This is a genomic window from Pseudoroseicyclus tamaricis (assembly GCF_012070395.1).
Taxonomy (GTDB): Bacteria; Pseudomonadota; Alphaproteobacteria; order Rhodobacterales; family Rhodobacteraceae; genus Pseudoroseicyclus_A; species Pseudoroseicyclus_A tamaricis.
Window position 1 is genome coordinate 840,774 of record NZ_JAAFYS010000002.1, and the last position, 54,601, is coordinate 895,374.

General features: G+C 69.5%; 54 protein-coding genes (2 of these 54 only partly in view). 22 read left to right on the forward strand and 32 right to left on the reverse strand.

All coding sequences use genetic code 11. From position 1 onward, the window contains the following. Positions 1-184, reverse strand: the 5' end (the start) of a protein-coding gene (locus GY170_RS10390) for a PHA/PHB synthase family protein (RefSeq protein WP_163893121.1). The gene continues 1,640 nt to the left of window position 1, outside the view; only the first 184 of its 1,824 coding nucleotides appear in the window; the start codon lies at positions 182-184; its stop codon lies off the left edge, out of view. Positions 185-283: 99 nt separating this feature from the next. Between GY170_RS10390 and phaZ the strand changes: the two genes are divergently transcribed. After that, complete coding sequence (gene phaZ / locus GY170_RS10395; protein ID WP_163893124.1) at positions 284-1,621, forward strand: polyhydroxyalkanoate depolymerase; 1,338 nt, start codon at positions 284-286, stop codon at positions 1,619-1,621. A 100-nt stretch (positions 1,622-1,721) separates the two neighbouring features. On the opposite strand, the gene GY170_RS10400 is transcribed toward phaZ, so the two are convergent. Then, positions 1,722-2,447, reverse strand: a complete 726-nt coding sequence (locus tag GY170_RS10400; RefSeq protein ID WP_163893127.1) for an alpha/beta hydrolase — start codon at positions 2,445-2,447, stop codon at positions 1,722-1,724. 85 nt (positions 2,448-2,532) lie between these two features. Then, complete coding sequence (locus GY170_RS10405; RefSeq protein WP_163893130.1) at positions 2,533-3,135, reverse strand: hypothetical protein; 603 nt, start codon at positions 3,133-3,135, stop codon at positions 2,533-2,535. A 320-nt stretch (positions 3,136-3,455) separates the two neighbouring features. Here GY170_RS10405 and thrS point away from each other — a divergent pair, with 320 nt between their 5' ends. Next, on the forward strand, positions 3,456-5,456 hold the full coding sequence (gene thrS, locus GY170_RS10410) for a threonine--tRNA ligase (protein ID WP_163893132.1): 2,001 nt from the start codon (positions 3,456-3,458) through the stop codon (positions 5,454-5,456). Between the two features lie 97 nt (positions 5,457-5,553). Here the strand turns inward: thrS and GY170_RS10415 are convergent, their stop codons facing one another. Further along, on the reverse strand, positions 5,554-5,919 hold the full coding sequence (locus GY170_RS10415) for a hypothetical protein (protein ID WP_163893135.1): 366 nt from the start codon (positions 5,917-5,919) through the stop codon (positions 5,554-5,556). 73 nt (positions 5,920-5,992) lie between these two features. Then, positions 5,993-6,322: an arsenate reductase family protein gene (locus GY170_RS10420; protein ID WP_163893137.1), complete on the reverse strand. Its 330-nt coding sequence runs from the start codon at positions 6,320-6,322 to the stop codon at positions 5,993-5,995. Positions 6,323-6,487: 165 nt separating this feature from the next. Between GY170_RS10420 and GY170_RS10425 the strand changes: the two genes are divergently transcribed. The 3 genes from GY170_RS10425 to GY170_RS10435 are packed head-to-tail and all read left to right on the forward strand — an operon-like array spanning position 6,488 to position 8,132. Continuing rightward, the gene (locus GY170_RS10425) at positions 6,488-6,694 is read left to right on the forward strand and encodes a cold-shock protein (protein ID WP_163893140.1); all 207 of its coding nucleotides are present in this window, start codon (positions 6,488-6,490) and stop codon (positions 6,692-6,694) included. A 51-nt stretch (positions 6,695-6,745) separates the two neighbouring features. Continuing rightward, positions 6,746-7,087 carry a HigA family addiction module antitoxin gene (locus GY170_RS10430; protein WP_163893143.1) on the forward strand — a complete coding sequence of 114 codons (342 nt, stop codon included), beginning with the start codon at positions 6,746-6,748 and terminating at the stop codon, positions 7,085-7,087. 49 nt (positions 7,088-7,136) lie between these two features. After that, positions 7,137-8,132 carry a hypothetical protein gene (locus GY170_RS10435; RefSeq protein ID WP_163893146.1) on the forward strand — a complete coding sequence of 332 codons (996 nt, stop codon included), beginning with the start codon at positions 7,137-7,139 and terminating at the stop codon, positions 8,130-8,132. Positions 8,133-8,147: 15 nt separating this feature from the next. Here the strand turns inward: GY170_RS10435 and thyX are convergent, their stop codons facing one another. Further along, on the reverse strand, positions 8,148-9,053 hold the full coding sequence (gene thyX / locus GY170_RS10440; protein WP_163893149.1) for an FAD-dependent thymidylate synthase: 906 nt from the start codon (positions 9,051-9,053) through the stop codon (positions 8,148-8,150). Between the two features lie 171 nt (positions 9,054-9,224). Between thyX and GY170_RS10445 the strand changes: the two genes are divergently transcribed. From GY170_RS10445 to GY170_RS10470, 6 genes are all read left to right on the forward strand, one after another. Further along, positions 9,225-10,283 carry a hypothetical protein gene (locus tag GY170_RS10445; protein WP_163893152.1) on the forward strand — a complete coding sequence of 353 codons (1,059 nt, stop codon included), beginning with the start codon at positions 9,225-9,227 and terminating at the stop codon, positions 10,281-10,283. After that, positions 10,280-11,749, forward strand: coding sequence for a hypothetical protein (locus GY170_RS10450; protein ID WP_163893154.1), 1,470 nt, complete (start codon positions 10,280-10,282; stop codon positions 11,747-11,749). Before GY170_RS10445 ends, GY170_RS10450 begins: the two co-directional genes overlap by 4 nt. A 358-nt stretch (positions 11,750-12,107) precedes the next feature. Further along, positions 12,108-12,536 carry a VOC family protein gene (locus GY170_RS10455; protein WP_163893158.1) on the forward strand — a complete coding sequence of 143 codons (429 nt, stop codon included), beginning with the start codon at positions 12,108-12,110 and terminating at the stop codon, positions 12,534-12,536. A gap of 16 nt (positions 12,537-12,552) precedes the next feature. Then, complete coding sequence (locus GY170_RS10460) at positions 12,553-13,278, forward strand: DUF1194 domain-containing protein (protein WP_163893161.1); 726 nt, start codon at positions 12,553-12,555, stop codon at positions 13,276-13,278. After that, on the forward strand, positions 13,275-13,976 hold the full coding sequence (locus tag GY170_RS10465) for a DUF1194 domain-containing protein (protein ID WP_163893163.1): 702 nt from the start codon (positions 13,275-13,277) through the stop codon (positions 13,974-13,976). The genes GY170_RS10460 and GY170_RS10465 overlap by 4 nt, the downstream gene beginning before the upstream one ends. A gap of 686 nt (positions 13,977-14,662) precedes the next feature. Continuing rightward, a complete protein-coding gene (locus tag GY170_RS10470; RefSeq protein ID WP_235924097.1) occupies positions 14,663-15,343 on the forward strand; it encodes a hypothetical protein in 681 nt (226 codons plus the stop codon). Here GY170_RS10470 and GY170_RS10475 read toward each other — a convergent pair. The 14 genes from GY170_RS10475 to GY170_RS10540 all read right to left on the reverse strand — a co-directional run bounded on the left by GY170_RS10475 (position 15,340) and on the right by GY170_RS10540 (position 29,562). Then, positions 15,340-15,756, reverse strand: a complete 417-nt coding sequence (locus tag GY170_RS10475; RefSeq protein ID WP_163893169.1) for a c-type cytochrome — start codon at positions 15,754-15,756, stop codon at positions 15,340-15,342. The two genes, GY170_RS10470 and GY170_RS10475, sit on opposite strands and share 4 nt — an antisense overlap. 83 nt (positions 15,757-15,839) lie before the next feature. Beyond that, a complete protein-coding gene (locus tag GY170_RS10480; protein WP_163893173.1) occupies positions 15,840-16,520 on the reverse strand; it encodes an ABC transporter ATP-binding protein in 681 nt (226 codons plus the stop codon). Next, the gene (locus GY170_RS10485) at positions 16,513-17,799 is read right to left on the reverse strand and encodes a lipoprotein-releasing ABC transporter permease subunit (protein WP_163893176.1); all 1,287 of its coding nucleotides are present in this window, start codon (positions 17,797-17,799) and stop codon (positions 16,513-16,515) included. Before GY170_RS10485 ends, GY170_RS10480 begins: the two co-directional genes overlap by 8 nt. A 59-nt stretch (positions 17,800-17,858) precedes the next feature. Further along, positions 17,859-18,449 (reverse strand): TetR/AcrR family transcriptional regulator, encoded by a 591-nt coding sequence (locus GY170_RS10490; RefSeq protein WP_163893178.1) that lies wholly within the window; start codon positions 18,447-18,449, stop codon positions 17,859-17,861. Positions 18,450-18,650: 201 nt separating this feature from the next. Beyond that, the gene (gene ftsZ, locus GY170_RS10495; protein ID WP_163893182.1) at positions 18,651-20,363 is read right to left on the reverse strand and encodes a cell division protein FtsZ; all 1,713 of its coding nucleotides are present in this window, start codon (positions 20,361-20,363) and stop codon (positions 18,651-18,653) included. A gap of 415 nt (positions 20,364-20,778) precedes the next feature. After that, entirely contained in the window at positions 20,779-22,113 is a 1,335-nt protein-coding gene (gene ftsA, locus GY170_RS10500; protein ID WP_163893185.1) for a cell division protein FtsA, read from the reverse strand. Positions 22,114-22,270: 157 nt separating this feature from the next. Further along, on the reverse strand, positions 22,271-23,137 hold the full coding sequence (locus GY170_RS10505; RefSeq protein ID WP_163893187.1) for a cell division protein FtsQ/DivIB: 867 nt from the start codon (positions 23,135-23,137) through the stop codon (positions 22,271-22,273). Further along, positions 23,125-24,039 carry a D-alanine--D-alanine ligase gene (locus GY170_RS10510; protein ID WP_163893190.1) on the reverse strand — a complete coding sequence of 305 codons (915 nt, stop codon included), beginning with the start codon at positions 24,037-24,039 and terminating at the stop codon, positions 23,125-23,127. Before GY170_RS10510 ends, GY170_RS10505 begins: the two co-directional genes overlap by 13 nt. 91 nt (positions 24,040-24,130) lie before the next feature. After that, positions 24,131-25,090 carry a UDP-N-acetylmuramate dehydrogenase gene (gene murB, locus GY170_RS10515; RefSeq protein WP_163893193.1) on the reverse strand — a complete coding sequence of 320 codons (960 nt, stop codon included), beginning with the start codon at positions 25,088-25,090 and terminating at the stop codon, positions 24,131-24,133. Positions 25,091-25,245: 155 nt separating this feature from the next. Next, positions 25,246-25,524 carry a DUF2484 family protein gene (locus GY170_RS10520; RefSeq protein WP_235937833.1) on the reverse strand — a complete coding sequence of 93 codons (279 nt, stop codon included), beginning with the start codon at positions 25,522-25,524 and terminating at the stop codon, positions 25,246-25,248. Next, positions 25,521-25,787 (reverse strand): DUF2484 family protein, encoded by a 267-nt coding sequence (locus GY170_RS10525; protein ID WP_163893196.1) that lies wholly within the window; start codon positions 25,785-25,787, stop codon positions 25,521-25,523. The genes GY170_RS10520 and GY170_RS10525 overlap by 4 nt, the downstream gene beginning before the upstream one ends. A 96-nt stretch (positions 25,788-25,883) precedes the next feature. Then, complete coding sequence (gene murC, locus GY170_RS10530) at positions 25,884-27,281, reverse strand: UDP-N-acetylmuramate--L-alanine ligase (protein WP_203531298.1); 1,398 nt, start codon at positions 27,279-27,281, stop codon at positions 25,884-25,886. A 14-nt stretch (positions 27,282-27,295) separates the two neighbouring features. Continuing rightward, the gene (gene murG, locus GY170_RS10535) at positions 27,296-28,402 is read right to left on the reverse strand and encodes an undecaprenyldiphospho-muramoylpentapeptide beta-N-acetylglucosaminyltransferase (protein WP_163893202.1); all 1,107 of its coding nucleotides are present in this window, start codon (positions 28,400-28,402) and stop codon (positions 27,296-27,298) included. Continuing rightward, on the reverse strand, positions 28,399-29,562 hold the full coding sequence (locus GY170_RS10540; RefSeq protein WP_163893205.1) for a peptidoglycan glycosyltransferase FtsW: 1,164 nt from the start codon (positions 29,560-29,562) through the stop codon (positions 28,399-28,401). The genes murG and GY170_RS10540 overlap by 4 nt, the downstream gene beginning before the upstream one ends. Positions 29,563-29,858: 296 nt before the next feature. Between GY170_RS10540 and GY170_RS10545 the strand changes: the two genes are divergently transcribed. After that, positions 29,859-30,974, forward strand: coding sequence for a pyridoxal phosphate-dependent aminotransferase (locus GY170_RS10545; protein WP_163893209.1), 1,116 nt, complete (start codon positions 29,859-29,861; stop codon positions 30,972-30,974). Positions 30,975-31,567: 593 nt separating this feature from the next. On the opposite strand, the gene GY170_RS10550 is transcribed toward GY170_RS10545, so the two are convergent. Beyond that, the gene (locus GY170_RS10550) at positions 31,568-32,737 is read right to left on the reverse strand and encodes a pyridoxal-phosphate-dependent aminotransferase family protein (protein ID WP_163893212.1); all 1,170 of its coding nucleotides are present in this window, start codon (positions 32,735-32,737) and stop codon (positions 31,568-31,570) included. 147 nt (positions 32,738-32,884) lie between these two features. On the opposite strand from GY170_RS10550, the gene GY170_RS10555 reads away from it, so the two are divergent. Genes GY170_RS10555 through ygfZ form a run of 3 tightly spaced genes read left to right on the forward strand, consistent with a single transcriptional unit; the run spans position 32,885 to position 36,098 of the window. Beyond that, positions 32,885-33,589, forward strand: a complete 705-nt coding sequence (locus tag GY170_RS10555) for a tyrosine-protein phosphatase (protein ID WP_163893216.1) — start codon at positions 32,885-32,887, stop codon at positions 33,587-33,589. Continuing rightward, positions 33,586-35,367 (forward strand): ABC transporter ATP-binding protein, encoded by a 1,782-nt coding sequence (locus GY170_RS10560; protein ID WP_163893219.1) that lies wholly within the window; start codon positions 33,586-33,588, stop codon positions 35,365-35,367. Before GY170_RS10555 ends, GY170_RS10560 begins: the two co-directional genes overlap by 4 nt. Beyond that, a complete protein-coding gene (ygfZ, locus tag GY170_RS10565) occupies positions 35,364-36,098 on the forward strand; it encodes a CAF17-like 4Fe-4S cluster assembly/insertion protein YgfZ (protein WP_163893222.1) in 735 nt (244 codons plus the stop codon). Before GY170_RS10560 ends, ygfZ begins: the two co-directional genes overlap by 4 nt. 393 nt (positions 36,099-36,491) lie before the next feature. Here ygfZ and GY170_RS10570 read toward each other — a convergent pair whose 3' ends face one another. Next, on the reverse strand, positions 36,492-37,319 hold the full coding sequence (locus GY170_RS10570; RefSeq protein ID WP_163893225.1) for an inositol monophosphatase family protein: 828 nt from the start codon (positions 37,317-37,319) through the stop codon (positions 36,492-36,494). Positions 37,320-37,633: 314 nt separating this feature from the next. On the opposite strand from GY170_RS10570, the gene GY170_RS10575 reads away from it, so the two are divergent. The 3 genes from GY170_RS10575 to GY170_RS10585 all read left to right on the forward strand — a co-directional run bounded on the left by GY170_RS10575 (position 37,634) and on the right by GY170_RS10585 (position 40,489). Beyond that, positions 37,634-37,960 (forward strand): DUF6280 family protein, encoded by a 327-nt coding sequence (locus tag GY170_RS10575; RefSeq protein WP_163893228.1) that lies wholly within the window; start codon positions 37,634-37,636, stop codon positions 37,958-37,960. 128 nt (positions 37,961-38,088) lie between these two features. Next, positions 38,089-38,937 (forward strand): DUF305 domain-containing protein, encoded by an 849-nt coding sequence (locus GY170_RS10580; RefSeq protein WP_163893231.1) that lies wholly within the window; start codon positions 38,089-38,091, stop codon positions 38,935-38,937. 40 nt (positions 38,938-38,977) lie between these two features. Continuing rightward, positions 38,978-40,489, forward strand: a complete 1,512-nt coding sequence (locus GY170_RS10585; RefSeq protein ID WP_235924098.1) for a cobyric acid synthase — start codon at positions 38,978-38,980, stop codon at positions 40,487-40,489. On the opposite strand, the gene GY170_RS10590 is transcribed toward GY170_RS10585, so the two are convergent. The 9 genes from GY170_RS10590 to GY170_RS10630 all read right to left on the reverse strand — a co-directional run bounded on the left by GY170_RS10590 (position 40,486) and on the right by GY170_RS10630 (position 48,327). Continuing rightward, positions 40,486-41,256 carry an enoyl-CoA hydratase-related protein gene (locus GY170_RS10590; protein WP_163893234.1) on the reverse strand — a complete coding sequence of 257 codons (771 nt, stop codon included), beginning with the start codon at positions 41,254-41,256 and terminating at the stop codon, positions 40,486-40,488. The two genes, GY170_RS10585 and GY170_RS10590, sit on opposite strands and share 4 nt — an antisense overlap. Before the next feature lie 48 nt (positions 41,257-41,304). After that, complete coding sequence (locus tag GY170_RS10595) at positions 41,305-41,754, reverse strand: cytochrome c-type biogenesis protein (RefSeq protein ID WP_163893237.1); 450 nt, start codon at positions 41,752-41,754, stop codon at positions 41,305-41,307. Beyond that, positions 41,751-43,712, reverse strand: a complete 1,962-nt coding sequence (locus GY170_RS10600; RefSeq protein WP_163893240.1) for a heme lyase CcmF/NrfE family subunit — start codon at positions 43,710-43,712, stop codon at positions 41,751-41,753. The genes GY170_RS10595 and GY170_RS10600 overlap by 4 nt, the downstream gene beginning before the upstream one ends. 175 nt (positions 43,713-43,887) lie before the next feature. Next, the gene (locus tag GY170_RS10605) at positions 43,888-44,406 is read right to left on the reverse strand and encodes a holin family protein (RefSeq protein WP_203531254.1); all 519 of its coding nucleotides are present in this window, start codon (positions 44,404-44,406) and stop codon (positions 43,888-43,890) included. Beyond that, on the reverse strand, positions 44,397-45,008 hold the full coding sequence (locus GY170_RS10610; RefSeq protein WP_163893243.1) for a holin-associated N-acetylmuramidase: 612 nt from the start codon (positions 45,006-45,008) through the stop codon (positions 44,397-44,399). The genes GY170_RS10605 and GY170_RS10610 overlap by 10 nt, the downstream gene beginning before the upstream one ends. A 45-nt stretch (positions 45,009-45,053) precedes the next feature. Next, positions 45,054-45,530 carry a cytochrome c maturation protein CcmE gene (gene ccmE / locus GY170_RS10615; RefSeq protein WP_163893246.1) on the reverse strand — a complete coding sequence of 159 codons (477 nt, stop codon included), beginning with the start codon at positions 45,528-45,530 and terminating at the stop codon, positions 45,054-45,056. After that, entirely contained in the window at positions 45,527-46,555 is a 1,029-nt protein-coding gene (gene argC, locus GY170_RS10620) for an N-acetyl-gamma-glutamyl-phosphate reductase (RefSeq protein ID WP_163893248.1), read from the reverse strand. Before argC ends, ccmE begins: the two co-directional genes overlap by 4 nt. Positions 46,556-46,610: 55 nt before the next feature. Next, positions 46,611-47,423, reverse strand: coding sequence for a glutamate racemase (locus GY170_RS10625; RefSeq protein ID WP_163893251.1), 813 nt, complete (start codon positions 47,421-47,423; stop codon positions 46,611-46,613). Continuing rightward, entirely contained in the window at positions 47,404-48,327 is a 924-nt protein-coding gene (locus GY170_RS10630) for a lysophospholipid acyltransferase family protein (protein ID WP_163893254.1), read from the reverse strand. Before GY170_RS10630 ends, GY170_RS10625 begins: the two co-directional genes overlap by 20 nt. A gap of 205 nt (positions 48,328-48,532) precedes the next feature. Here GY170_RS10630 and GY170_RS10635 point away from each other — a divergent pair, with 205 nt between their 5' ends. The 3 genes from GY170_RS10635 to trpA all read left to right on the forward strand — a co-directional run bounded on the left by GY170_RS10635 (position 48,533) and on the right by trpA (position 51,910). Further along, complete coding sequence (locus GY170_RS10635) at positions 48,533-49,474, forward strand: LysR family transcriptional regulator (RefSeq protein ID WP_163893257.1); 942 nt, start codon at positions 48,533-48,535, stop codon at positions 49,472-49,474. Between the two features lie 484 nt (positions 49,475-49,958). Further along, positions 49,959-51,005: a hypothetical protein gene (locus GY170_RS18365; protein ID WP_203531255.1), complete on the forward strand. Its 1,047-nt coding sequence runs from the start codon at positions 49,959-49,961 to the stop codon at positions 51,003-51,005. Positions 51,006-51,118: 113 nt separating this feature from the next. Beyond that, entirely contained in the window at positions 51,119-51,910 is a 792-nt protein-coding gene (gene trpA, locus GY170_RS10645; RefSeq protein ID WP_163893260.1) for a tryptophan synthase subunit alpha, read from the forward strand. Between the two features lie 73 nt (positions 51,911-51,983). On the opposite strand, the gene GY170_RS10650 is transcribed toward trpA, so the two are convergent. Beyond that, positions 51,984-53,537 carry a putative bifunctional diguanylate cyclase/phosphodiesterase gene (locus GY170_RS10650; protein WP_163893262.1) on the reverse strand — a complete coding sequence of 518 codons (1,554 nt, stop codon included), beginning with the start codon at positions 53,535-53,537 and terminating at the stop codon, positions 51,984-51,986. Positions 53,538-53,717: 180 nt separating this feature from the next. Here GY170_RS10650 and GY170_RS10655 point away from each other — a divergent pair, with 180 nt between their 5' ends. Next, positions 53,718-54,601, forward strand: partial view of an alpha-hydroxy acid oxidase gene (locus GY170_RS10655; RefSeq protein WP_163893265.1) — the 5' portion only. 340 nt of this gene lie beyond the right edge of the window; 884 of the gene's 1,224 nt are visible here — the first part of the coding sequence; it begins with the start codon at positions 53,718-53,720; its stop codon lies beyond the right edge, outside the window.

Here is a 54,601-nt window from a genome sequence, read left to right on the forward strand (position 1 = left end):
ACGCGGTGGCCGCCTTGGCATAGAGATCGGGGCTCGGCCCGGCGAGGCCGGGCGGCACTTGCCGCGCCTGCGAAATAGCGGCGAGGAAGCGGGCGCTCATCGCCTCGATCCGGGCGAGGTTCGCTTCCAGCTTCGCCTGGGTCGGGGGCTCTTCCGCGCCGTTATCGGTCTCATCGATGGACATGTGTTAATTCAAGGACTACTTTGCATGTGCAGCATTGACGGCCCCGCGGTTGGAATTCCGCCGCGCGCCGGGTGTCGACAGAGCCGATCGGAGGGTCTGATGAAGAACATGTTCACCTACGATCTCATGGAGACGGTCCGCAACACCAACCAGTGGCTCGGCGCCACGGCGCAGGCGCTCGGCTCCTACCCCGCCATGTCCGCCCATCCGATGGCCCCCTGGCTGAAGGCCTGGGGCGAGGTGACGGAGCGCAGCTTCTCGCGCATGGTCGTGAAGCCCGCATGGGGCATCCCCACGATCACCGGCGCCGATGGCCGCGACCACGTGGTGCGGGTGATGAAGATGGTCGAGAAGCCCTTCGGCGATCTCATCCACTTCAAGGTGCCGGGGCGCGAACCGCGCCGCCGCCGGGTTCTGCTCGTCGCGCCCATGTCGGGCCATTACGCCACCCTCCTGCGCAAGACAGTTATCTCTCTTCTGCCCGATTGCGAGGTCTTCGTCACCGACTGGCACAACGCCCGTGACATTCCGGTGTCGGAGGGCAAGTTCGATGTCGAGGATTACACGCTCTACCTCGTGGAGTTCATGAAGGCCCTCGGGGCGGACCTGCACGTCATCGCCATCTGCCAGCCGGCGCCGCTCACCCTCGCCGCCACGGCCCTCCTCGCCGAGGACGAGCCCGACGCGCAGCCCCGCTCGCTCACTCTCATCGGCGGCCCGATCGACCCCGACGCGACGCCGACCGAGGTCACCGATTTCGGCCGCTCCGTCACCATGGGGCAGCTGGAGCAGGGAGCGATCCAGCAGGTCGGCTTCAAGTATGCCGGCGTCGGACGGCTCGTCTACCCGGGCCTTCTGCAGCTGAGCTCCTTCATCTCGATGAACCTCGAGACGCACAGCGAGGCCTTCCAGAGCCAGATCGTCAGCGCCGCCAAGGGCGAGGCGGAGGACAACGACCGCCACAATGTCTTCTACGACGAATACCTCGCGGTGATGGACATGACGGCGGAATTCTACCTCTCCACCGTCGAGCGCATCTTCAAGAACCGCGAGATTGCGCGGAACGCCTTCGAGGTCGCCGGCCGGCCAGTGGACATCGGCAAGATCACCCGCGTCGCGGTCAAGGTCGTCGAAGGCGAGGAGGACGACATCTCCGCCCCCGGCCAGTGCTACGCCGCGCTCGACCTGCTCACCGGCCTGCCGCGAGAGAAGAAGGCGGCGCACCTGGAGCCGGGCGCCGGGCACTACGGCATCTTCGCCGGCAAGTCCTGGCGCAACAACATCCGGCCGCTGGTGCTGAAGTTCATCGACGAGAATTCCGACGCCCCGCCCGCCCGCAAGGGCATGCGCCCGCAGATCGTCTCGGTCAACGACACGCCCCCGAGCAATGAGGCGGAGCCGGAGCCCGTCCGGCAGGACGGGTCGACGCCCGTCTGAGGCGGTCGCGCGCATTGCCGGCCGCGGACCGGGGGCCAGCCCCCGGACCCCCGGGATTTTCGGGACCAAAAACAGGGGGCGCAGGGAGCTGGCGGGGCCGCTAGGACACCTCCGCCACCGCTTCGCCGATCAGCTGCAGGCAGGCCGGCGTGGAGAAGCGGTGGTCGGCTCCCTTTACCAGCGTCAGGCGGATGTCCTCTCCCTCCGCATGATCCAGCAGGGCGAGGGCCCGGTGCTGAGGCACGTCGGTATCGGCGGTGCCCTGCAGCATTCGGACGGGCATCGGCAGGGCGAGCGGATGGGTCAGCACGAGGTGGGACCGTCCGTCCTCGATCAGGCGGCGGGTGATCGGGTAGGGATCGCCGTAGTCGGAGGGGCGGAGCGTCAGGCCCGCCTCCATCAGCTCGTCCCGCTGCGCCTGCGAGAACGCCTCCCACATCTCCACCGTGAAATCCGGCGCCGCCGCGATGGTGACGAGCCCGGCGACCCGCTCTGGCCGGCCGCGCGCCAAAAGCAGCGAGATCCAGCCGCCCATCGAGGAGCCGACGAGCACCAGCGGCCCCTCCAGCAGGTCGATGGCGGCCTCGGCATCCTCGGCCCAGTCCCCGATGGCCCCCTCCTCGAACGCGCCGGAGGAGGCGCCGTGGCCGGAGTAATCGAACCTCAGGAAGGCGCGGCCCCGCTCCCGCGCCCACTCCTCCAGAAACAGCGCCTTAGTCCCCTCCATGTCGGAGCGGAAGCCACCGAGGAACACCACGGCAGGCCCCTCCCCTTCGGTCAGGTGATAAGCGATGCGGCGGCCGGCGGGCGTGTCGAGATGTTGCATGGGGGCAGAGATGGCGCGGCCACGGCCGGCTGTCCAGCCGGCGAGCTGCGAAGAGGCAGGCGCCGGAGCGCCCGCCTCAGATCGATCACTGCTCGAGCGCGATGATGCCCAGATCCATCCCGACCGTCTCGCCGGTGACGAGCGAGGTGCCGTCGTAGGAGGTCTCACCCAGAAGGACGGTGTCTTCGTCGGCGTCCGCGCCGATGGCCATCATCACGTCCTCGTCGATCGTGTGGGTGTAGCCCGCGGTGCCCTCCAGGGAGCCGCTGACGCGGACGCCGATAGCGGCGCCGAGATAATCGTCCGCGATGCCCGAACCGGCGATGTCGAGTTGGCCGCTGACCGGCGTGTCATCGCTGGCCACAAAGTTGTCCGCGCGGCCGGTGAGGCTTTCGGCGCCGAAGTCCAGCTCCATCGCCACGCCGCCGATGGCACCGGCATCCGAGTCCGCCTCGGCCACGATGGCGAACCCCTCGTAGGAGGCGGTGCCGCTGTCCGGCAGCTCATCGGCGTAGATGTCTTCGACGGTGTCCAGCGAGGAGATGACGTTTTCCGCGTATGAGAGGGCGTCGTCAAAGTCGGAGAAGGCGGGCAGGTCGGAACCCTCCGGGCCGGAGGAGGACGAGCAGGCGCCGAGCGCGGCGAGAAGGACAAGCGGCGCAGCGGCGGAGCGAAGAATCGAAGTCATGGATACGTCTTTCGTCGAAGTGAACGGGCACCCTCCCCCAGCTTCGCCGCCCCGTCCCTGGAATAGCCGGACGGCCTCAAGCGGTGGAAACGAAAGGAAACTCCCCCAATGGATGAAATTGTTAGCATCACGGGCGCGTGAGACAAACGTTTTCTGTCGCCCCCCGAAGATGGCCCCGCGGCCGATGTCTCCGCGCCACCCCGGCGGCCGCCGGCGGCCCGTGCCGTCTTGACCGCGCCGCCGCGCCAAGCCATGTCAGCGCCACACATACCCGCAACCGGGCGCTTGGTGGGCGCCAGACCGACGAGGAGAAAAGGCCCATGGCCGATATTTCCCTGACCTTCCCCGATGGCTCGCAGCGCGACTACCCGGCCGGCACCACGCCCGCCGAAGTGGCCGAGAGCATCGCCCCCTCCCTCGCCAAGAAGGCGATCAGCGCGGCGCTGAACGGCCAGCACATCGACCTGCAATGGCCGCTGCAGACCTCCGGCGAGATCACCATCAACACGATGAAGGACGACGCCCCGGCGCTGGAGCTCATCCGCCACGACCTCGCCCATATCATGGCGCGGGCGGTGCAGGAGCTCTGGCCCGACGTGCAGGTGACCATCGGCCCGGTGATCGAGCACGGCTGGTACTACGACTTCGACCGCGAGGAGCCCTTCACGCCGGAGGACCTCGGCGAGATCGAGGCGAAGATGAAGCAGATCATCAACGCCCGTGAGCCTGTCCGCACCGAGGTCTGGGACCGGCCGCGCGCCATCGCCCATTACGAGGCGGCCGGCGAGCCCTACAAGGTCGAGCTGATCGAGGCGATCCCGGGCGACGAGCCGCTACGTATGTATTGGCACGGCGACTGGCAGGATCTGTGCCGCGGCCCGCACCTGCAGCATACCGGTCAGGTCCCCGCCGATGCCTTCAAGCTGATGAGCGTCGCCGGCGCTTACTGGCGCGGCGACAGCAAGCGCCCGATGCTGCAGCGCATCTACGGCGTCGCCTTCAAGTCCCGCGACGAGCTGAAGGCCCACCTCACCATGCTGGAGGAGGCCGCCAAGCGCGACCACCGCAAGCTCGGGCGCGAGATGGACCTCTTTCACATGCAGGAAGAGGCCCCGGGCCAGGTGTTCTGGCATCCCAACGGCTGGACGATCTACACCACGCTGCAGGATTACGTCCGCCGCAAGCAGCGCGCCGGCGGCTACCGCGAGATCAACACGCCGCAGATCGTCGACCGAAAGCTGTGGGAGGCCTCGGGACACTGGGCGAAGTACCAGCACCACATGTTCATCGTCGAAGTCGACGAGAGCCGCGATGGCGAGAACGACGACGCGGCGGCGAAGGACAAGGAAACCACGCGCATCAATGCGCTCAAGCCCATGAACTGTCCCTGCCACGTGCAGGTCTACAACCAGGGCCTGAAATCCTACCGCGACCTGCCGCTGCGCTTCGCCGAGTTCGGCTCCTGCACCCGCTACGAGCCCTCGGGCGCGCTGCACGGCATCATGCGGGTGCGCGGCTTCACGCAGGACGATGGCCACATCTTCTGCACCGAAGACCAGATCGAGACGGAATGCGCGCGCTTCATCGAGTTCCTCGCCGGGATCTATGAAGAGCTCGGCTTCGCGACCTTCGAGATCAAGTTCGCCACGCGGCCCGAAAAGCGAGTCGGCACCGAGGAGAGCTGGGATTACGTCGAGACCGCGCTCGAGCAGGCGATCCGCAAGACGGGCCGCACCTATACGCTCGAGCCGGGCGACGGCGCCTTCTACGGCCCCAAGCTCGACTTCTATCTGACCGACGCCATCGGCCGGGTCTGGCAATGCGGCACCTTCCAGGTGGACCCGAACCTGCCCGAGCGGCTGGATGCGGAATATGTCGGCCCTGACGGCGCCAAGCACCGGCCCTTCATGCTGCACCGCGCCACGCTCGGCAGCTTCGAGCGCTTCATCGGCATCCTCGTCGAGGAGCACGCCGGCAAGCTGCCGATGTGGCTGGCGCCGCGGCAGGTGGTGGTGGCCTCCATCGTCTCCGACTGCGACGCCTACGTGCTGGAGACGGTGGAGAAGCTGCGCGCCGCGGGCATCCGCGCCGAGGCCGACATCCGCAACGAGAAGATCAACTACAAGGTCCGCGAGCATTCGCTGGCCAAGGTGCCGGTGATCTTCGCGGTCGGCATGCGCGAGGTGGAGGAGCAGACGGTCACCATCCGCCGCCTCGGCGAGAAGCAGACGCAGACGGCGCCGCTGAGCGACGCCATCGCCGCGCTGGTGACGGAGGCGACGCCGCCGGACCTGGCCGAGCGGGCCATCGCGGCAGAGTAACGGCGACGGGGCGGGGTTTTCCCGCCCCGCGTCACGAGAGTCACTCGGTCATGGAGCTTGGGCGGCAGTTCGCCACCCCCCTGCCCCGGCAACTCCCCTAGAAGTGCGCCTTCTCCTCGTCCGGCTTGCCGGCGCCGATGGCCAGCACGCCGGCGAGGCCGGCCATGGTGATGGGGAACATCGTGCCGACGTTGAAGCCGAAGGCGGCGTACATCAGCCCCGCCGAGGCGAGCAGCAGCACCCCGGCCCAGAGCGCCCGCGCCCGGGCCATCGCCCCGCCTGCAATGGCGAGGATGGGCGAGAGGACGGACGCCGCGCGCACCAGATCGCGGTTCTCCACCTCGAACCACTCCGCCGCGCCGGGCTGGGCGGCGACGAACTCCGTCCAGCCGAAGCCGACGAGTCCGACGACGAGGCCGATGATGCCGGCGATGATGCCGAGGACGAGGGCGGCGTTGCGCATGTCTTTCCTGCTCCTTTTGTTGGCAGGGAGATAGGCACGGCCCCCGCCCGGCCCAAGGGTGAAGGCGCCGCCGTTATTCCCCCAGGTAGCGGGCGCGCACGTCGTCCTTCCAGCCCATCGTCCAGCTGCCGCCCTCCTCGATCACCGGGCGCTTGAGGAGCGTCGGGTGCCTCGCGAGGAGCTCTTCGGGCGGCAGCCCCCGCTCCTCCTCCCCCAGCCCGCGCCAGGTGGTGGAGGCGTGGTTGATGACGCCGAGGCCGAGCGCCTTCAGCATCGCGGCGATAGCGCCCTCCTCCAGCCCGTCGGCGCGGACGTCGACGACCTCCGGCTCGATGCCGGCGGCGCGCAGGTCCTTCAGCGCGCGGCGGCAGGTATCGCATGTCTTCAGCCCGAAAAATCGCATTTGCTGCCTCCTTGCTGTGCAACACGGGCCGCCGGGGCGGCGCGGCGTCGCTTGTCATTTGCGTTTTGCACGCAGTCGCCAATCCTTAACAGCGGGGGCGCCAGAGGCCAGAGCCACCCGGCCCGCGCCCCGCTGCCGCCGGGTGGGGCATGAAGGAGACGGGCAATGCCGAAGGGCGCCGTGAAGTGGTTCAACACCACCAAGGGGTACGGGTTCATCGAGCCGGAGGATGGCGGGCGGGACATCTTCGTCCACATCTCCGCCGTGGAGCAGAGCGGCCTCACCGGCCTCGCCGACAACCAGCCGATCGAGTACGAGCTGATCGACGGCCGCGACGGGCGGCAGATGGCGGGGAACTTGCGGAAGGTGTGAGGGGGGCCTCCTTTACCCTTTGGTGAGCTGGGTGTGATAGGCTGATGGACGATGCCCACACTCCCTCCCGAGACACCGCCGGACAGACTGGCCCCGATTCACCCCGGCGAGGTGCTGGCCGAAGAGTTTCTCGGCCCCCTATCCCTCTCCGCCGCCACCCTCGCCCGCCGCCTCGGCGTACCCGCGAGCCTCGTGACGGAGATCGTCCGGGGGCGGAGGGGGATCACCGGCGACACGGCGCTGCGGCTGGCCGAGGCGCTGGGGACGACGCCGGACTTCTGGATGAACGTGCAGACGACGTGGGAGTTGGATGTGGCGCGGGGTCCTTCAACGAGGGACAGTTTACGCTTGACTCGGGCAATGCCGGATCGTCTCGTCGCTACTAGAGTTTGATCGGTAGTGATTGCTGCAAACTATAATTCTTCCTAGTCGTCGAGGTCACTTGGCTACCTTCAAGAATCACGAAGAAGATCGGGAAGTCTTCAGACGCCTAAGCTCAACTGGCCGGATTTCCGGCGTTTTGCGACAGAGGATAATTCAGAACTATAACGTTTGCAGTCTCTGCAGCAAACAGATTGAGGTCGGGCGCCCCGCATTTGCAGGATATGATTACAAATTGGCGCCACAGTTGGTTTGCGGAGCCTGCGCAGCCTACCTCGAAGAGCTAGCAACTCCAGTATACTGGCAGACCAACCTGGATATAAGTATAGATGAAGGCATACCACTCTGGAGATACATGGATTTCGCGAAGTACGTTAGTATGCTGCGCGAAGAAGCTGTGTACTTCACTCGGGCCTCTAATTTTGACGACATCTACGAAGGAGCTGCAGGCAAATCCTCTCGGCAGAAAGAGTGGGATGAGTACTACCTACAAAGCTACAGAGAAATTATAGCGCATCCGCCAACGGGCCCGGCCCCTGACGAAAATTCTATAGGCCCCGCGGCAGAGAGGCTACTAGATCAAACAAAGCGTATATTTGCTGAGGCAAGGAATTCTCTTGTTTCATGCTGGCATCAGAACTCCGGCGAGTCAGAAGCCCTCTGGAAAATCTATTGTCCGCATGGCACCTCAGGCTTGGCGGTCAAAACCAACGTCAGCAAGTTATGGAATTCATTGGTTTCCGCGCCGGAACTAAAGGTCGGTAAAGTCCAGTATTTAGACTACGCAACTCACTTTGCCGCGAACGAGGAGAGGATCTTCTGCAAAAGATCAACACTGTCCTACGAGAATGAGGTGCGAGCAGTTGTGCCAAACCCGGAGAGGCCGCCGGTTGACGGTAGCAACGTGCCAGTAGATCTCTCAGAGTTAATTGAGTCTGTGATTATCTCCCCATATTCTCCACCCTGGTTCCAGGATATCGTTAGCGAGACCACCCGCAGATATGGTAAAAGCTTTGAAATTCATGCTTCCGAAATAAGAGAGCCGCCGTTTTACTAGCTAAGTCGGTGAGCTTCACCCCCAAACCTCCCGAAACTCCCGCCATTCCCCCTTGCTCATCCCGCTCCCCTCCTGCGTCACCTCTTCCCCGGCCAGCATCCGCTTCAGGCAGGCCACACCCTTCCCGGATAGCTGCACACTCCCCAGCCGGTAATCCTCGAACGCCGCGTAGGCCGCCGGCACCCAGTCCTTGACGATCTCGCAGATCGCCTCCGCATAGACCCGGATCTCGTACTGCGCGTGGGCATCCGCTCTCAGCCGCAGGAAGTGGAAGAGGTTGTGCAGGTCCACCTTCCAGTACCACTGCGTGTAGATGTTCGCCGGCAGGTTCATCCGGGCGAGCTCCCGCGCCAGGCCCTGCTGACCGTCCTGGGAGATCATGGCCTCGTAATGGTCGTAGGCGCGGGTGCTGTCGGCCTTCAGCCAGTCCAGCACGCGGGCGGCCTCCTCCCCCGTCAGCGCCTCGCCCCGGCCCTGGTTGTTGACGACCGACTGGGCGGCGAGATGCTCGGCCGAGGGGATGTAGAACTCCCGGTCGAGGATCGAGTAGCGGCCGGAGTACTCGTTCACGTTGGCGGTGCGGTGGCGGATCCACTGGCGGGCGACGAAGACGGGCAGCTTCACGTGCAGCTTGATCTCGCACATCTCGAAGGGCGTCGAGTGCCAGTGCCGCATGAGGTAGCGGATCAGCCCCTCGTCGTTCTGCACGCTCTTGGTGCCGCGCCCGTAGCTGACCCGCGCCGCCTGGCAGATGGCGGCGTCGTCGCCCATGTAGTCGACGACGCGGACGAACCCGTGATCGAGCACCTCGTGGGCGTGGTAGAGATGCGCCTCCATCCCCTCCGACACCGCGCGCAGCGTCGGCCGTGTCTCGGCCCGCAGCGCCTCGATCTCGGCGCGGTCATTGTCCTTCAGGCCCATCTTGGTGCTCCCCTCGCGGCTCTCGGCTTTCCGCCTACTATATCTAGCGGCCTCTGTGGCGAAAGCGTCGAATGCCCCAACAAAGCCCCCTTTGCGTCGTTGACTTGCCCCCGGCCGCTCCGGATGATGCGGCCCAGGCAGGAAACCCGGGCAGCAGCGGGAACAACAAGCATGCGCACGATCGTCTCTACCGCCGCGCTTCTGGCGCTGCTCGCCGGGTGCGGCGACGGGGAGCCCTTCTTCACCGAAGAGCCCGAGCCGGGCACGGAATCACCGACCGACGCCGAGGGCGATGGTGAGACCGAGGGCACCAACGACGAGGGCAGCCTCGCCGGCGATCTGCCGCCGGGCACCAACGATCCCTCCAGCACCGCCAGCATCACCCGCTACGAGGCCACCGACGAGGTGGGCGGCGGCTACGTGCAGGATGCCTATTACGTCGCCGCCGACGATACGTTCTACGTCGACAACCTCGCCTTCGATGGAGCCAACGTCTACGGGCGCGGCACCAACGTCTCCTCCATGGGCGGCTATGCCGTCTACGAAGGGGTCGAGACGGTGGAAGACAGCCTGACGGGCGCCCTGATCGACCAGTTCACCTACCGCGCCATCTACGGCGCCAGCGAGAACAGCGTGCTGGTGGAGGGCGAGCCGCAGCCGGCGACGCAGTTCGCCATCGTGCGCACCGGCTCCTACGTCGATTACGGCTTCGGTGGCTTCATCTACACCCGCAACGGCGAGGTGACGCTGCCGACGACGGGCCAGGCGCAGTTCACCGGGGATTACGCGGGCGTGCGCATCTTCGACGGCATCACCGGGCTGGAATACACGCGCGGCGACATGGTGATGGCGATCGATTTCGAGGACTTCAACGCCGGCAACGGGGTCACCGGACATGTGATCAACCGCGAGCTGTTCGACATCAACGGCAACCGCGTGGCGCTGACCAACGACTACAACGTCGACGGCGGCCGCATTTTCCTGCCCGACATCAACTTAGTCGTCGGCCCCGGCACGATGAGCGACGATGGCGAGCTGACCAACGGCGTCTTCACCCGCGGCTACAATGCCACCGGCGCCCCGGTCGATTACGAGACGGGCACCTACTACGCCGTCCTCTCCGGCGACGGGCCGGACGAGGTGGTCGGCGTGATGGTGATGACATCGGAGGATCCGCGCTACGAGGATGTGACGGTGCAGGAAACCGGCGGGTTCATCCTTTACCGATGAAAGCCCTTGTCACTGCCCTGGCCATCGCCCTGACGCCGCTCGCGGCCGGGGCGCAGGATGTCGCCCTCTCCCCCGCCCAGCTCCGGGCCGTCGCCGTGCAGGTCCTGCGCGAGGGCGACCCGATGGAGGCGATCCGCCTCTCCCAGCTCCTGCTGGAGCGCGACCCGACGGATGACGTGGCGCTCTACGTCAAGGCCGAGGCGCTGCTCGCCATCGGCCGCCCCGACCTCGCCGCCCGCTTCGGCGCCGCCGCCTTCCGCTCGACGGAGGAGGACCAGCTGCGCTACCAGGCCGCCCGCCTGACGGCCAAGGCCGAGGCGGAGGCGGGCGACTTCACCTGGTCGCAGCTCTGGCTGCGCCGGGCGACGCCTTACGTGCCCAGCCCCGAGGCCCGCGCGGGGCTGGAACAGGATTATCGTGCGCTGCGCGCCGCCAACCCGCTGCAGCTGTCCTTCGGCTTCGGCGTCGCGCCTTCAAGCAATATCAACAATGGCTCGTCGTCGGAGACGGTCGTGCCCTACGGCTTGGGCCTCTTCGACCTCAACGCCGACGCGCAGCCGCTCTCGGGAATTGAAGTTTCCGCCAACGGGAGCCTCTATTACAGGCTGCGCCGGACCGAGCGCTCGCAGACATCGTTCGAAGCGGGGCTCTCCGGGCGCAGCTACGTGCTCAGCGATGAAACCCGGAACGCTTTGGAGGAGCTCGCCCTCGAGGAATACGAAGACGAGCTGGAAAAGTACGAGCGGGTGCTGCAGGGCCTCGAAGAAGGCGATATCCCGCCCCCCCCACCCGAGCGCCCTGACGAGACGACCGGCTTTGATTACTCCGACGCGACACTGACCTTCGGCCTCGAACATGTCGTGGCACCTGAGTCGGGCCCGCGCCGGCTGAGCTATGGCGCCGAGATCGGGCAGGTCTGGTACGGAGGCGATCCTCTGCGCCATTTCCTGCGCCTGTCGCATGATCGCACCTACGACCTCGGGCCAGACGGCTCCTTCCTTGTGAGCGGGCTGGCCGAATTCCAGGTCGAGGATGGTTACGACGATTCGTGGACACTCACCTTCCGCGCCCGCCATGCGCTGCCCGCCACGGAGATGGGAGCCCTGGTGATCACCTCGGGCTTCGGCGCGGCGCTGACGGATGATCCCGATCGCGGCTACCAGGGGCTGTTCCTCGCGGCCGATTACGACTTCGCCCAGCCGGTCTTCGGCAATGTCGAGCTCGGCCTCGGCGCCTCGCTCGATGCGCGTGTCTATGAGGCGACGCGCTATTCCAACCAACCAGGAACCACGGTGGACCGCGAGGACTTGCGCGCCCGCACTTACCTCGACGTCGATCTGCCGGGCTTCGAAGTCTACGGCTTTGTGCCTCGCGTCACGCTCGAAGCCGCCAGTACATTCTCCACCGTCAATTTCTTCGACAGGGAGGAATACAGCATCGGCCTCGACTTCAGATCCGCATTCTGAGGGGCCGGTGGGATAAAACGCCACCTACGTCGGGTGGGTTTACAACCCACCTTTGCGCAACGCCCGGAGCTCGTCTCCCGCCCGGTGCGCGCCACAGGCGCAGGGCGAGCGCCGGCCCGTCCCGCGGGCTGGCGCTCCGGTGCCGTTGGCGCAAAGCCCAGAGCGACGAGGTGGACGCACCATAAAGCACCACCGCCTGACCGTGGGAGCGCCACCCCACGTGCCGGCGCTCGCCCTGCGCCTGCAACGGGGACACCAGGTGCCCCGTCCCTTCGCCCCCCGGACCACACTCCCGCGTTGGACGTCCCGCCCCATCCTGCTAGGCTTGGGGCCAACCACTCATGACCCGGAGCACCTCATGCCCCTGCGCTATCTGCACACCATGGTCCGCGTGAAGGACCTCGAGAAGACCATGGCCTTCTTCGAGCTGCTCGGCCTCAAGGAGACCCGGCGGATCGACAACGAGGGCGGCCGCTTCTCGCTCATCTTCATGGCCCCTCCCGGCCAGGACGAGGCGCCCGTCGAGTTGACCTACAACTGGGACGGCGACGATGAGCTGCCGTCGGATTCCCGCCATTTCGGCCACCTCGCCTATGGCGTCGATGACATCTACGCCACCTGCCAGGCCATGATGGACGCCGGCGTCACCATCAACCGGCCGCCCCGCGACGGGCACATGGCCTTCGTGCGCTCGCCGGACAACATCTCCATCGAGCTGCTGCAGAACGGCGAGAGCAAGGAGCCGGCAGAGCCCTGGGCCTCGATGGAAAACACGGGCCATTGGTAAGGCCGGGAGGCATGGGGTGAGGGGGGCGCTCGCCGCGCTCCTCGGGCTGGCCGCCCTCGGCGCGGCCGCCCCCGCCCATGCCTGCCGCCTTGCCCTCGCCCTGGGGCTCGATGTCTCCGCCTCCGTCGATGCGCGCGAGGATGTGCTGCAGCGCCAGGGCCTCGCCGCCGCCCTCCTCTCCGAGCCGGTGAACGACGCGCTCTTCGGCTCCGGCGAGCCGCCGGTGGCGATGGCGGTCTTCGAATGGTCCGGCCGGTCGAACCAGTCGCTGCTGATGGGCTGGCGGCTGATCGAGACGGAGGAGGATCTGCTGGGCGCCGCCACCGCCGTCGCCGAATCCGAGCGGGTGCCCGGCCAGTTCCCCACCTCCATCGGCGCGGCGCTCGGCTATGCCGCGATCCTTCTGGGGGAGAGCCCCTCCTGCACGCGGCGGGTGATCGACCTCTCGGGCGACGGCGTCCACAACGATTCCTACCCGCCCGCCTCCGCCTACCGCGGCTTCCCGCTCGAGGGGGTGACGGTGAACGGCCTCGTCATCGAGGGCGGCACCACCGGCGAGGAGGAGGACGAGGATGATCTCTACGCCCATTACCTGCGAGAGGTGATCCGCGGACCCGGCGCCTTCGTCATGTCCGCCAACGGCTTCGAGGATTTCGAGCGCGCCATGACCTTCAAGCTGGAGCGGGAGCTGCGCGCCCTCGCCCTCGGCGCGCTTGAGCCGGGCGAGGCGGGGCCGGGATGAGGCGCCTGCTGGCCGTTGCTGTCGCGCTGCTCCTCGCCGCCGGGCCGGCCGCGGCGCAGGCGCCCTGCCGTCAGGCGCTGGCCATCGGGCTCGATGTCTCCGGCTCCGTCAACGCCCGAGAATATCGCCTGCAACTCGACGGGCTCGCCGCCGCCCTCGCCTCTCCCGAGGTGCTCGCGCGTCTGGCCGAGCCCGGGCCGCCGGTGCGCCTGCTGGTCTTCGAGTGGTCGGGCCCCGACGCGCAGCGCCTTCTCCTGCCCTGGACGGAGCTGGCCGGAGAGGCGGCGGTGCTCGACGCCGCCGCGCGCCTGCGCGCCACGCCCCGCCTCGGCGCCGCGCCCACCACGGCGCTCGGCCGCGCCATGGAATACGGGCTCGCGGCGCTGGGGGCGCAGGACGCCTGCTGGACCCGGACGCTCGACCTCTCGGGCGACGGGACGAACAACGCCGGCCCCCGCCCGCAGGATATCGCGGCGCCGGAGGGGGTGACGGTCAACGGCCTCGTCATCGGCGGCATTGCCATCGCCAGCGACCAGGAGCTGGCGGACATCAAGCAGCTGACCTCCTACTTCCGCGCCTACGTCCTGCGCGGCCCCGGCGCCTTCGTGGAAGCGGCGCTCGGCTGGGACGATTTCGAGACCGCCATGCGTCGCAAGCTCCTGCGCGAGCTGAAGGCGATGGTGATCGGGCGGTTGTAGGGTGCGGGTGTGGCTTGCCGCCCCTACCCCGGCCCCGGCGCCATCCCTAACGTCCCCGCTCTTCCCCCGCGCGGAATCAAGCCGCAGGCGCCGCGCGAGCGCCGGCCCGTCGCCGCGGGCTGGCGCTCTGGCTGGGCTTGGTGCTTCGTTCGGTACGGGGAGGGGCTTGGCAGGCATAAAGCGCACAGCGGCGCCGTTGTGGCGCCACCCCACGGGCCGGCGTGCGATGGTGGCGCCTGTGGCGGGCCGGGGATGGTGGGTTGGAAACCCACCCTACGAGACTCGCTCGGGGCGAGGGCTGCGGAGACTCCGCCGCCGCTCCTTCCCCCGCGCGGAATCAAGCCGCAGGCGCCGCGCGAGCGCCGGCCCGTCCCCGCGGGCTGGCGCTCTGGCTGAGCTAGGTGCTTCGCTCGTGCCATGGAGGGGCTAGGCTGGCATAAAGCGCGCAGCGGCGGCGTCGGAGCGCCACCCCACGGGCCGGCGTGAGAGGGCGGGACTTGCGGCCGGCGGAGGATGGTGGGGCTTGGGGCACGTTCCGGCCGGGGGTATGGTGGGTTGGAAATCCACCCTAAGCGGATGGAAACCTGTCCGAGCCACGGGCAGCACCCCCTCTCCGCCCCCCCCCCCACGGCCCGGTGATCGGCGCCCCCTTCCCTCGCCCACGCTGGCGCGTCATGCTTCGGCCCATGCGTGCCCTTGCCCTGACCGCCCTCCTCCTCCTCTCCGCCTGCGGCCGTCCGCTGACGACGGACGAGACGTCCTTCGCCCGCGCCTTCCTCGGGCCGGACTTCTCGCCCGCCACCGTCCGCCTGCGGGGCGATCTCGCCGAGGAGCGGCCCCATTCCATCCCCGTCCGCCCCCGCACGACCTGCCAGGAACGGATCTACCCGCAGCCGGCCACGGCGACGGTGGAGGTGGTGACCGGCGCACTCACCGCCTTCCAGACCGTCTACTTCCGCCCCGGCCGCTACCTCGAGGACTACCTGGAGGGGCTCGGCGGCGAGGCGATCTCGCTGCCTGCCGCCATGCTCTTCGCCCATGAGATGGTGCATGTCTGGCAATGGCAGAACCGCGCCACCACCGGCTACCACCCCCTCAAGGCGGCGGTCGAGCATGTGCAAAGCGTCGATCCCTACCTCTTCGACCCGAACACCGAGGTGGATTTCCTCGACTACGGGTGGGAGCAGCAGGGCCGCGTCTACGAGGAATACCTCTGCTGCCGCGTCCTCGCCCCCGAGGCCGCGCGGACGTCTCGCCTGCACGAGACGCTGGGCAAGTACTTCGACCTGCCGCCGCTCGACGTGGCTCTGGCGCAGAATGTCTGGATCCCCGCCGGCGGCGACGACCTCTCGGGCATCTGCGACTAGCGCTGCAGGCTCTCGAGGTAATCCGTCACCGCCAGGAGCGCGGCGGGCACGGGCGTGCCGGTGCCATCCTCGTTCTCCACGATGATCTGCGGGCCGAGGTCTCCGGCGCCGAATTCCGGCATCACGTCGGCGTAGTGGCCGCCGCGGAGGTAGCCGTCGATGTAGCTCATCACCTCGTTGCGCGGAAAGGTACCGCCGTTCCCGGAAGCCAGCGTCGTCAGGTTGGCCGGCTGGACGGGCAGCCCCTCCGCGAGCGGACCATTGCCCATGGCGGCGGGGCCGTGGCAGGCGGCGCAATTCTCGGCGTAGAAGGCGGCGCCGTCGACGGCCTCCGACTCGGGATTGGACGCGGGCTCGGTCATGCACGCGGCGAGGAGGGCCGGCAGGGCCAGCATGGCATAGGTCGTCTTCATCGGATCATTCCCCCGTTTTGCCCCATTGTGACAGCCCGGCGCGGCGCCGTCACGGGGGACATCGGGCCGCAGGTGAAGCCGGATCAGGCCGGCACCACCTGCCCGCCCTCCAGCCGCAGCCGCCGGTCCATCCGGGAGGCCAGCTCGAGGTTGTGCGTCGCGATCAGCGCCGCGAGGCCCGTGCCGCGCACGAGGGACATGAGCGCCGCGAAGACGCGGTCGGACGTCTCGGGGTCGAGGTTGCCCGTCGGCTCGTCGGCCAGAAGCAGGCGCGGCTCGTTGGCCAACGCCCGGCAGAAGGCCGCCCGCTGCTGCTCGCCGCCGGAGAGCGCGGCGGGGCGGTGATCGCCCCTGTCCTGCAGGCCGACCTCGGCGAGGAGCGCCTCCGCCCGCGCCTCCGCCTCCGCCCGCGCCACGCCGTTGGCGAGCTGGGGGAGGATGATGTTCTCGGCGGCGCTGAACTCCGGCAGCAGGTGGTGGAACTGGTAGATGAACCCCACCTCCTGCCGTCGCACCACGGTGCGCTTGCGGTCGGAGAGGCCCGTCATGTCCCGCCCGCCGATCTCCAGCCCGCCGGCATCGGCGGTGTCGAGCAGACCGGCGATGTGCAGCAGCGTCGACTTGCCGGCGCCAGAGGGCGCGACGAGGGCGACGATCTCCCCCGGCTGGATGGCGAGGGAGACGCCGCGCAGCACCTCCACCGGCCTGGCCACGTCGCCGTAGGTCTTGGTGATGCCGTCGAGGCGGAGGGCGGCGTCACTCATAGCGCAGGGCCTCCACCGGGTTCATCCGCGCCGCACGGCGGGCGGGAAAGAGGGTGACCACCCAGCTGAGGAACAGCGCCAGCGCCACGGCGGCGCCGACATCGCCCCATTCCAGCTTGGCCGGCAGGGCGTAGATGCCGCGGATCTCCGGGTCCCACACGCCGCCGCCGGAGACGAAGTTGACGAAGGAAAAGATGGGGTCGATCCAGATCGCGAAGGCGCAGCCGAGGATGACGCCGAGGATCGTGCCGATCGTGCCGATGGAGGCGCCGCAGAGGAAGAAGATTCGCAGGATCGAGCCCTCCGACAGGCCCATCGTGCGCAGGATGCCGATGTCGCGGCCCTTGTTCTTCACCAGCATGATCAGCCCCGAGATGATGTTGAGCGAGGCGATGAGCACGAGGATGGAGAGGATGACGAACATCACGTTGTCCTCCACCGTCAGCGCGCGGAGGAAGGCGCCGGACGAGTCCTTCCACGTCCAGACCAGCGCGCGGGGGCCGGCGGCCTCCAGCAGGGCGGGGACGATGGCCTCGATATTGTCCGGGTCCTCCACCATCACCTCGATCTCGTCGACGACGCCGTCGCGGTTGAAGAAGAGCTGCGCCTCCTCCAGCGGCATGTAGACGCGGGTGCGGTCGATATCGTAGCGCCCGGCAGTGAAGATATAGCTGGCGTCGTAGGCCGAGGCGCGGGGGGACGTGCCGAAGGCGGTGCGGGCGCCATCGGGGGAGATGATGCGGATGCGGTCGCCGAGGAAGGCGCCGAGCTCGCGTGCGACGCCGGAGCCGATGGCGATGCCGTTCGGGAAGTCCTGCAGCTGCCCCTCGGCCTCCTCGGGGTTGGCGATCCGCGGGATGGTCGCCAGATCCTCCGGCGCGATGCCGAAGACCTCGACGCCGGCATTGGCGCCGCGCAGGTTCGCCATCACCTGAGCGCGCACCAGCGGCGCGGCGCTGGTGACGCCGGGCACCGCCTCCAGCCGCTCGGCCATCGCCTGATAATCTGCGATGGTGCGCGAGGTCTGCCCCGTCTCGGAGACGTCGAGCGACTGGTAGATCGTCGCATGGGCGTTGGCGCCGAGGATCGTGTCGACGAACTCGGCCCGGAAGCCGGCGCGCACGGAGAGCGTGGCGATCAGCGCGGCGACGGAGAGCATGACGCCGAGCAGCGAGATCCATGTCATCACGCTCACGCCTCCCTCGGCCCGCCGGGCGCGAAGATAGCGCCAGGCGATGAGGAATTCGAAGCGCGCGAAGGGCGGCGGGGATGTGGCCAAGACCTGCTCCAGTTTTGCGCGCGACCATGCGGGCGCGGCGCAGGCGGGTCAAGCCACGGTCAGGCGAGCGGCGCCCCCGTCAGGCGGCAGAGCGCAGCCGGAGCATGGGCGAGCGGCGCCCGCGCGCCGAACATGCGCACCGAGGCGAGCACCCCCTCTACGAATAGGAAGACGGCCTCCGCCGCCGCCTCCGGCGCATCCAGCCCCTCCGCCTCCGCCCGCGTGGCGAGGCCGGCGATCATCCGGCGCTTCACGTGGGCTGCGGCGGCGTGGACGGGGTGGTGCGGGTCGGAGAATTCCGCCGCCGCCGTCTGGAAGGCGCAGCCCATGGCCCAGTCCCGCTGGGCGCGGCGGATGGCAGAGAGGCCCCACTCGGTGAGCGGCCGCGGACCGTCCGCCGGCGAGGCGGCATCACGCAGCGTCGCGGCGCAGCGCTCGATCCACGCGACGATCAGCGCGTCCTTGGAGCCGTAGCACTTGTAGAAGGTGGCCTTGGCGACGCCGGCCTCGGCGACCACCCGGTCGATCCCCACGGCGCGGTAGCCGTGCTGGTAGAAGAGGAACCCCGCGGCGGTGAGGATTCGCTCCCGCACCGGCCCACCCTGCCTTGCCGCCTCCGCTACGTCCTGCTGCTCAAGAACATCGCCCATACGCTCGCCTCCTGCGCCTTTGTCCGGCCACGCGCCCCCGCCGGGATCTCCTATCCCGGCGGGGGCGTCCGGTCCCCAGAAATCCCGGGAATTGGCTGACGCGAGGTGAATACGGGGGCGGCCCGCGCAAAGAAAAACGGCCCCCGGAGAGATCTCCGGGGGCCGCGGGTTCTTGTGAGTGGTGGTGGACGCCTGAAGGCGTCAGTTGGCCTGGCGGCGCAGGAAGGCCGGGATCTCGATGCGCTCCTGCTCGGGATCGGCCTCGTCTTCGTCCCAGGAATTGACGCGCGGCTGCTGGCGCGCGGCCGGCTGCTGGCGCGGCGCCTGCTGCGGCTGGGCGTTGCCCTGCTGGGCGGCGCCTTCCGGCTGGCCCGTCATGCGGCCGAGGAGGCCACCGATGCCCGAGCGGCGGGCGTGGGCTCCCTCGCCCTGCGCGGCGGGCTGCTGCTGCGGGGTCGGCTGGGCGGCGCGGGCCGGGGCCGGCGCGTCGCCGGAGCGGCGGGCCGTCAGGGCGCGCAGGCGGGCGACCGCCTCGGGCGTCGGCGTGCCGGCCGGCGGGCGGCCGGGGGCGACGAAGTCTTCCGCCGGCCGCGTGACCGGGGCCTCGGAGCGGGGGCGATAGGCGGGCGGCGGCAGATCGTCGTCGACCATCTGGGCGCCCTCGTCCTCGTAGCTGTCGTCGAAGGCGCTGTCGAAGAGGCCCGGCTCCGGCTCGTGGTACTCGTCCACCTCGGGCTCCGGCTGCGGCTGGGCCCTCTGCGGCTGCGTGCGGGCCTGCGGCGCCTCCGCCTCGGCAGTGCGGGCGCGGCGGGCTTCCGATGCCGCCACGGCGGCGGCCGGGCGGCGCGCCGGCTGCTGCGGCTCGGGCTCTTCGGCGCGGGCGGCGGTCTGCGGCAGCGGCGCGCTCATCTTGCGGCGCGGGACGGGCATCTCCTCCGTCCGGGCCACGGCGTCGATGCCGGTCGCGACGACGGAGACGCGGATGGCGCCTTCCATCGACGGATCGAGCGTCGAGCCGACGATGATGTTCGCGTCCGGGTCGACCTTCTCGCGGATCTTGTTGGCGGCCTCGTCGAGTTCGAACAGCGTGAGGTCGTGACCACCGGTGATGTTGATGAGCACACCCTTGGCGCCTTCGAGGCTGATCTCGTCGAGCAGCGGGTTGGCGATGGCGTTCTCGGCGGCAATGATGGCGCGATCTTCGCCATCGGCCTCGCCGGTGCCCATCATGGCCTTGCCCATCTCGTCCATCACGGCGCGGACGTCGGCGAAGTCGAGGTTGATGAGGCCGGGGCGGACCATCAGGTCGGTCACGCCCTTCACACCCTGGTAGAGCACGTCATCGGCCATCGAGAAGGCCTCGGTGAACGTGGTCTTCTCCGTCGCGATGCGGAACAGGTTCTGGTTCGGGATGATGATCAGCGTGTCGACGACCTTCTGCAGGGCCTCGACGCCCTCCTCGGCCTGACGCATCCGCTTGGAGCCCTCGAACTGGAAGGGCTTGGTGACGACGCCCACGGTCAGCACGCCCAGCTCGCGCGCGGCCTGCGCGATGATCGGCGCGGCGCCGGTGCCGGTGCCGCCGCCCATACCGGCGGTGATGAAGCACATGTGCGCGCCGGCGAGGTGATCGAGGATCTGCTCGATGCTCTCCTCGGCGGCGGAGGCGCCCACGGACGGGCGGGCGCCGGCGCCGAGGCCCTCGGTCGCCTTGATGCCCATCTGGATCTTGGCCGTGGCGCGGCTCTGCTGGAGCGCCTGCGCGTCGGTATTGGCCACCACGAACTCGACGCCGTCGAGCTCTTTCTCGATCATGTTGTTGACGGCGTTGCCGCCGGCCCCGCCGACGCCGAAGACCGTGATGCGCGGCTTCAGGTCATCGTCTTGCCCGGGCATGGAGAGATTGAGTGTCATGTCGGTCTGCCTGTCCTGCTTTGTTTCCGTCCGGCCCGTCCCCCGGGCGCCCTGCCTGTTGGCCTTGATTCTAACCCTGCCTGCCCAGCCCGTCACGTCAAAACCGCAGGAATGACACGAAATATGCTGTGGTAACGCGGGCCGCCGGCAAGATGATGCCGATCTGACGACCCCTAGCCGCCAAGGGCGGCAGCGACACGACATCTGGGGCGGACGCCCTCAGGCCGCGCGGCCCGTGGGCTGCGGCGGTGAGTACGGGTCTTCATCACTGTTCAGACGACTGCTCCGTCTGCCTCCGGTCGCACGTGTGCGGCGACCTTACCAAAATCTTACCACGCCCCCGGCAGCCCGTCACCCCGCTAATTACCCCTGCCCCGGCGGCACCGCCGGGGAAAAGGCAAGGCGGCGCGCGGCCCTACCAGTTGTCCTTGAACCACTTCACGGCGCGGCGGAGCGAGCGCGAGGGCACGCTTTCCGCCGGCACGTCGAAATCCCACCATTCGTCCTGCGGGTGGGCGGCGAAGAGCGCCAGCCCGACGGCAGAGGAGAAGGCCGGACCCGTCGTCGCCTGCGGCAGGCCGGCGACGCGCAGCGGCCGGCCCAGGCGGACCTGCTGGCCGAGGATGCGGCTCGCGAGCCCTTCCAGCCCCGGGATCTGGCTGCCGCCGCCCGTCAGCACGATCTGCTGCGAGGGCATGTACTCGAACCCGGCCGCGTCGAGCCGGGCGCGCACCTCCTCGAGGATCTCCTCGAGGCGCGGGCGCATGATGCCGATAAGCTCCGCGCGGGAGACGCGGCGGCGGTCCTTCTCCCAGTCGCCGCTGTCGCCGCCGATCTCGATCATCTCGCGGTCGTCCATGCCGGTGGCGGTGGTGCCGCCATGCTTGGTCTTGATCCGCTCCGCCTGGGCCCACGGCACCTGCAGTCCCATGGAGATGTCGCCGGTCACGTGCTCCCCGCCTAGCCGCACGGCATCGGCGCCGATCATGTGGCCGCGGTAGAAGATGGAGACGCCGGTGGAGCCGCCGCCCATGTCGATGCAGGCGGCGCCGAGCTCCTGCTCGTCCTCCACGAGGCTCGAGACGGCCGAGACGTAGGAGGAGGAGGCAAGCCCCGCCAGCTCAAGGTCACAGCGCTCGATGCAGGTGAGCAGGTTGTCGATGCTCTGCCCCTCGACCGTCAGCACGTGCAGGTCGGTCGACAGGCGCGTGCCCGCCTGCCCGCGCGGATCGGCGAGGCCGGAGCGGTGGTCGATGGAGAAGTTGACGGGCTGGGCGTGCAGCACCTCTCGCCCGTCGCCGTAATCGGGCTCGTCACAGGCGGCGAGGACGCGGCCGATATCCATGTCGCCGACCTGCTGACCGTGCAGCTCCACCGAGCCCTCCAGCCCGTAGGAGCGGGGGCGGGCGCCGGAGAAGCAGGTGATAGCGTGATCGACCCGCGTCTCGGCCATCTTCTGGGCGGACTGGATGGCGGTGCGGATCGCCCGCTCCGCCTCGGCCATGTTCACCACCTCGCCATGGCGCATCCCGCGCGCCCGCGTCGTGGCGGCGCCGATCACCCGGAAGGCGCTCTGCCCAGCCATGGAGCCGACGCCGTCGGTGCCCATGAAGCGCTCCGGCCCGTCGAAGCGCAGGATCAGGCAGGCGATCTTCGAGGTGCCCACGTCGAGCACCGCGATGACCCGCCGCTGGAGTGCTGCCTTGCGAAGGGCCCGCATCCGCCGCTGCCGCTGGTAGAGGTCTCTCATGTCTCGTTCTCCGCTTCGCGCGCCCCCACGCGCCCGCCCTGCCCCATGGCGCGCTGTCCCCTCGCGCCGTCTGCCCCGTGCTCCTGACGCCCGGGTTGTCTCGCCCCGGCCCTGGCCCGGTCGAATTCCTTGATGGATGCGCTCACAGGATCTCCGCTCACTGGCGGCGCTCCGCCACGGTGCGCAGATGCTCCTCCGCGAAGGTGGAGAGCCGCACCGTCGGCCGCGCCGCCGAGCGCATGTCGACGACGACGATGTCGAGGTCGAGCATCCGCTGCGCCTCGTGCAGCGCCAGCACCCGCTCCAGCGCCGGCACGGCGCCTTCCTCGGGGAGCAGGATGCGCTGGCCGCGGTCGAGCACCAGATCCCACCGGCGCTCACCCATGCGCACCAGCCCGCGCACGCGCGGCATGATCGGCTCGGCCGCGGCGAAGAGCGCCATCGCCTCCACCGTCGACTCCCGCGCGCCGTCGCCGGCGATCAGCGGCAGGTCGGGCCGGTCGGTGCGGTTAGGCACCATGCCGGTCAGCACGCCGTCGGCATCGACGAGGCGGAGCCCGTCCACGTGCCGCCAGATGGCCACCGGCCGGCGCTGCGTGACGTCGACGCGCAGCGTGCCGCCGGTCTGCACGCGCAGGCGCGCCTCCTTGACGGCGGTCAGCGCGGTGATCTCTTCCTTCAGCCCGCCGAGGTCGATGGCGAAGGAGGTGACGGGAAATTCGAAGGGCAAGAGGCCGTTGATGGCCGCGGCGAGCGCGATGTCGGCGCCGCGGATATCGACGCCCGTCACCATGAACTCAGGCCGCTCCTGGAAGGACTGGACGACGGCGGTGTAGCGCGCCTCGATGGCCGCCCAGTTCTCGTCGTCCGCGACATAGGCGGCGGAGATCAGGAAGAGCGCAAAGACCGGCAGGATCACCCGCAGGAAGATGCGAAAGAGCGGCGTCAGCCAGAGCCGGTGAAAGCGGTAGCCGAGCCGCGAGGGCGCCGGATCACGCCGGGCCGGCGGTTTCATCGCGAACATGAGGCATCCTCCACGAGCATGGCACACAGGTCAGGGAAGGAGATGCCCTCCACCGCCGCCTGTTCGGGGGCGAGCGAGGTGGGCGTCATCCCCGGCTGGGTGTTGGTCTCCAGCAGCACCAGCCCGTCGAGCCCGCGTGCCTCGTCCCAGCGAAAATCGGTGCGGCTGAGGCCCCGGCAGCCGAGCGCCCGATGGGCGCGCAGCGCGTAGTCGAGGCAGGCGCCGAAAATCTCGTCCGGGACCTCGGCGGGCACCACGTGGCGCGAGCCGCCGGTCGCGTACTTGGCGTGGTAATCGTACCAGCCGTCGGTGAGGATGTCGGTGACGGTCAGCGGCCGGTCGAGCAGCACCGCCGTCGTCAACTCTCGGCCCGGCGCGTAGGCCTCCACCATCACCTCGGCGGGCATCTCGCGGGCCAGCTGCGGCGGGCCGTTGGCGGCCTCGGTGACGATGTAGACGCCGACGGAGGAGCCCTCGTTGTTCGGCTTCACCACGTAAGGCGGCGGCAGCACGTGGCGGGCCTCGGCCTCGCCCCGCGCCACGATGCGGCTGTCGAGGAACGGCAGGCCGGCGGCGCGGAACGCCTCCTTGCTGCGCTGCTTGTCCATGGCGAGGGCGGAGGCGAGGACGCCGGAATGGGTGTAGGGGATCTGCAGCCACTCGAGGATGCCCTGCACGCAGCCATCCTCGCCCCAGCGGCCATGGAGGGCATTGAAGGCGACATCCGGCCGATCGGCAGCCAGCCGTTCGGCGAGATCGCCGCCCGCCTCGACTTCGCTCACCGCATATCCGGCCTCGCGCAGAGCCTGCGCACATTCGGCCCCGGTCGAGAGGGAGACCTCTCTCTCGGCGGACCGACCGCCCATCAATACGGCAACCTTCGGGGGAGCCCCGCTCGCCATTGAACCGCCTCAAATGCAGGCCTTTTGCGGCCTTGCTTATACTGGGGCGCTGCCACGCCCTGCCTCGAAATTCCCCCGGTTTTCCCGGTGGTTATAGCTCGTCACCCGAGCGGCGTTCAGCTTCTTGTGAGTGTGCCGGTTCGCCGACCCGCATGATTTCCCACTCTAGCGTCATGCCGGATGATGCGTAAACCCTCTTTCGGACCTCTTCGCCCAATGACTCAAGGTCTTGCGCGGTGGCGCCGCCCGAATTGGTCAGGAAATTGGCATGCTTGGGGTTCATGATTGCGCCGCCCTGCGTGACGCCCCGCATTCCCGCCTCCTCGATCAGCTTCCAGGCCTTCAGCTCATGCGTGTCATCGGCCCGGCCGGTGGAGGAGAACCCCGCCGGATTGCGGAAGGTCGACCCCGCCGTGCGGTCCTTCGTCGGCTGCGTCTCGTCGCGCTTGGCCAGCTGCGCCTCCATCCGGGCGGTCAGCTCGGCGGGGTCGCCGGAGGGAGCGCGGAAGGTGGCGGAGAGGATGACGGCGCCCGCGGGGATCTGAGAGGAGCGGTAGGCGAGCGACAGCGCCTCGGCCGGGCGCTCCTCGATGGTGCCGTCGCGCAGAGCTAGGCGGATGCTGGCGAGGTGGTCGGCGACGTAGGTGCCGTAGCAGCCGGCATTCATGGTCACCGCGCCGCCGATGCTGCCGGGGATGGTGCGCAGGAAGGTCAGGTCCCTCCCCTGCTCCGCCGCCCGGCGGGCGACATGGGCGTCGAGCGCGGCGGCGCCGGCAGTGACGGTCTCGCCCGCGATCTCGATGCCGTTGAAGCCCCGCCCGAGGCGGATGACGACGCCCCGGATGCCGCCGTCGCGGACGATGAGGTTCGAGCCGACACCCATCGGAAAGACGGGGACGGCCGGGTCGAGCCCCGCGAGGAAGGCGGAGAGATCCGCCTCGTCGGCCGGCTGGAAGAACCACTCCGCCGGGCCGCCGACCCTGAGCCAGGTGAGGTCGGCGAGGGGACGGTCGGGGGTGAGGGGGCCGCGGGGCGTGGGGAGCGCTGTCATGGGGCCGGTGGTAGCAAGCCGCCCGCCGCCGGGCCACGGAAATCGCGCGATTTCCGTGCACGATTTTCTGCGCGGATATCGCTTCCCCGCGCAGCCGGGAAGCGCAAACCATATGGTTTCCGCCTCCGATTTCCATATGGAAATCTGCGCCCCGCTCAGACGGTGTCCGAGACCTTCATCCCCAGCCGCCGCCGCACCCAGCGCCAGCCGAAGTAGACCGGCCAGCGCAAGGTGCTCGCCGCCGCCGCCAGCAGGGCCAACCCCAGCCACCACGGCTCAGACCAGAACACCCAGGCGAGCAGCGGCACCAGCGCCCCGATCAGCCAGCGGGCGGCGCCCCAGTGATGGTCCTTCGAGGGGAGCATGCCGATCACGTTCGCCACCACCAGCCAGAGGCAGGCGGCGAGGATCGCCGGATCGAACCCGCTGATCACCGGCGCATCTCCGCCGGCATGCCGGGCGCCTCACCCCGCATCCGGGCGAGGAGATAGCGCAGCGGGTGTCGCATCATCGAGACGAAGGCGGCGAGGCCGAGGACGAGCCAGATCCAGCCGTGATCCCAGGCGATCCAGCCGAGCAGCACCGGCGCGGTCGCGATGAGCGCGAGGCCCGGCGCCACCTGGTGGCGCATCGGCAGCTTCGCCGTGACACTGCCGGCCAGCACCCAGATGATCCCCGCGATCAGCGATACCGTCATTGCGGCCTCCTCCTTGCTTTTGCGGCACCGAATGCCGGGCGGAGGGGGCAGCAATGTGGCACCGGCGCGGAGATCCCCGGGCCGGCGGAAGCTTGCCTATTTGGCCAGTCGCGCCGGGAGGTTGTTCGCCCATGTGCTGATCGTGCCTGCGCCGAGGCAGACGACGATGTCGCCCTCCCGCGCCTGCTCGCGCACCAGCCGCTCCAGATCATCCTCCGAGGTGACGGCGCGGGCGTGGCGATGGCCGTGGCGGATCAGCCCGGCGACCAGCGCATCGCGGTCGGCGCCCTCGATGGGCGCCTCGCCGGCGGCATAGACCTCGGCGATGCCGACCACGTCCGCCTCGTTGAAGCAGGTGCAGAAATCTTCGAACAGCGTCGACAGGCGCGAGTAGCGGTGCGGCTGGTGCACGGCGATGACCCGCCCCTCGGAGGCTTGCCGCGCCGCCTTCAGCACGGCGGCGATCTCCACCGGGTGATGGCCGTAATCGTCGATGATGGTGACGCCGTTCACCTCGCCCACCTTGGTGAAGCGCCGGTTTACCCCGCCGAAGCCGGCGAGCGCATCGCGGATCTCCGCCTTACTCATGCCGAGGTGGCGGGCGACGGCGACGGCGGCAAGCGCGTTGGAGACGTTGTGGTCCCCCGGCATCGGCAGCGTGCAGCCCTCGATGACTTCGCCTTCCGATTGCAACGCCACGTCGAACTGGGCGCAGCCGGCCTTGTAGGTCAGGTTCACCGCCCGCACGTCGGCCTGGGAGTTGAAGCCGAAGGTCAGCACCTTGCGGTCAGTGATCCGGCCGACGAGCGCCTGCACCTCGGGGTGGTCGGTGCAGAGCACGGCCACGCCGTAGAAGGGGATGTTCGAGACGAAGTCGTAGAAGCCCTGGCGGAGGTTTTCGATGCTGCCCCAATGCTCCATGTGCTCGGGGTCGATGTTCGTGACGATGGCGATGGTCGCCGGCAGGCGGTTGAAGGTGCCGTCGCTCTCGTCGGCCTCCACCACCATCCACTCGCCCTGCCCCATCCGGGCGTTCGAGCCATAGGCGTGGATGATGCCGCCGTTCACCACCGTCGGGTCGATATCGCCGGCATCCAGAAGCGTCGCGACCAGCGTGGTGGTCGTCGTCTTGCCGTGCGTTCCGGCGACGGCGACGTTGCTCTTCATGCGCATCAGCTCGGCCAGCATCTCGGCGCGGCGCACCACGGGCAGGCCACGGCGCCGGGCGCCGTCGAGCTCGGGGTTGCCAGGCTTGATGGCGGACGAGATCACGACGACTTCGGCGCCCTCGAGGTTCTCCTCAGCCTGCCCGATGTGGATCTGGGCGCCGAGGCCCTCCAGCCGCTCGGTGATCTTGCTCGACTTCGCGTCGGAGCCCTGCACCCGGTAGCCGAGGTTGAGCAGCACCTCGGCGATGCCGGACATGCCGATGCCGCCGATGCCGACGAAGTGGATCGGGCCGATATCGAGCGGCAGTTTGGTGGCAGCGGCCATGAGCGTTCCGTCCATCAGTTTTTCCCTTGTTGGCCCCCGGCGAGGCGTTCGACAAGCTCGGCAAGCCGCTCCGCCGCGTCGGGCCTGCCGAGCGAGAGGGCGGCGCGCGCCATGGTGCTGGCCGGTTCCGGCCCGGCGAGCAGCACCTCCAGCCGGGCGGTGAGAGCCTCGGCCGTCAGGTCCCGCTCCTGCATCACCTCCGCCGCGCCGGCGCTGACGAGGCCGCAGGCATTCGCCGTCTGCTCGTCACGCGCGGCGGCGGCGTAGGGGATGAAGATCGCGGGGCGGCCGATAGTGGTGAGGTCGGCGACGGTGGAGGCGCCGGAGCGGGCGATGACCAGCTGCGCCGCGCTCATCCGCTCCGGCACGTCGTCGAAGAAGGGGGTGACGGTCGCGAGGAGACCGGCCTTGGCATAGAAGCTCTTGACCCGATCGACATCCTCCGGCCGCGCCTGGTGAGAGATGTCGAGCTGCCCGCGCATCGCTTCCGGCAGCGCCGCCAGCGCCCCCGGCACGACATCGGAGAGGACACGCGCGCCCTGGCTGCCGCCGAGGATCAAGAGGCGCAGCGGCCCCTCGGCCCCGGGGGCCTTGTAGGCCGCGCCGGCCTTGGCGCGGATGGCGCTGCGCACCGGGTTGCCGATGTGGAGCGCCTCGGCGCCGCCCGGCACCTCGGTCGGCCATGTGCCGCAGGCGATGACGGGCACGCGGCGGGCGAAGAGCTGGTTCACTTTGCCGAGGACGCCGTTCTGCTCATGGATCAGCCGGGGCAGGCCCAGCGCCACGGCGGCGCTCATGGCGGGGATCGCCGGGTAGCCGCCGAATCCGGCGACGAGCGCCGGACGGTCGGCCCGCATGGCACGGATCGTCCCCGCCACGCCGCCCGCGATGCGGAAGGGCACTGCCACCTTCGCCGCCGCCCCGCCGCGCGCGAAGGTGGCGCTCGCCGCCACCTGCCGCTCGACCGCGTCGGGGAAGCCGCCGGCATAGCGGGCGCCGCGCGCATCGGTGGACAGGCGCACCCGCCAGCCGCGCGCCAGCATCTCCTCTGCCAGCGCCTGCGCGGGGAACATGTGCCCGCCGGTCCCCCCGGCGGCGATGACGAGGAGCGGGGCTCTCAACGGCCCCGCCCGAAGATGTCCGACATGCCGCCCTGCGGCCGGGTGCGCGTGAAGGCCAGGAGCATCCCCACCGCGAGGCCGGCCGCGAGGACGGACGAGCCACCGTTGGAAACGAAGGGCAGCGTCATGCCCTTGGCGGGCAGCAGGCGGACGGCCACGCCCATGTTGATCATCGCCTGTACGCCGAAGGCGCAGGCGAGGCCCGTGCCGGCGAGGCGGATGAAGGGGTCACGCTCCTTCGTCAGGCGGAAGAGCGAGCGCAGGGTGACGAAGAGGAAGAGCGCGATGATGGCGAGGACGAGCACCAGCCCGTATTCCTCCGCCGCCACGGCGATGATGAAGTCGGTATGGGCATCGGGCAGCGACCACTTCACCTGCCCCTCGCCGACACCGACGCCAAAGAAGCCGCCCTCGCGGATGGCGTTGGTGGCGTAGCCGATCTGGGTCGTGGGGTCGACCTCGGCGGCGAGGAAGCCGTCAATCCGCCGGGCGAAGTGCTCCGACGAGTTGTAGGCGACGATGCCGGCGCCGACGACGAGCCCGAAGATCGAGAAGATCAGCACCATCGAGGCGCCGGAAACGAAGTACATCACGCCCCAGGAGAAGAGCACGAGGCAGGCCTGCCCGAAATCCGGCTGGATGACGAGGAGGCCGGCCACGAGCACGGCCACGATGAAGCTCCACATCCGGCCGGGCGGCCCACCCACCTCCTGCCCCGCCGCCATCAGCCAGGCGCACAGGACGACGAAGACGGGCTTGAGGAACTCCGACGGCTGGAAGGAGGCGAAGCCGAGCGAGTACCAGCGTGTCGCGCCCTTGCCGAAGTCGGTGCCGAAGAAGGGCAGCATGGCGAGCGCGATGAAGGAGGCAAGGAAGGCCAGCACGGCGAGGCGGCGGATGAGCAGCGGCGTCATCATCGAGGTGACGAACATGATGGCGATCGCCAGACCGCCGAACATCGCCTGCCGGGTGACGTAGTAGAAGGGGTCGAGCCCGTTGCGCTCCGCCAGCGGCGGAGAGGCGGCGAGCCCGAGCAGCATGCCGAGGCCGAAGAGCCCCAGGATCCCCGCCATGGAGAACTTGTCGATCGTCCGCCACCAGCGCGGAAGAACGGGATCGCCGGCCCGAACGGGGGCCGCACCGTAGACCATCTCTGTCATGACGTACCGCTGCCTCGAAGGTGCCCGTTTGCCGGGTCTGCCAAGGAGTCTAACGGCTTCGAATCGCGCTGGCCAGTCTTTTGCGGGCCCTGTTGCACGGCGGCCGCAGGAACCCGCCGGGAGGGCGGGGTGGAGAGCTGCGCGGGGGCCAGCCCCCGCACCCCCGAGGTATTTCTGGCCAGATGAAAGGGGGGCGGGGGGCGCATAGGGCGGCCGGGGATCGCGCGCGGGCCCAGTGGAGGCCCGAACGGCGAGCCCCATTGCCCCCGGGCCGCGCTCCCGCTTATCTCGCGCCCATGTCCGACGATCCGCGCCTCGCCCCGCTTGCCGCCTCGCTCCCTGCCACCGTGCCCTTCACCGGCCCCGAGGCGCTGGAGCGCCTCCGCGGCCGGCCCTTCCGCGCCCGGCTCGGCGCCAACGAGAGCGTCTTCGGCCCCTCGCCCAAGGCCATCGCCGCCATGGAGGCGGCGGCGCGGGAGATCTGGAAATACGGCGACAGCGCCTCCCATGACCTCCGCCACGCGCTGGCGGCCCATCACGGGGTGGCGCCGGAGAACATCGTCGTCGGCGCCGGGATCGACGGCCTCCTCGGCTCGACCGTGCGCCTGTTCCTGGCGCCGGGAGAGGTCGCCGTCTCCTCCCTCGGCTCCTACCCGACCTTCGACTTCCACGTCTCCGGCCATGGCGGGCGGGCGGAGAAGGTGCCGTTCCGGGACGACAGGGAGGACCCGGAGGCGCTGCTGGGCAAGGCCGAGGAGGTGGGGGCTAAGCTCATCTACCTCTCCAACCCCGACAACCCGATGGGCAGCTGGCACAGCGGCGCGGAGGTGGCGCGAATGGTCGCGCGGGTGCCGGAGGGGGCGCTTTTGATCCTCGACGAGGCCTACGTGGAGTTCGCGCCGGACGGCACGGCGGCGGAGGTGGACGTGGAGGACCCGAAGGTGCTGCGCTTCCGCACCTTCTCCAAGGCGCACGGCATGGCCGGGGCGCGGGTGGGCTACGCGCTGGGGCCGAGGCACATGATCCGGGTGTTCGAGAAGGTGCGCGACCACTTCGGCATGTCCCGCACCAGCCAGTCCGGGGCACTGGCGGCGCTGCAGGACGAGCTCTGGCTGACGCATGTGCGCGGAGAGGTGGCGGCGGCGCGCGAGCGCATCGCCGCCATCGCCGCCGAGAACGGGCTGGGGGCCCTGCCCTCGGCGACGAACTTCGTGACGGTCGATTGCGGGGGCGACGGGGCGCTGGCGAAGGCGGTGCTGGAGGAGCTGGCGGCGCGGGACATCTTCGTTCGGATGCCCTTCGCGGCGCCGCAGAACCGCTGCATCCGCATCACCGCCGGCCGGCCGGAGGAGATGGACCTGCTGGCGACGCTGCTCCCCGAAGCGCTGGCGGCGGCCCGGGCGCGGGGTTGAGGGGGGCGCTCTTGGCGGGGCGGGATGGTGGGTTACAAACCCACCCTACGAGAACTTGAAAAGAACCGGACCGTCCGCCTTCCCTCCCAGACATCGCCGCTCGGTCCCCCGCGCGGAATCAAGGCCGCAGGCCGCCGCGCGAGCGCCGGCCCGTCCCCGCGGGCTGGCGCTCTGGCTGGGCTTGGTGCTTCGCTCGGGCCGGGGAGGGGTTCGGCAGGCATAAAGCGCGCCGCACAGCAGTTGGAGCGCCACCCCACGGACCGGCGTGCGACCGAGGCGCTTGTGGCAGGCCGGGAATGGTGGGTTGGAAACCCACCCTACGGGGGCTCGCTCGCGGCGAGGGCTCCGGTGACCCCGCCGCCGCTCTTTCCCCCGGGCGGAATCAAGCCGCAGGCCGCCGCGCGAGCGCCGGCCCGTCCCCGCGGGCTGGCGCTCTGGCTGGGCTTGGTGCTCAGCGGGCCGCCGGGACGGGTTTGGCTGGCATAAAGCGCGCCGCACCCGCGTCGGAGCGCCACCCCACGGGCCGGCGTGTGAGGGCAGCGCTTCTGGAAGCGCCTCCCCGCTTCAGCGGGGCGACAACGCCCCCCGCCCCTTCAGGCCCGCGCGATCACGTCCATCGCCGCGTCCAGGCCGCCCTGCCCATGCGGGATGTCGAGGGCCTTCAATCCGGCGCCGATGCAGCCGAGCACGCCCAGCACCATGTGGGCGTTGACGTGGCCCATGTGGCCGATGCGGAAGAAGCCGGCCGGCACCTCCGCGCCGAGGCCGATGCCCAGCGTCACGCCCGCCTGCTGCTCGACGAAACGGCGCAGGCGCTGGCCGTTGTCGCCGCCCGCCTCGACCGTCGTCACCGACCAGGCTCGGTCCGCCCGCTCCGGCACCGTGGGGCGCAGGGCGCCGCCGATGTCCCAGGCCTCCAGCGCCGCCCAGATCGCCTCAGACAGCACGCGGTGACGACGCCAGACGTTCTCCAGCCCCTCCTCGAAGATCATGTCGAGCGCGGCACGCAGCCCGTAGAGATGGTGCGTCGGCGCCGTCCCCCCGAAGTGCTGGAAGAAGATCTCCGGATGCGCCCGGGCCCGCCAGTCCCAGTAGATGCTGGCGGCATCCCCGCGCTGCGCCGCCTCGGCGCGCGGGCCGAAGAAGACGAAGGCGAGGCCCGGCGGCGTCATCAGCCCCTTCTGGCAGCCGGCGGTGACCACGTCGGCGCCCGAAGCGTCCATCTCGAAGCGGTCGCAGCCGAGGGAGGCCATGCAGTCCACCATCAGGAGCGCCTCGCTCCCCGCCGCATCGATTGCGGCGCGGATGGGGGCGATGTCCGTCTTCACGCTTGTCGCCGTGTCCACCTGGCAGACGAGCACGGCGCGGTAGGGGCCTTTCGCGCGCAGATGCGCCTCCACCTGGGCGGGGTCGACCGGCTGGCCCCAGGGGAAGCGGATATGCTCCACCTCGGCCCCCAGCCGCGCCGCCGTCTCGCCCCAGCCGATGCCGAAGCGGCCCGTCGCCAGCACCAGCACCTTGTCGCCGGGGGCGATCACGTTGGCGAGCGAGGCCTCCCACGCGGCATGGCCGTTGCCGATATAGATCGCGACGTTGTGGGCGGTGCCGACGACGCGGGCGAGATCGGGTTTCAGCCGCGCCACCATGTCGTGCAGCTCGCCCTCGTAGATATTGGGGGCGGCCATGTGCATGGCGCCGAGCACCCGCTCGGGCATGACGGAGGGGCCGGGAATGGCGAGGTAGGTGCGGCCGTTGGCAAGCATGGGATCGTCCGGTGTTGGAGTGCGCGGACCGGTTACGCCGCCCCCGGCGCCCGGTCAATAAAGGGCACCCGGAAGGACACAGGAGAGGAGACGTGGCGCGGGCGCTCGCTTGCCCTGCCCGCCCAGTCCCGATAGGCGAAAGAGCTGATGGAAAAGCCGACGAACACCCTGCCGGAGAGCGCCGAGAGCGCGCCCGAGACCGCCACCGGCGCTCCCGTGCCGGATGTGGTGCCGCATGCGGGCGAGCCCTTCGCCCCCACCTTCCGGCACCGGTGGAAATACGCGATGGCCGACCATGCCATCCTCCGCCGGCACTGGCGCAACTTCAAGGAATTCGCCCCTGGCGCCTACCGCTCCAACCACCCCACCGTAGCGCGGCTGGCGGAGTACAAGGCGCAGGGCATCCGCTCCGTCCTGTGCCTCCGGGGCGCGCCGCCGAGCGCCGCCTTCCGCATCGAGGCCGCCGCCTGCGCCGAGCTGGGGCTGACGCTCTGGACGACGCCGCTGCGCGCCCGCAAGGCGCCGCCGGTGGAGGCGGTGCTGCGGGCCTTCGAGATCTTCCGCCGGATCGACAAGCCCTTCCTCCTCCACTGCAAGAGCGGGGCGGACAGGGCCGGCTTCGGCTCGGCGCTCTATCTCCTCCACCTCGGCCGCCCGGTCGAGGAAGCGCAGGCGCAGCTGTCGTGGAAGCACTGGCACATCCGCCGCGGCCCGACGGCGGTGCTCGATGCCGTCCTCGATCTCTACGCGCAGGACGCCGCACAAATCGGCCCCGAGGAGTGGTTCGCCACCCGCTATGATCCCGTCGCCATCCAGGCCGCCTTCGAGCGCGGCGAGCTGGCCTACAGATGAGCCCCGCCGGCCAGAGCCCGGACCGCCGCCCCCCGCGGGAGGAGAGCGGCGGACGCTGGCTCTGGCGCGCGGCCCTCGGCCGGCACTGGAAGATGGCGGGGCTGGCGCTGATCACCATGGCGGTCGAGGGCGCGGCGCTCGGCGCGCTCGCCAAGCTCATCCAGCCGATGTTCGACCAGGTGCTCGTCGGCGGTGACACCGGCGCGCTGGCCCTCGTCGCCGGCGGCGTGCTCGGCGTCTTCCTCCTGCGCGCCGCCGCCACACTCGGCCAGCGGCTGGCGATGACGCAGGTCTCCGAGCGGGTGATGGCGGAGCTTCGGGGCAAGCTCTTCGCCCACCTGATGAGCCTCGACATGGCCTTCCACCATGGCCACCCGCCCGGCAACCTGATCGAGCGGGTGCAGGGGGATGTCACGCAGCTCGGGGCTTCCGTCCAGCAGCTGGCGACGGGGCTGGGGCGCGACGTCATCGCGGTGCTCGTCCTCTTCGGCGTCGCCCTCAGCGTCGACTGGCGCTGGACGGTCGTGGCCCTCGCCGGCACGCCACTCTTGGTGCTGCCCGCCATCCTCGCGCAGCGCTACGTGCGCCGCCGCGTGCGGGAGGCGCGGGAGGCGGCGGGCAACATGTCCACCCGGCTCGACGAGGCGCTGCACGGCATCGCGCAGGTCAAACTCGGCGGGCTGGAGGGTTACCAGATCGCCCGCTTCGGGCGCGCCAATGCCGAGAAGGCGCGCGCCGCGCTCCGCGCCGCCGGCGGGCAGGCGGCGATCCCGGGGCTGCTCGACATCATGAGCGGCATCGGCTTCTTCCTCGTCCTGTGGTTCGCGGGCCGGCAGATCATCGCCGGCGAGCGGACGGTGGGCGAGTTCATGTCCTTCTTCGCCGCCATCTCGCTGGCCTTCGAGCCGCTCCGCCGGCTGGGGAACCTCTCCGGCCTCTGGCAGGCGGCGTCGGCTTCCATCGACCGGGTGCGGGAGCTCTTCTCCACCGAGCCCACCATCCGAGACCGGCCGGAGCCTGTACCCGGCGCCCCCCTGCCCGAGGGCGCGCCGGAGATTCGCTTCGAGGAGGTCTCGCTCTCTTACGGCGACATGCCCGCGCTCTCCTCCGTCAGCTTCACGGCCGAGGCAGGCAAGACGACGGCGCTCGTCGGGGCCTCCGGCGCCGGGAAAAGCACGATCTTCAACGTGCTGACCCGCCTCGTCGAGCCGCAGGGGGGCCGGGTGCTCCTCGGCGGCACCGACGTGACCGCCCTGCCCCTCGCTGAGCTGCGCCGCCTCTTCGCCGTCGTCACGCAGGAGGCGCTGCTCTTCGACGAGACCATCCACGAGAACATCGCCCTCGGCCGCGACGTGCCGCAGGCCGAGCTGGCTGAGGTGCTGGAAGCGGCGCATGTCGCCAGCTTCCTGCCCCGCCTCTCCCACGGCCTTCAAACGCAAGCCGGCCCCCGCGGCTCCGCCCTCTCCGGCGGGCAGCGCCAGCGCATCGCCATCGCCCGGGCGCTGCTGCGCGACGCGCCCGTCCTCCTCCTCGACGAGGCGACGAGCGCGCTCGACACCGGCACCGAGGCGCTGGTGCAGGAGGCGGTGGAGCGGCTCTCGGCCGGGCGCACCACGCTGGTCATCGCCCACCGCCTCTCCACCGTGCGCGGGGCGGACCGGATTGTGGTGATGCATGACGGCCGGGTGGTGGACGAGGGCACGCACGAGGCCCTCCTTGAACGCGGCGGCCGCTATGCCGACCTCTATGCCATGCAGTTTGCGGAGGACACGCCATGAGAACCCTCATCAGCCTCACGGGCGAGGACCGGCTGGACTTCCTCCAGGGCCTCGTCACCAACGATGTGCGCAAGCTGGCGGAGCGCGGCATCCTCTACGCCGCCCTGCTGACGCCGCAGGGCAAGCTGATCGCCGACTTCTTCCTCGTGGACCGGGGGGATGAGATCCTGATCGACGTGGCGGAGGAGGCCGCGGCGCGGCTCTTCCAGAAGCTCTCCATGTACAAGCTCCGCTCGAAGGTGGCGCTGGCGGAGAGCCCGCTGACGGTCTCCCGCGGCACCGGGGAGGCCCCCGAGGGCGCCCTGCCCGACCCGCGCCACCCGGCGCTCGGCTGGCGGCTCTACGGCGAGGCGCAGGGCGATGACGGCACCGACTGGGAGGCGCTGCGCGTCGCCCACCTCGTGCCCGAGACGGGCGTGGAGCTGACGGACGACACCTTCATCCTCGAGGCCGGCTTCGAGCGGCTGCACGGCGTCGATTTCCGCAAGGGCTGCTACGTCGGCCAAGAGGTGACGGCGCGGATGAAGCACAAGACGGAGCTGCGCAAGGGCCTCGCGCTCGTGGAGGTTGAGGGGCCCGCGGAGCCCGGCGCCGAGATCACCACCGAGGGCCGCCCCGCCGGCACCCTCCACACGATCTCCGGCCCCCGCGCCATCGCCTACCTGCGCTTCGACCGCGCCACGGGCGAGATGCAGGCGGGCGACGCGGTGCTGCGCCGGGTGGAGGCCTAACGACCTCGTACGGTGGGTTTTCAACCCACCGCCACCTGCCGCCGAAGAGCACAACGGCGGCGACCGGGCCACGAAAGCCGCAATGCCCTGTAGGGTGGGTTTCCAACCCACCACCCCGCCCGCAACCTCGCGCCCCCTCTCAGGCGCAGGGCGAGCGCCTGCCCGTGGGGTGGCGCTGCGACACATCCGCGGCGTACCTTATGCCCGCCAAGCCCCTCCCCGCCCTGAGCGGGGCACCAAGCTTCACCAGAGCGCCAGCCCGCCGGGACGGGCCGGCGCTCGCCCTGCGCCTTTGGCGCGCACCGGGCGGGGGAAGAGCTCCGGGCGTTGCGCAAAGGTGGGTTGAAAACCCACCCTACGTAGGCGCCGCAAACCCGCCCCCACGCCCCCCCCTCACCCCAGAAAGCTGAACCGCTCCGCCACCTTCTCCCAGGCCGCCTCGCTCCCGGCGGTGAGGAGCACGCCCTTGCGGCGCCCGGTCTCGTAGGCCCCGCCGTCGAGGAAGCGGGCCACGCCGCCCGCCCGCTCCACCGCCAGCACGCCGGCCGCGTGGTCCCACGGGTGCGGCACCGGGCCGGAGAGGACGAACTCCACGTGCCCCTGCGCCAGCATCCGGTACTCGTGCGCCGAGCAGCGCAGCGTCTGGATCCGGTTGAAGACCGTCGTCTCCTGCGCGATGCGCCCCCGCATCGGCCGGGGGAAGAGGCCGAACGGCACGTAGCCCGTCATCCGGCTCTTGCGTTCCTCCTTCGACGTGGCGAGCACCCGGCGCCGGGCGGGGGAGACGAACTCCGCCGGCCCGCCCGCCTCCGCCTCGATCCAGTCGTCCATCACCGGGTCGTAGAGCAGCCCGTAGACCGGCCGCCCCTCGACCGCCACCGCGAGGATGACGCCGAAGACGGCTAGGCCCTTGGCGAAGTTCCACGTTCCGTCCACCGGGTCGACGATCACCACCGGGCCCGGCGCGGCCATCTCCCCGCGCAGCTCCTTGTCGGCGGCGACGCCCTCCTCGCCGATCACCCGCGCCTCCGGCCAGCCGGCCTCCACGGCGGCGGCGATGGCGGCCTCGGCGCGGGTGTCGGCCAGCGTCACGAGGTCCGACGGGCCGGACTTTGTGGAAATGTCGCTCGCCTCCAGCGCCCGGAAACGCGGCAGGATCTCGTCGCGCGCCGCATCCCTCACCGCCTGCAGCAGGAGGGCCTTCTGAGCGGCGCTCACCATGAAATAGCCCGGTTCCGGCTGCCGGGGTTTACCGAAAATTCAGACATGAGGCGCAACTATTCCTAGCACAGCAACGGCTTAGCGGGGCGCGATCGGGAGGTGCGGCTCATCCGGCCAAACCTTGTCGAAAGCTGGGCCGACCCTATATATCGCGTTGGCCCCGGCGCAACCCTCGTAGATACAGGATCAGCCCCGCCCCAGACATGCACAGGACGCATAACTGACATTCCGAAATCGGCACACCCGAATCGAGTTTACATGCGCATAAACGCCGGCACGCCGACAGCAAGAGCAAAAAGACCAAAGGACGAAAGATGAGAGATTTCGTGGACGGCACCGCCTACAACAACGAACAGGGCAACCGCGCGCGCAAGCTCTTTGCCGCCGTGGTGCTGGCGGCGCTGGACGATGCCATCGCCGATGACAAGAAATACGGCAATGGCCCGGAGCAGATTGCCCGCTGGGCGCGCTCCCGTGACGGTCGCGAGGTACTCACCTGCGCCGGCATCGACCCCAACGAGCGCGTCGTGGAAGGCCTGATGGAGTTCGTCGGCAAGGGTGTCCGCACCTCCGTCGCCCTCTCCCGCGAGGAGAGCGAGCGTCGTCAGGCCGCAGAGATCGAGGCGCAGCGCGCCGCCTGACGCACTCGCGCGACCTGCATGAAAAGGCCTGCCGCGCACCCCGCGGCGGGCCTTTTCCGTTGTCGCCGCCGGAACCTCCCGCCGCCCCACCCCGTTGCCCCGACACGGGCAGAGACGGAGGGAATGGGATGACCTACGGCCGCTTCTTCGCGATGATCGCCACCTCGACGCTGGTGATGTTCGTGCTGATGTACCTCAACACCTACGCGTGGGAGCATGTCTTCTTCTCCGAGACGCGGACCTACATGGCCATGCTCATGGGCGGCACGATGGCCGTCATCATGATGGGCTTCATGTTCGCCATGTACCCCAAGCGCGGCGCCAATGTCGCCATCCTCGTCGGCGGCGCGATCGTCTTCGGCCTCTCCCTCTGGCTGGTGCGCAGCCAGATCACCGTCTCCGGTACCTCCTACATGCGCGCCATGATCCCCCACCATTCCATCGCTGTCATGACGTCGGAGCGGGCGAACATCACCGACCCGCGGGTGCGCAAGCTGGCGGACGAGATCATCGCCGCCCAGCGCCGCGAGATCGCCGAGATGCGCTACCTGATCGCCCATGACGACGAACAGGTGGAGGAGATCTACGAGAGCCCCATCCCGATGCCCGGAACGGTGGAGGACGCCCTCTCCCGCGTCGACATCGCCGGGCTCGACCCGGCGCCGCTGCAGCCCGGCGAGGCGGACACGATCATCGGCGGCCCCGGCAGCTGCGTCTTCCAGCGCAGCCCGGAGAGCGGCCCGATCCTCGCCGTCTCCACCACCGGCTCGGCGGTGATGCACCTCAACGGCGTGCTCGTGCCGCTCGAGGGCCCTGCGCCCGGTCCGGCCGGCGGGGCATGGGAAGCGGAGGGCGCCGCGATGAGAGTAGCCGCTCTGGGCGACGAGGCGGACTGGCGCTCGGATGCCGAGCTGGTCTTTCAGCTCGAAGAGGGCCTGACGGTCGGCTATCGCGGCTTCTGGAACTGCGGGGCCTGAGCCTCTTCCCCCCCGCCCTGCGGGGACGTAAGGCGGGGGGATGAAGGCCATCATGATCCAGGGCGCCGGCTCCAACGTTGGCAAGTCGCTGCTCGTCGCCGGGCTCTGCCGGGCGGCAGTGCGAAGGGGCCTCTCCGTCGCCCCGTTCAAGCCGCAGAACATGTCCAACAACGCCGCGGTGACCGCGGATGGCGGAGAGATCGGCCGTGCCCAGGCGCTGCAAGCGCGCGCCGCGGGGCTGGAGCCGGTGACGGCGATGAACCCCGTCCTCCTGAAGCCGGAGAGCGAGACCGGCGCGCAGGTCGTCGTCCGCGGCCGTCGCCGGGCGACGCTCAAGGCGCGCGACTACGGCAAGATGAAGGGCGAACTCCTGCCCGAGGTGCTCGCCGCCTTCCATGAGCTCGGCGCGGGGCGCGACTTGGTCATCGTCGAAGGCGCCGGCAGCCCGGCGGAGGTGAACCTGCGCGCCGGCGACATCGCCAACATGGGCTTCGCAGAGGCCGCCGGGGTGCCCGTGGTGCTGGTCGGCGACATCGAGCGCGGCGGCGTCATCGCCCAGCTCGTCGGCACCCACGCCGTCCTGCCGGAGGGCGACCGCGCCCTCATCAAGGGCTTTGCAATCAACAAGTTCCGGGGCGATCCTCACCTCTTCCACGAAGGGATGGAGATCATCGCCGCGCGCACCGGCTGGGCCCCGCTCGGCATTCTCCCCCACCTCGCGGCGGCGGCGAAGCTGCCCGCCGAGGACGTCATCGATCTCGCCCGCCCTCTCGCTAGGGGCGGCGCCCTGAAGGTCGCCGTCCCCCGCCTGCCCCGCATCGCCAATTTCGACGATCTCGACCCGCTCGCCGCCGAGCCGGGTGTCGAGCTGACCCTCGTGCCCCCCGGCCAGCCCCTGCCCGGCGACGCCGCGCTGGTGCTGATCCCCGGCTCGAAGAGCACCCTCTCCGACCTCGCCGCCTTCCGTGCCGAGGGATGGGACATCGACCTCGCCGCCCACCTGCGCCGGGGCGGACACGTCCTCGGCCTCTGCGGCGGCTACCAGATGCTGGGCAGGACGATCGACGACCCGGAGGGGATCGAGGGCCCGCCGGGCACCGCCCCCGGCCTCGGCCTCCTCGACGTGGCCACCACGATGCACCCTGAAAAGCGCCTCACCCGCGTCAACGGGACGGACAGGGAGAGCGGCGCCCCCCTCACCGGCTACGAGATCCACATCGGCCGCACCGAGGGCCCCGATGCCGCCCGTCCGTGGCTGACTGTGGAAGGCCAGCCCGAAGGCGCCGCCTCCCCCGACGGCCGCGTCCGGGGCAGCTACCTGCACGGGCTCTTCGCGTCAGACGCCTTCCGCGCTGCCTACCTCGCCCGCCTCGGCGCCCCGTCCCTGCCCGGCTTCGAGGATGGCGTGGAGGCCGCACTCGACGCCCTCGCCGACCACATCGAGGCACATCTCGACGTGGACGCCCTCCTCGCCCTCGCCGCGGCCCCTGTTTCATCTGGCCAGAAATACCGCGGGGGTCCGGGGGCAGAGCCCCCGGCCGCTCTCAGCTAGCGACCGGCAAACCGCGGCGCGCGCTTATCCATGAAGGCCCGCACCCCCTCGGCGAAGTCCTCCGTCCCCGCGCATTCCGCCTGCAGACGCGCCTCCGTCGCCAGCTGCTCTTCCAGCCCGTTCCCCGCGCTCGCCCGCAGCGCCTGCTTGACGCGCGCTAGCGCCGCCGGCGGACCCGCCGCCAGCCGTGCCGCCCGGGCCTGCCAGTGCGCGGCGAACTCCGCCTCCGGCACCGCCTCCCAGATCAGCCCCATGCGCGCAGCCTCGGCGGCGCTCACCGGCTCTCCGAAGAGCATCTGCCCCATCGCCCGCGCACTGCCGACGAGGCGGGGCAGCAGCCAGGTGCTGCCGGCATCGGGGATCAGGCCGATCCGCGTGAAACTCTGGGAGAAGACGGCCGCCTCGGAGGCGATGACGACGTCGCAGGCCAGCGCCAGGCTGGCCCCGGCGCCCACCGCTGGACCGCCCACCGCGGCGATGACGGGCACGGGGCTCTCCACGATGGCCATCAGGAGGGGCACGTATTCCTCGGCGAGGATGCGCTCCACCTCCGGCGGCGTCAGCCCCTGCCCGTCGCCGAGATCCTGCCCCGAGCAGAAGGCGCGGCCGGCGCCGGTGAGCACGATCACCCGTGCCTCCCCCGGCTCCAGCGCCGCGCGCAACTCCGCCCGCATGGGGGCGTTGAGGGCGTTCATCACCTCCGGCCGGTTCAGGGTGACAATGCGCACACCGCCAGCCTCGGCCACCTCGATCATCCGGTACTCCATGGCCTCAGCCTCGCCGCCCGGCGGCGCCCTGGAAAGCGGAACGGCGCGTCACTCCTTGAGGAGCTCGGCCAGCCGCGCCTCCTCCTCCGCGCTCAGCCCCTCCTCCTCCGTCGCCGAGGCGCGGCGGCGGATGGTGGCAAGGCCGATGCCGCCGGCGAGCAGCAGCATCGCCGGCCCGCCGATCCAGAGGACGAGGTTGGCGCCCGAGGTGTCGGGGCGCAACAGGACGTATTCCCCGAAGCGGTCGGTGACGAAGTCCACCACCTCCTCGTCGCTGTCGCCCGCCACAAGCCGCTCGCGCACGATCAGGCGCAGGGTGCGGGCGATGTCGGCGTTGGATTCGTCGATGCTCTCGTTGCGGCAGACGGGGCAGCGCAGCCCGGCGGAGATGTCGCGGGCCCGCGCCTCCAGCACCGGGTCGGCGAGCACCTCGTCGGGTTGCACCGCCGCCGCGGGCAGCGGCAGGAGCAGCAGGAGGATCAGCGCCAGACGCCTCATTCGGCCGGCACCCCGGCGGGCGGTGCGGTGCGGCGGGCGCCGGCGGCGATGCGCAGGCGCCGGTCGGTCAGCGAGACGAGCCCGCCTAGCGCCATCAGGATCGCGCCGCCCCAGATCCACCCCGCGAAGGGTTTGACATAGGCGCGCACGGCCCAGCCGCCACCCTCCTGCGGGTCGCCGAGGACGAGGTAGACATCGCGGAAGAGGCCGCTGTCGATGCCCGCCTCCGTCGTCGGCATGCCGGCGACGGGGTAGAAGCGCTTCTCGGGGTGCAGCGTCGCCACCAGCCGGTCGCCGCGCCGCAGCTCCATGTCGGCCATGGTGGTGAGATAGTTCGGCCCCTGCCCCTCGGAGACGCTGGCGAGCGTCACCTCGTAGGCGCCGATCTCCATCACCTCGCCCTCCTGCATGACGCGGATATCTTCCAGCGTCCCGGCGGAGAGGACGGCGATGCCGAGGATCGTCACCCCCAGCCCGCCATGCGCCAGCCCGCGCCCCCAGTCCGCCCGCGGCAGGCGCAGGAGCCGGCGGGGCGTGCGCCCGGCGCGCAGCCACAGGTCCGTCAGCGCGCCGAAGAGGACGAAGGCGCCGATGGCCACGCCGAGCGCGCCGAGGGCCGAGCGGCCGGTGAGCATCGCGAAGGCCAGCCCGCCGAGGGCGACGCCGAGGATCAGCGCCGGCGCCATGTCCTTCCCCGCGCGGGAGAGGTTGCCGCGCTTCCAGGCGAGGATGCTGCCGAGGGGCAGGATCACGGCGAGGGCGAGGAAGATCGGCACGAATGCGGCGTTGAAGAACGGCGCCCCGACGGAGAGGGTGCGCCCCAGCACGATCTCCGCGAAGAGGGGCCAGAGCGTGCCGAGGAAGACGATGAAGCAGGAGACGGCCAGCAACACGTTGTTGACCACCAGCGCGCTCTCGCGGCTGACGAGGCCGAAGACGCCCTTGGCCTGCATCGAGCCGGCGCGCGCGGCATAGAGCGTCAGCCCGCCGCCCACGAAGAATGCCAGCAGCACGAGGATCGCCACGCCGCGCGTCGGATCGGACGCGAAGGCGTGGACGGAGGTGATGACGCCCGAGCGCACGATGAAGGTGCCGAGCAGCGAGAAGCCGAAGGCGAGGATGGCGAGCAGGATCGTCCAGCTCTTCAGCGCCTCGCGCTTCTCCGCCACGATGGCCGAATGGAGGAGCGCGCCGGCGATGAGCCACGGCATGAAGGAGGCGTTCTCGACCGGGTCCCAGAACCAGAAGCCGCCCCAGCCGAGCTCGTAATAGGCCCACCAGGAGCCCAGCGCGATGCCGATGGTCAGGAATATCCAGGCCGCCAGCGTCCACGGCCGCACCCAGCGGGCCCAGGCGGCGTCGACCTTGCCTTCGATCAGGGCCGCGATGGCGAAGGAAAAGGCCATCGAGAGGCCGACATAGCCGAGGTAGAGAAACGGCGGGTGGAAGGCGAGGCCCGGGTCCTGCAGCAGCGGGTTGAGGTCACCGCCGTCGAAGGGCGGGTTGGCCAGCCGCGTGAAGGGGTTGGAGGTGAAGAGGATGAAGGCCGCGAAGGCCAGCCCGATGGAGCCCTGCACCGACAGCACCAGCGCCTTGAGCCGGAGCGGCAGCCCGCCGCCGAAGACGGCCGCGGCGGCGCCGAAGAGCGCGAGGATCAGCAGCCAGAGCAGCATCGAGCCCTCGTGGTTCCCCCAGGTGCCCGCGATTTTATAGAGCATCGGCTTGGCGGAATGCGAATTCTCCACCACGAGGGCGAGCGAGAAGTCCGACGTCATGAAGGCGCGTAGCAGCGCCATGAAGGACAGCCCGGTGACGAGGAACTGCGCCAGCGCCGCGGGGCCCGCGAAGCCCATCCACCCCTCCCAGCGCTTTGCCCATCCCACGGCGGGGATGAGTGTTTGCAGCGCCGCCACGATCAGGGCGAGGATGAGGGCGAAATGTCCGAGCTCGGCTGTCATGGGCCGGTTATAGGCCCGGCCGGCCCACGCGCCAATGGGATGCGGTGCGGCGGATTGCCGGCCCGCATCACGTTGAAGTGCGGTTGGGGGCAGCGAGGAGCGGCGGGTTTCGTGCCTGCCGCCACGCCGTCTCGCCGCGTCCTTCCCCGCGGGGAAGGTGGGTTTGAAACCCGTTCTACGCCTGCTCCCGCCACTCCGCGAGCGCGGGGTTCTCGTCCCCCCGCTCCGGCGTCACGCCCGCAGAGCTGCTCGCCGTGGCGCTCACAGTGCCGCTCGCCGCGAGGCTGCCCACCACCGCCCGCTGGAACTGCTGCGCCGTTGTCTGGTAGCGCGCGCCGAAGTAGAAGCTGACGATCGCGCCCATCAGCCACCAGAGCGGCTCCGGCACCGCCGCGAGCCCGCCCATCCGCGCGGCGAACCACTCCGGCGCTGCCATCGCCGCCACCAGCATCCCGATGGTGCCGAAGGCCATCAGCGGGCGCGGCAGGCGGTTGAGCCCGTCCACCGCCCGGTCGAAGCGGCCGCGCCGGGCGTGGCCGAACTCCGCCGCGAACTGCCGCAGCGACGCCTCGCGCCCCGCCGCCGCCCGGGCATCGGCGTTCTCGGCATTCACGCGGAAGACCTCCGCCGTCTCGCGGATGACGTTCGGGCCGGCACCGACCAGCGGCGCGACGAGGGTGCCGATCACACCCATGCCGCCACCCGCGCGCGATGCTCGGCCTCCGTCAGGTGGAAGCGGGGGGAGATGAAGGCCTCCGCCCGCGTGATCCAGCCACCCTTCCCGCCATCGCGGGCCCTGGCGTACTTGCGGGAGGCAGGGCGGCTGTCGGCGAGCCGGTAGTAGTAGTTCCGCCGGGCGATCCCGTAGGCGTCGACGAAGTGATCCGGTGCCGCCTCTTGCGCCGCGCGGGCGGCGCCAATGGTCTGCGGGCCGATGACGCCGTCCACCGCGCAGTCGATCCGCATGTCGCGGATGAGGCGCTGCAGGATGCGCACGGCATTGGCGCCGGCATTGACGTACATGTCGAAGACGGACGGCTGCACCGCCTCCGGCAGCTCGGCGATGCGCGGGCGGCGGTAGTAATGCTCGATGAAGATGTCGGTGGCCTGCGCGGCGGTGAGCCGGCGGACGTCGGCCTCGCTCACGGCGCCGTCCCAATCGAGATCGAGGCCCAGCCGACGCATCGTGCCGATGGTGACGCCATGGTTCGTGGCGCCGCCCGGATCATCCGGGTCGTTCACGAAGCCGCCCTCCCGGGCGACAATCTCTGCGGCGATGGTCCTGACGGATTGCATGGGCAGCCCCCTCTGGCGTGAGGGGGCAAGCCTCAGGCGGCGGGGTTAATTCGTGACTGCGGCACCGTCCGCAGCGGCCGGATCCACCGGATGGCCGGCCTCCTCCAGCGCCTTCGTCAGCTCTCGCGGCTGGTAGTCCTCGTCGTGTTTCGCCAGAATCTCAATGGCTTCGAAGGTGCCGTTGATGTAGCGCCCCTGCCCGATCATGCCCTGGTTCTCCTCGAAGAGGTCGGGGAGGATGCCGTCGTAGATGACCGGGATCTCGTAGCTGCCATCCGTGACGCGGAAGGAGATCTGCGTGCCCTGCCCGCGCACGAGGCTGCCGTCCTCCACCAGCCCGCCGAGGCGGAAGACCTCGTCAGGCTCCGGCGGCGCCTCGGCCACCTGCGTGGGGGAGCGGAAGTAGTTGATGCCGTCGCGCATGGCATAGCCCGCCAGCGCCGTGGCGCCGGCGAGAGCGACGAAGGTGACGGCGATGATCTGGATGCGCCGCCGCTTCTTGAGGCTCTTGAACCCGCTCACGGGAAGACCGGCGCCATCATCAGCCCCTCCGTCTCGTCCAGCCCCAGCATCAGGTTGGCGTTCTGCAGGGCCTGGCCGGAGGAGCCCTTGCACAGGTTGTCGAGCGTCGCCGTCACCATCGCGTATCCGGAGACGCGGTCCGCCGCGACGCCGATATGGCAGAAGTTGGAGCCGGTGATATCCGCCATCTGCGGCATCTGTCCGAGGGGAAGGAGCTCGATGAAGGGCTCCGCCGCATAGGCCTCCGTGAAGGCGGCGTGGATCGCCTCGGCGTCGCCGGAGACGTAGGCGGTGGCGAGGATGCCGCGGTTGACCGGAACGAGGCTGGGGGTGAAGCGGATCTTCACCTCCCGGCCGGCAAGCTTAGAGAACTCCTGGTCGAACTCGCCGAGGTGCCGGTGGGTGCCGCCGAAGGAATAGGTGGTGACATTGGTCGAGCGCTCGGCGAAGAGCATGTTCTCCTTCAGAGACCGGCCCGCCCCTGTGATGCCGTTCTTCAGGTCGCAGACGATGTCATCGAGCCCGATCACCCCGGCGGAGATCAGCGGGCGGAGGGCGAACTGCACGGTGGCGGCGTTGCAGCCGGTGCCGGCGACGAGCCGGGCGCCCTTGATGTCGTCCCGGTAGAACTCCGTCAGCCCGTAGACGGCGGAAGGCTGCAGCTCCGGCGCGTCATGCGGGCGCTTGTACCAGAACTCGTAATCCTTGGGGTCCCGCAGCCGGAAGTCGGCGCCGAGGTCGACGACCTTTACCGAGTCCGGCAGCGTCTTGACGATGGCCTGGGAGAGCCCGTGCGGCAGGGCGCAGAAGACGAGGTCGATGGCGTCGAAATCCACCTCCTCCACCGTCGTCAGCATGGGCAGGTCCAGGTGGCGCAGGTGCGGGAAGACGGCGCCCATGGGCTGGCCGGCCTTCCGGTCGGCGGTCAGCGCGGCGATCTCGAGCTCGGGGTGGGTGGCGATGAGGCGCACCAGTTCGGCACCGGTATAGCCGGAGGCCCCGAGGATGGCGACGGAATGGGTCATAAAATCAGCTCCCTGACAGGGAAGATAGGATCGAGGGGAAGTGGGACAACCGGCGTCAGGCCGGCAGGAACTCGATCTTTCGTCGCAGGAACTGCGTCGCCTGGTTCGAGACACGCTCGGGCTTGCCTGTGGTCAGGAACAGGCTGTCCGCCCCCTGCCCGGCCATCTCCGGCCGGCGGCTGAGGTAATCGGCGAGGCTCTCGGCCACCAGCGCCGGCTGGGAATAGACCTGAACGGAGGGGCCGAGCGCCGCGGCGAAGATCTCCTCCACCAGCGGGTAATGCGTGCAGCCGAGGACGGCGGCATCGGGCTCGGGCATCTTGCGCAAGAGCGCCTCGACATGGCTGCGTACCAGCGCCTCGGCGAGGATCATGTCCCCCTCCTCGATGGCATCCACGACGCCGCCGCAGGCCTGCGCCTCGACATCGACGCCGATGGCGCGGAAGGCCAGCTCGCGCTGGAAGGCGCGGGAGCGGACGGTGGCGGGCGTGGCGAAGAGGGCGACGTGCTTCACCGCCACTTCGCGGGGCGGGGAATTATCCCCCCACTGCCGCTCGGTCAGCGACTCGATCAGCGGCACGAAGACGCCAAGCACCCGCTTGCCCTCGGGCACCCAGGCCTCCTGCATCTTGCGGAGCGCAGCGGCGGAGGCGGTGTTGCAGGCGAGGATGACGAGGTCGCAGCCGGCCTCGAAGAGGCGGGAGACGCCGGCGGTCGTCAGCTCGTAGATGTCGGCGGCGTCGCGAACTCCGTAGGGGGCATTCGCGTTGTCGCCGTAATAGACGAGCGGCAGGTCGGGCAGGCGGCGATTGATCGCGCCCAGCACCGTCAGCCCGCCAAGACCGCTGTCAAAGATCCCCACCGCCATCTGCGCGCTTCCCCTTCGCCTCTTTCCCCGGCCTGTACTTCTGCTCGAACTCGCGCCCGTGGCGCGAGGCGTCAACCGCGTTCGGAGCAAGGTCATAGGTCGATTTGCGCAGGAACGCCATCATCGCCTTCGAGTCCCCCTTGTGCGCCATCAGCGCCTCCCGCGGGATCGGCGCGCCGATGGCGACGCGCACCGGCGCGTTGAGCCGGGCGTGGAATTCGCGGATCAGCATGCCCATGCGCAGCGTCGTGTGGATATGGCTGGCGATGTTGAAGAGGCGGGAATTGTGCCCGTCGAAGTAGATCGGCACCACCGCCGCTTCGCTCTTGGCGATCATCCGCGCGGTGAAGTTGCGCCATTGCGGGTCGAGCGGCTGACTGAAGGGGCTGGCGCCGGTGGAAACGGTCCCGCCGGGAAAGATGCCGATCGCCCCGCCCTGCCCCAGCCAGCCGATCGCCTCCTTGCGGGTCTGCAGGTTCAGCTGCGCCGCCTCCTTGGTGTCATCGAAGGAGACGGGCAGGATCACCCGCTCCAGATCCGGCGACTTGCGGAAGATGCGATGGGCGAGCACCTTGAACGCCCCGCCCCGCCGGGCGGAGAGGATGTGGCCCATCATCAGCCCGTCGAGGATCCCGTAGGGATGGTTGGCGACGACGATCAGCGGCCCCTCGGCCGGGATGTTCTCCAGCTCGCCGCCGACGACCTGCAGCGACAGTCCGTAGCGCTCGGGGACGACCTGCCAGAAATCGGCGCCGCTCTGCACCGCCTCGTCATAGCCGCGCACCTTGCGGATGAGCTTCAGCCGGCCGGTGGCATTCTCCATCACGCGGATGACGGCGCGCCCACCTCGCGTCTGCGCCGAGGTGGCGTAGGTGATATCGCGTGCGATCTGCTTGCCCGGCATTGGAACGCCCTCCCGGCGGCTCCCCACACAGCTTGTGGCCGGTATAATATCCAATCGGCGAAAGAAAAGGCCTTTGGTCCGCCCGGAGGCACCCCCGCAGAGGCGTCGGTGGGTTATTCCTTACCCGTGCCCCGTTACCCTTGCCTGATTCGCGGCAACCCGCTTAGAAGGCCCGACATCGAACCTCGAGGAACCCCGCCGGATGATGGACTGGGACAAACTGCGGATCTTCCATGCCGTGGCCGACGCCGGCTCGCTCACCCATGCCGGGGACTCCCTGCACCTGAGCCAGTCCGCCGTGTCGCGCCAGATCCGCGCGCTCGAGGATTCGCTCAACACCACCCTCTTCCACCGCCACGCCCGCGGCCTGATCCTCACCGAGCAGGGGGAGCTTCTGTTCGAGGCGACGCGCGCCATGAACAAGCGGCTGGAGACGGCCGAGGCCCGCATCCGCGACAGCGAGGAGGAGGTGTTCGGCCAGCTTCGGGTGACGACCACGACGGGCTTCGGCACGCTCTGGCTCGCCCCGCGTCTGACGAAGCTCTACGAGAAATACCCGGAGATGAAGATCGACCTCATGCTGGAGGAGCGGGTGCTCGACCTGCCCATGCGCGAGGCCGACGTCGCCATCCGCATGAAGGAGCCGAGCCAGGCGGACCTGATCCGCAAGCGGCTCATGTCGATCCGCATGCGCATGTATGCCTCCCGCAACTACCTCGACGATCACGGCACGCCGGCGACGATGCAGGATATCGGCATGCACCGGCTGATCTCCCTCTCGCCCTCCTCGCCGCAGGTCTCGGCTGGCAAGCTGCTGGTGCAGCAGTTGATGGCGCAGGAGATGCCGTCGTTGCTGACGGTGAACAATTATTTCGGCGCCCTGCAAGCCGTCATCAACAACCTCGGCATCGGCGTGCTGCCCGATTACGTGGTCGAGGATTTCCCCGATCTCGTGCGCGTGCTGCCGGATATCGAATCCGCCGAGGTGCCCGTCTTCCTCGCCTACCCCGAGGAACTCAGGCAATCGAAGCGCATCTCCGCCTTCCGCGATTTCGTGCAGGAGGAGGTCATCGCCCACCGCCGCCGCATGCGCGAAACGGTGGAAGGCTCGCCCGGGCATGACGAAGCGCAGGTGCTGCCGGAGTAGCGCCGCCTCTCTTGCAGCCTCGGTCCAGCCTCAGTCCGGCCGCTGTGCAGCCTTGCAACAGGTGCATGACAGCATTGTTGCTGCGAGCGCGAAAACGTCTTGCCCGGTTCGTCCCCGGCGCCTATCTGGAAAGACGAGGCGGGCGATCCGCTCTGCGCATCCCCACCTCATACCTCCCTGTTGGACTTCGCCGGGCCTTGCGCCCGGCGTTTTTTTAGCCCCCGTATTGGCCGGCTTTTGCCGCAATTCGGACGCAATTCCCTATTCGGCGCAGCCGAGCCCCGTCGAGTTCGATTTCTCCTTTCACAACAGTTACTTAAGATTCGCCATATCTCGGAACGCATTCTAACGCCGCGATCTTCTTGCCCTGCTGGCCCGGCCCGGCCCAGCTCAGATGAAGGAGATCCTGACCATGCGTATGCTGAAGCTCACGACGTCATTGGTTTGTGCCGTTTCCTTGGTTCCCGGCGCGGTTTTTGCGCAAGTGAATATCGGCGGAGGCGACGGCATCGAGATCGATGCCGATCTCGGCGTCACCGACCTTGATGCCGATATCGGCGGCGGCGACGGTGTCGACATCAATGTCGGCCAGGAAGACGAGATCGTCGACGCCGATGTCGATGCCAACCCGGACGATGGCGTGAGCGTCGACGTGGACGTCGGGGAAGACGATCCCGTCGCGGCGGACGTGGACGTCGGCGGCGGCTCGGGCGTGGAAGCGGACGCGAATGTCGGCACGGATGATGAGGTCACGGCCGATGTCGATGTCGGCGGCGGCGATGGCGTCGACGCCGACGTGGATATCGGCGGCCAGTCCGGCTCCGGCGGGAATGGCGGCAACGGCGGCAATGGCGGGTCCGGCAACGGTGGCTCCGGTGGGTCCGGCTCCGACGGCGGCGGCTCAGGCTCCGGCGGCAATGGTGGCGGCGGCGACGGCAGCTCCGGCTCCGGCGGAAACGGTGGGTCCGGCACCGGTGGGAGTGGTGGCTCCGGCTCCGATGGCTCCGGTGGCTCCGGCTCCGATGGCTCTGGCGGTTCGGGCGGCTCGGGCGGCAGTGGCTCCGATGGCGGAAGCGGCTCCGGCGGTAGCGGTGGCTCCGGTGGCAGCGGCTCTGACGGTGGCAGCGGCTCTGACGGCAACGGTGGCGCCGGTGGCAGCGGTGGCTCTGGCTCCGATGGCGGCTCCGGTGGCAGCGGCTCTGATGGGTCGGACGGCGGCACCGGCTCCACTGCCGGCGGGTCCTCCGGCGACGGCGCGACCGCGGCGCCCGCTGACACCAGCTCGGCCGCGCTGAGCGCCGAGGCGGTGATGGGTGTGGAGGTCTATACCAGCGACTCCTACATGATCGGCTGGGTCGCGGCCCTGCAGCAGGGGGACAACGGGCTCGTCGGCCTGCGCCTCGACCTCAACGACTCTCTCGGGCTCGCCCATGATCAGGCCCTGCTCTGGGTCACGCAGCAGACGGCCGCCGGTAGCCCGATCATGCTGCCGATGACCTACTCAGCCTTCGAGAGCCAGCTTCCGGGCTGAACCACTGCGGCCGGGTCGCCTGACGGGTGACCCGGCCCTCCCCCACGCCGGCAGGCCCATTGCCTTTTGCGCCCGCGCTTGGCAAACCCACGGGCGGCGACAGGGGGACGGGCATGACACGGATCGACAGCTGCTTTGAACGGCTTCGCGGTGAGGGCAAGAAGGCCTTCGTGGCCTATGTCATGGCCGGCGATCCCGATTACGAGCGCTCCCGCGACATCGTGCTGAAGCTCCCCGAGGCGGGGGTGGACATCATCGAGCTCGGCCTGCCTTTCACCGATCCCATGGCCGACGGCCCCACCATCCAGCGCGCCGGCCAGCGCGCGCTCGAGAATGGCCAGACGCTGGAGAAGACGCTGCAGATCGTCCGCGAGCTGCGGAAGCAGGACGATCGCACTCCGGTCGTCATGATGGGCTACTACAACCCGATCTACTCGCGCGGCGTCGACCGCTTCCTCGCCGAGGCGAAGGAAGCCGGGATCGACGGGCTCATCATCGTCGACCTGCCCCCCGAAGAGGATGACGAGCTCTGCCTGCCGGCGCAGGAGGCGGGGCTCAACTTCATCCGCCTCGCGACGCCGACGACGGACAGCAAGCGCCTGCCGGCGGTGCTGAAGAACACCTCCGGCTTTGTCTACTACGTCTCGATCACCGGCATCACTGGCGCCGCCGCCGCCGAGGCGGTAGACGTGGCACCGGACGTGGCGCGCATCAAGGAAGCGACGGACCTGCCCGTCGTCGTTGGCTTCGGCATCCGCTCGCCGGAAGCGGCGGAATCCATCGCCGCCGTGGCCGATGGCTGCGTCGTCGGCTCGGCCATCGTCTCCGAGATCGGGGCGGGCAAGAGCGCCGACGAGGTCGCCGCCTTCGTCGCCACCCTCGCCGAGGGCGCCCACCGGGCCTGACGGCCGCTTAACGGGGCCGAAGCGCCGGCCCGTCGCCTACCATTCGGCCCCTGCCCTACCGCCCTCGCCGGTTCTATCCGGCGGCCGCCTGGGCCTTGGGCACGTCGAACAGCTTGAGGATCTCGCTGGCGGGCACCGGCCGGCAGAGGTAGTAGCCCTGTCCGCAATCGCAGTCATGCTCGCGCAGGAAAATCAGCTCCTCCTCGTGCTCGATCCCTTCGGCGGTGACGTTCAGCGAGAGAGACTGCGCCAGCGCCAGCACGCCCGAGACGATCTTGGAGTTCTGCGAGGCCGTGGCGATATCCGTCACGAAGCTCCGGTCGATCTTGATGCGGCTGATCGGCAGCTGCGTCAGCGTGGAGAGCGAGGAGGTTCCGGTGCCGAAATCGTCCAGCGCGATCTTCACGCCCATCGCCGCCAGCTCGGCGATGACATTGCGCGCCTGGTTGATGTCACGCAGCACCGCCCGCTCGGTGATCTCGATCTCCAGCCGCCGGCCGGGGAACCTGTGGCGCCGCAGGATCGTGGCGATGCGGCGTGCGAGATCGGAGTTGGAGAATTGCGTGGGGCTGATGTTGAAGGACAGGCCCGCCTCCGTCGGCCAGTCCAGCAGCTCGCGCACGGATTCGTCCAGCAGCGTCTCCGACAGCCGGTCGATCAGGCCCAGATCCTCCGCCAGCGGGATGAAGAGATCGGGCGGCACGAAGCCGCGCGTGTCGTGGCGCCAGCGCGCCAGCACCTCGAAGGCGCGGATCTCGCCGGTGCGGATGTCGTAGATCGGCTGGAAGTAGGGCACGATGGCCGCCTGCTCCACGGCGTCCTTCAGGTCCGCCTGGAGCTGCGCCGTCTCGCGCAGCTGCTCGCCCAGCTCCTGGTCGTAATGGACGATATTGTCCCGTCCGTTGGCCTTGGCCTTGTACATGGCCTGGTCGGCATGGCGCAGCAGCTCCGAGCCCGTCAGCCCCTCCTGCCACTTGGCGAGGCCGATGGAGCAGGAGATATGCGCCGTCCACCCGCCGAAATCGAAGGGCCGGGCGATGGCGTTGAGCGTCTTCTGCGCCATCGTCGCCGCGGCGCGCTGATCGGAGGAGCGCACGAGGATGGCGAACTCGTCGCCGCCCATGCGCATCAACTCATCCTCCTCCGAGCAGAGGCCCTGAAGCCGCTCGGACACTGCCCGCAGCAGCTGGTCGCCGGCATGGTGGCCGCGTAGATCGTTGATCGGCTTGAACCGGTCGAGGTCGATCAGGAGGACCGTCATGCCGACATTCTCTTCCGTCGCCCAGCCATCCTTGCCGAGCTCGGAAATGGCGACGTTGAGATAGCGGCGGTTGTGCAGGCCCGTCAGCGGGTCGTGCAGCGCGATGCGGCTCGCCTCCGCCTCCGCCTCCGCCCGCTTGTGGAGTGCCTTTCGGAGCTGGTTGTTGAACCGGATCAGGATGACGGGCGCCAGAACGCCGGCAATGAAGACGACGTTGGCGAGCTCGTCGAGCTCATAGAGCTCATAGGCACGCGTAGCATCATAGAATGCATCGAACGCGTCGAACCGGTGCGAGAGGTAGTACAAAGCGAGCCCGGCCGCCACGACGGCCAGGTTGAAAGGCTCGCGAAAGAACTTCCAGAACATCCGGGTCTCCCGATAGTCCGGGCAATAGAAACCACAATTTAGCGAATGGATGGTTAATCGGCCCTTCTAAAATGGCCTCAATAGTAACAAAACTGGGGCGCCGAGGCGGCGGATTGCGGCAGACCCGCCGTGCCGGCTGAATTTACAGGGCCGCAGCACCTTCCAGGGAGACGACGTTCCTTGCCCGTGATCACGGATATTGCCGATCTCAGGCGCCTGCATGAGCGGCGCAGCCCCCGTATGTTCTTCGATTATTGCGAAAGCGGCTCCTGGACGGAGCAGACCTTCCGGGAGAATACCAGCGACTTCGAGAAGCTGCGCTTCCGCCAGCGCGTCGCCGTCGACCTCTCCAATCGCTCCGTCGCCGGGCGCATGCTGGGCGAGGAGGTGGCGATGCCCGTCGCGCTTTCCCCCGTGGGGATGACGGGGATGCAGCGGGCGGACGGGGAGATAAAGGCGGCCCGCGCCGCCAAGGCCTTCGGCGTGCCCTACACGCTCTCCACCATGTCGATCTGCTCGATCGAGGACGTGGCGGAGCATGCGGGCCCGGGCTTCTGGTTCCAGCTCTACGTGATGAAGGACGAGGCCTTCGTCGACGCCATCATCGAGCGGGCCAAACGCGCCGGCTGCAGCGCGCTCGTCCTCACGCTCGACCTGCAGGCGCTGGGGCAGCGCCACAAGGATCTCAAGAACGCCCTGACAGCGCCGCCGAGGCTGACGCCGAGAAACCTGCTCAACATCGCCACCAAGCCCGTCTGGGCGGCGGAAATGCTGCGCACCCGCCGCCACAGCTTCGGTAACGTCCTCGGCCACGCGAGCGGCGTGACGAACCTCGCCAACCTGATGAGCTGGACGGCGGAGCAGTTCGACCTGACGCTCGACTGGGAGAAGGTGCGCCGCATCCGCGAGAAGTGGGGCGGGAAGTTGATCCTCAAAGGCATCCTCGATGCCGAGGATGCGAAGCTCGCCGCCGAGGTCGGGTGCGACGCGATCATCGTCTCCAACCACGGCGGGCGGCAGCTGGACGGGGCGCTCTCCTCCATCCGGGTGCTGCCGTCGATCCT

What these genes read in the sequence shown, in the direction of transcription:
- phaZ (WP_163893124.1), top strand. Translation starts at nt 284, where the DNA reads ATGAAGAACATGTTCACCTACGATCTCATGGAGACGGTCCGCAACACC.
- GY170_RS10400 (WP_163893127.1), bottom strand. Translation starts at nt 2,447, where the DNA reads ATGCAACATCTCGACACGCCCGCCGGCCGCCGCATCGCTTATCACCTG.
- GY170_RS10405 (WP_163893130.1), bottom strand. Translation starts at nt 3,135, where the DNA reads ATGACTTCGATTCTTCGCTCCGCCGCTGCGCCGCTTGTCCTTCTCGCC.
- thrS (WP_163893132.1), top strand. Translation starts at nt 3,456, where the DNA reads ATGGCCGATATTTCCCTGACCTTCCCCGATGGCTCGCAGCGCGACTAC.
- GY170_RS10415 (WP_163893135.1), bottom strand. Translation starts at nt 5,919, where the DNA reads ATGCGCAACGCCGCCCTCGTCCTCGGCATCATCGCCGGCATCATCGGC.
- GY170_RS10420 (WP_163893137.1), bottom strand. Translation starts at nt 6,322, where the DNA reads ATGCGATTTTTCGGGCTGAAGACATGCGATACCTGCCGCCGCGCGCTG.
- GY170_RS10425 (WP_163893140.1), top strand. Translation starts at nt 6,488, where the DNA reads ATGCCGAAGGGCGCCGTGAAGTGGTTCAACACCACCAAGGGGTACGGG.
- GY170_RS10430 (WP_163893143.1), top strand. Translation starts at nt 6,746, where the DNA reads ATGCCCACACTCCCTCCCGAGACACCGCCGGACAGACTGGCCCCGATT.
- thyX (WP_163893149.1), bottom strand. Translation starts at nt 9,053, where the DNA reads ATGGGCCTGAAGGACAATGACCGCGCCGAGATCGAGGCGCTGCGGGCC.
- GY170_RS10445 (WP_163893152.1), top strand. Translation starts at nt 9,225, where the DNA reads ATGCGCACGATCGTCTCTACCGCCGCGCTTCTGGCGCTGCTCGCCGGG.
- GY170_RS10450 (WP_163893154.1), top strand. Translation starts at nt 10,280, where the DNA reads ATGAAAGCCCTTGTCACTGCCCTGGCCATCGCCCTGACGCCGCTCGCG.
- GY170_RS10455 (WP_163893158.1), top strand. Translation starts at nt 12,108, where the DNA reads ATGCCCCTGCGCTATCTGCACACCATGGTCCGCGTGAAGGACCTCGAG.
- GY170_RS10465 (WP_163893163.1), top strand. Translation starts at nt 13,275, where the DNA reads ATGAGGCGCCTGCTGGCCGTTGCTGTCGCGCTGCTCCTCGCCGCCGGG.
- GY170_RS10470 (WP_235924097.1), top strand. Translation starts at nt 14,663, where the DNA reads ATGCGTGCCCTTGCCCTGACCGCCCTCCTCCTCCTCTCCGCCTGCGGC.
- GY170_RS10475 (WP_163893169.1), bottom strand. Translation starts at nt 15,756, where the DNA reads ATGAAGACGACCTATGCCATGCTGGCCCTGCCGGCCCTCCTCGCCGCG.
- GY170_RS10480 (WP_163893173.1), bottom strand. Translation starts at nt 16,520, where the DNA reads ATGAGTGACGCCGCCCTCCGCCTCGACGGCATCACCAAGACCTACGGC.
- GY170_RS10490 (WP_163893178.1), bottom strand. Translation starts at nt 18,449, where the DNA reads ATGGGCGATGTTCTTGAGCAGCAGGACGTAGCGGAGGCGGCAAGGCAG.
- ftsZ (WP_163893182.1), bottom strand. Translation starts at nt 20,363, where the DNA reads ATGACACTCAATCTCTCCATGCCCGGGCAAGACGATGACCTGAAGCCG.
- ftsA (WP_163893185.1), bottom strand. Translation starts at nt 22,113, where the DNA reads ATGAGAGACCTCTACCAGCGGCAGCGGCGGATGCGGGCCCTTCGCAAG.
- GY170_RS10505 (WP_163893187.1), bottom strand. Translation starts at nt 23,137, where the DNA reads ATGTTCGCGATGAAACCGCCGGCCCGGCGTGATCCGGCGCCCTCGCGG.
- GY170_RS10510 (WP_163893190.1), bottom strand. Translation starts at nt 24,039, where the DNA reads ATGGCGAGCGGGGCTCCCCCGAAGGTTGCCGTATTGATGGGCGGTCGG.
- murB (WP_163893193.1), bottom strand. Translation starts at nt 25,090, where the DNA reads ATGACAGCGCTCCCCACGCCCCGCGGCCCCCTCACCCCCGACCGTCCC.
- GY170_RS10525 (WP_163893196.1), bottom strand. Translation starts at nt 25,787, where the DNA reads ATGACGGTATCGCTGATCGCGGGGATCATCTGGGTGCTGGCCGGCAGT.
- murC (WP_203531298.1), bottom strand. Translation starts at nt 27,281, where the DNA reads ATGGCCGCTGCCACCAAACTGCCGCTCGATATCGGCCCGATCCACTTC.
- GY170_RS10540 (WP_163893205.1), bottom strand. Translation starts at nt 29,562, where the DNA reads ATGACAGAGATGGTCTACGGTGCGGCCCCCGTTCGGGCCGGCGATCCC.
- GY170_RS10545 (WP_163893209.1), top strand. Translation starts at nt 29,859, where the DNA reads ATGTCCGACGATCCGCGCCTCGCCCCGCTTGCCGCCTCGCTCCCTGCC.
- GY170_RS10550 (WP_163893212.1), bottom strand. Translation starts at nt 32,737, where the DNA reads ATGCTTGCCAACGGCCGCACCTACCTCGCCATTCCCGGCCCCTCCGTC.
- GY170_RS10555 (WP_163893216.1), top strand. Translation starts at nt 32,885, where the DNA reads ATGGAAAAGCCGACGAACACCCTGCCGGAGAGCGCCGAGAGCGCGCCC.
- GY170_RS10560 (WP_163893219.1), top strand. Translation starts at nt 33,586, where the DNA reads ATGAGCCCCGCCGGCCAGAGCCCGGACCGCCGCCCCCCGCGGGAGGAG.
- ygfZ (WP_163893222.1), top strand. Translation starts at nt 35,364, where the DNA reads ATGAGAACCCTCATCAGCCTCACGGGCGAGGACCGGCTGGACTTCCTC.
- GY170_RS10570 (WP_163893225.1), bottom strand. Translation starts at nt 37,319, where the DNA reads ATGGTGAGCGCCGCTCAGAAGGCCCTCCTGCTGCAGGCGGTGAGGGAT.
- GY170_RS10575 (WP_163893228.1), top strand. Translation starts at nt 37,634, where the DNA reads ATGAGAGATTTCGTGGACGGCACCGCCTACAACAACGAACAGGGCAAC.
- GY170_RS10580 (WP_163893231.1), top strand. Translation starts at nt 38,089, where the DNA reads ATGACCTACGGCCGCTTCTTCGCGATGATCGCCACCTCGACGCTGGTG.
- GY170_RS10585 (WP_235924098.1), top strand. Translation starts at nt 38,978, where the DNA reads ATGAAGGCCATCATGATCCAGGGCGCCGGCTCCAACGTTGGCAAGTCG.
- GY170_RS10590 (WP_163893234.1), bottom strand. Translation starts at nt 41,256, where the DNA reads ATGGAGTACCGGATGATCGAGGTGGCCGAGGCTGGCGGTGTGCGCATT.
- GY170_RS10595 (WP_163893237.1), bottom strand. Translation starts at nt 41,754, where the DNA reads ATGAGGCGTCTGGCGCTGATCCTCCTGCTGCTCCTGCCGCTGCCCGCG.
- GY170_RS10600 (WP_163893240.1), bottom strand. Translation starts at nt 43,712, where the DNA reads ATGACAGCCGAGCTCGGACATTTCGCCCTCATCCTCGCCCTGATCGTG.
- GY170_RS10605 (WP_203531254.1), bottom strand. Translation starts at nt 44,406, where the DNA reads ATGGGTGTGATCGGCACCCTCGTCGCGCCGCTGGTCGGTGCCGGCCCG.
- GY170_RS10610 (WP_163893243.1), bottom strand. Translation starts at nt 45,008, where the DNA reads ATGCAATCCGTCAGGACCATCGCCGCAGAGATTGTCGCCCGGGAGGGC.
- argC (WP_163893248.1), bottom strand. Translation starts at nt 46,555, where the DNA reads ATGACCCATTCCGTCGCCATCCTCGGGGCCTCCGGCTATACCGGTGCC.
- GY170_RS10625 (WP_163893251.1), bottom strand. Translation starts at nt 47,423, where the DNA reads ATGGCGGTGGGGATCTTTGACAGCGGTCTTGGCGGGCTGACGGTGCTG.
- GY170_RS10630 (WP_163893254.1), bottom strand. Translation starts at nt 48,327, where the DNA reads ATGCCGGGCAAGCAGATCGCACGCGATATCACCTACGCCACCTCGGCG.
- GY170_RS10635 (WP_163893257.1), top strand. Translation starts at nt 48,533, where the DNA reads ATGGACTGGGACAAACTGCGGATCTTCCATGCCGTGGCCGACGCCGGC.
- trpA (WP_163893260.1), top strand. Translation starts at nt 51,119, where the DNA reads ATGACACGGATCGACAGCTGCTTTGAACGGCTTCGCGGTGAGGGCAAG.
- GY170_RS10650 (WP_163893262.1), bottom strand. Translation starts at nt 53,537, where the DNA reads ATGTTCTGGAAGTTCTTTCGCGAGCCTTTCAACCTGGCCGTCGTGGCG.